The sequence below is a fragment of the Sandaracinobacter neustonicus genome (assembly GCF_006385875.1).
GTDB lineage: Bacteria > Pseudomonadota > Alphaproteobacteria > Sphingomonadales > Sphingomonadaceae > Sandaracinobacteroides > Sandaracinobacteroides neustonicus.
In genome coordinates this window covers 1-56,449 of the sequence record NZ_VFSU01000011.1, presented here as the reverse complement: position 1 = coordinate 56,449, position 56,449 = coordinate 1, and the positions used below count along the sequence as shown (strand labels likewise).

The 56,449-nt window shown below is 63.7% G+C and carries 48 protein-coding genes, 2 tRNA genes, 1 other RNA gene and 6 pseudogenes (1 of these 57 cut by a window edge); 17 read left to right on the top strand and 40 right to left on the bottom strand.

Annotated elements, in window-relative coordinates; all coding sequences use genetic code 11:
• The 9 genes from FJQ54_RS01855 to FJQ54_RS18055 all read right to left on the bottom strand — a co-directional run.
• Positions 1-620: the beginning of a serine hydrolase domain-containing protein gene (locus tag FJQ54_RS01855; RefSeq protein ID WP_140926592.1), read on the bottom strand. It extends 1,084 nt beyond the left edge of the window; the window shows 620 of its 1,704 coding nt (coding positions 1-620); its start codon is at positions 618-620; its stop codon lies beyond the left edge, outside the window.
• Between the two features lie 5 nt (positions 621-625).
• Positions 626-2,014, bottom strand: coding sequence for a class II fumarate hydratase (gene fumC / locus FJQ54_RS01850; protein WP_140926590.1), 1,389 nt, complete (start codon positions 2,012-2,014; stop codon positions 626-628).
• Complete coding sequence (locus FJQ54_RS01845) at positions 2,011-2,493, bottom strand: SspB family protein (RefSeq protein ID WP_140926588.1); 483 nt, start codon at positions 2,491-2,493, stop codon at positions 2,011-2,013. Before FJQ54_RS01845 ends, fumC begins: the two co-directional genes overlap by 4 nt.
• A 401-nt stretch (positions 2,494-2,894) precedes the next feature.
• Positions 2,895-3,240: a transfer-messenger RNA gene (gene ssrA / locus FJQ54_RS01840) on the bottom strand.
• Positions 3,241-3,258: 18 nt separating this feature from the next.
• Complete coding sequence (locus FJQ54_RS01835; RefSeq protein ID WP_140926587.1) at positions 3,259-4,410, bottom strand: glycosyltransferase family 4 protein; 1,152 nt, start codon at positions 4,408-4,410, stop codon at positions 3,259-3,261.
• Between the two features lie 47 nt (positions 4,411-4,457).
• Positions 4,458-6,680: a M28 family peptidase gene (locus tag FJQ54_RS01830; protein ID WP_140926585.1), complete on the bottom strand. Its 2,223-nt coding sequence runs from the start codon at positions 6,678-6,680 to the stop codon at positions 4,458-4,460.
• Positions 6,681-7,039: 359 nt separating this feature from the next.
• A complete protein-coding gene (rpoC, locus tag FJQ54_RS01825; protein WP_140926583.1) occupies positions 7,040-11,233 on the bottom strand; it encodes a DNA-directed RNA polymerase subunit beta' in 4,194 nt (1,397 codons plus the stop codon).
• 45 nt (positions 11,234-11,278) lie between these two features.
• Positions 11,279-13,639, bottom strand: a complete 2,361-nt coding sequence (gene rpoB, locus FJQ54_RS18060; protein WP_408006009.1) for a DNA-directed RNA polymerase subunit beta — start codon at positions 13,637-13,639, stop codon at positions 11,279-11,281.
• Positions 13,640-13,665: 26 nt separating this feature from the next.
• Positions 13,666-15,438, bottom strand: a complete 1,773-nt coding sequence (locus tag FJQ54_RS18055; RefSeq protein ID WP_408006008.1) for a hypothetical protein — start codon at positions 15,436-15,438, stop codon at positions 13,666-13,668.
• Positions 15,439-15,703: 265 nt separating this feature from the next.
• On the opposite strand from FJQ54_RS18055, the gene FJQ54_RS01815 reads away from it, so the two are divergent.
• From FJQ54_RS01815 to FJQ54_RS01805, 3 genes are all read left to right on the top strand, one after another.
• Complete coding sequence (locus FJQ54_RS01815; RefSeq protein ID WP_140926581.1) at positions 15,704-16,141, top strand: hypothetical protein; 438 nt, start codon at positions 15,704-15,706, stop codon at positions 16,139-16,141.
• A gap of 93 nt (positions 16,142-16,234) precedes the next feature.
• Positions 16,235-16,759, top strand: a complete 525-nt coding sequence (locus FJQ54_RS01810; protein WP_140926579.1) for a DUF2975 domain-containing protein — start codon at positions 16,235-16,237, stop codon at positions 16,757-16,759.
• Entirely contained in the window at positions 16,759-16,968 is a 210-nt protein-coding gene (locus FJQ54_RS01805) for a helix-turn-helix domain-containing protein (RefSeq protein ID WP_140926577.1), read from the top strand. The genes FJQ54_RS01810 and FJQ54_RS01805 overlap by 1 nt, the downstream gene beginning before the upstream one ends.
• A gap of 254 nt (positions 16,969-17,222) precedes the next feature.
• Here FJQ54_RS01805 and rplL read toward each other — a convergent pair whose 3' ends face one another.
• From rplL to FJQ54_RS01785, 4 genes are all read right to left on the bottom strand, one after another.
• Positions 17,223-17,603 (bottom strand): 50S ribosomal protein L7/L12, encoded by a 381-nt coding sequence (gene rplL / locus FJQ54_RS01800; RefSeq protein ID WP_140926575.1) that lies wholly within the window; start codon positions 17,601-17,603, stop codon positions 17,223-17,225.
• An 18-nt stretch (positions 17,604-17,621) separates the two neighbouring features.
• Complete coding sequence (gene rplJ / locus FJQ54_RS01795; protein WP_140926573.1) at positions 17,622-18,137, bottom strand: 50S ribosomal protein L10; 516 nt, start codon at positions 18,135-18,137, stop codon at positions 17,622-17,624.
• Between the two features lie 345 nt (positions 18,138-18,482).
• Positions 18,483-19,217 (bottom strand): carbonic anhydrase family protein, encoded by a 735-nt coding sequence (locus tag FJQ54_RS01790; RefSeq protein WP_207790337.1) that lies wholly within the window; start codon positions 19,215-19,217, stop codon positions 18,483-18,485.
• Between the two features lie 11 nt (positions 19,218-19,228).
• On the bottom strand, positions 19,229-19,411 hold the full coding sequence (locus FJQ54_RS01785; protein WP_140926571.1) for a hypothetical protein: 183 nt from the start codon (positions 19,409-19,411) through the stop codon (positions 19,229-19,231).
• Here FJQ54_RS01785 and FJQ54_RS01780 point away from each other — a divergent pair.
• Positions 19,401-19,748: a hypothetical protein gene (locus FJQ54_RS01780; RefSeq protein WP_140926570.1), complete on the top strand. Its 348-nt coding sequence runs from the start codon at positions 19,401-19,403 to the stop codon at positions 19,746-19,748. The genes FJQ54_RS01785 and FJQ54_RS01780 overlap by 11 nt on opposite strands.
• Positions 19,749-19,846: 98 nt before the next feature.
• Here the strand turns inward: FJQ54_RS01780 and FJQ54_RS17715 are convergent, their stop codons facing one another.
• The 3 genes from FJQ54_RS17715 to FJQ54_RS01765 all read right to left on the bottom strand — a co-directional run bounded on the left by FJQ54_RS17715 (position 19,847) and on the right by FJQ54_RS01765 (position 23,249).
• On the bottom strand, positions 19,847-20,641 hold the full coding sequence (locus FJQ54_RS17715; RefSeq protein WP_235890274.1) for a PEPxxWA-CTERM sorting domain-containing protein: 795 nt from the start codon (positions 20,639-20,641) through the stop codon (positions 19,847-19,849).
• A gap of 223 nt (positions 20,642-20,864) precedes the next feature.
• Complete coding sequence (locus tag FJQ54_RS17710; protein ID WP_140926569.1) at positions 20,865-21,581, bottom strand: PEPxxWA-CTERM sorting domain-containing protein; 717 nt, start codon at positions 21,579-21,581, stop codon at positions 20,865-20,867.
• Positions 21,582-21,662: 81 nt separating this feature from the next.
• Positions 21,663-23,249, bottom strand: a complete 1,587-nt coding sequence (locus tag FJQ54_RS01765) for a hypothetical protein (RefSeq protein WP_140926568.1) — start codon at positions 23,247-23,249, stop codon at positions 21,663-21,665.
• A gap of 160 nt (positions 23,250-23,409) precedes the next feature.
• On the opposite strand from FJQ54_RS01765, the gene FJQ54_RS17705 reads away from it, so the two are divergent.
• Both FJQ54_RS17705 and FJQ54_RS18050 read left to right on the top strand, forming a co-directional pair.
• A complete protein-coding gene (locus FJQ54_RS17705; RefSeq protein WP_235890273.1) occupies positions 23,410-24,450 on the top strand; it encodes a PEPxxWA-CTERM sorting domain-containing protein in 1,041 nt (346 codons plus the stop codon).
• Between the two features lie 883 nt (positions 24,451-25,333).
• Positions 25,334-25,432: pseudogene (locus FJQ54_RS18050) on the top strand (PEPxxWA-CTERM sorting domain-containing protein); the annotation flags it as partial.
• Positions 25,433-25,540: 108 nt separating this feature from the next.
• Here FJQ54_RS18050 and rplA read toward each other — a convergent pair.
• The 5 genes from rplA to FJQ54_RS01730 all read right to left on the bottom strand — a co-directional run bounded on the left by rplA (position 25,541) and on the right by FJQ54_RS01730 (position 27,832).
• Positions 25,541-26,236 carry a 50S ribosomal protein L1 gene (rplA, locus tag FJQ54_RS01750; protein ID WP_140926567.1) on the bottom strand — a complete coding sequence of 232 codons (696 nt, stop codon included), beginning with the start codon at positions 26,234-26,236 and terminating at the stop codon, positions 25,541-25,543.
• 4 nt (positions 26,237-26,240) lie between these two features.
• A complete protein-coding gene (gene rplK, locus FJQ54_RS01745; protein ID WP_140926566.1) occupies positions 26,241-26,675 on the bottom strand; it encodes a 50S ribosomal protein L11 in 435 nt (144 codons plus the stop codon).
• Positions 26,676-26,829: 154 nt separating this feature from the next.
• Entirely contained in the window at positions 26,830-27,369 is a 540-nt protein-coding gene (nusG, locus tag FJQ54_RS01740; RefSeq protein ID WP_140926564.1) for a transcription termination/antitermination protein NusG, read from the bottom strand.
• Positions 27,370-27,374: 5 nt separating this feature from the next.
• The gene (secE, locus tag FJQ54_RS01735; protein WP_140926563.1) at positions 27,375-27,572 is read right to left on the bottom strand and encodes a preprotein translocase subunit SecE; all 198 of its coding nucleotides are present in this window, start codon (positions 27,570-27,572) and stop codon (positions 27,375-27,377) included.
• Positions 27,573-27,756: 184 nt separating this feature from the next.
• Positions 27,757-27,832 (bottom strand) — tRNA-Trp (locus FJQ54_RS01730).
• A gap of 168 nt (positions 27,833-28,000) precedes the next feature.
• On the opposite strand from FJQ54_RS01730, the pseudogene FJQ54_RS01725 reads away from it, so the two are divergent.
• Positions 28,001-29,302, top strand: a pseudogene (locus tag FJQ54_RS01725) (Hsp70 family protein).
• On the opposite strand, the gene FJQ54_RS01720 reads toward FJQ54_RS01725, so the two are convergent.
• From FJQ54_RS01720 to FJQ54_RS01705, 4 genes are all read right to left on the bottom strand, one after another.
• Positions 29,299-30,651 carry a serine hydrolase domain-containing protein gene (locus FJQ54_RS01720; protein ID WP_140926561.1) on the bottom strand — a complete coding sequence of 451 codons (1,353 nt, stop codon included), beginning with the start codon at positions 30,649-30,651 and terminating at the stop codon, positions 29,299-29,301. The pseudogene FJQ54_RS01725 and the gene FJQ54_RS01720 sit on opposite strands and share 4 nt — an antisense overlap.
• A 51-nt stretch (positions 30,652-30,702) precedes the next feature.
• Complete coding sequence (gene dgcA, locus FJQ54_RS01715) at positions 30,703-31,689, bottom strand: N-acetyl-D-Glu racemase DgcA (protein WP_140926560.1); 987 nt, start codon at positions 31,687-31,689, stop codon at positions 30,703-30,705.
• Positions 31,689-32,708 carry an N-acetyltransferase DgcN gene (gene dgcN, locus FJQ54_RS01710; RefSeq protein WP_181159962.1) on the bottom strand — a complete coding sequence of 340 codons (1,020 nt, stop codon included), beginning with the start codon at positions 32,706-32,708 and terminating at the stop codon, positions 31,689-31,691. The genes dgcA and dgcN overlap by 1 nt, the downstream gene beginning before the upstream one ends.
• 98 nt (positions 32,709-32,806) lie before the next feature.
• Positions 32,807-33,697 (bottom strand): LysR family transcriptional regulator, encoded by an 891-nt coding sequence (locus tag FJQ54_RS01705; RefSeq protein ID WP_235890271.1) that lies wholly within the window; start codon positions 33,695-33,697, stop codon positions 32,807-32,809.
• Between the two features lie 160 nt (positions 33,698-33,857).
• Between FJQ54_RS01705 and FJQ54_RS01700 the strand changes: the two genes are divergently transcribed.
• The gene (locus FJQ54_RS01700; protein ID WP_235890270.1) at positions 33,858-35,456 is read left to right on the top strand and encodes an N-acyl-D-amino-acid deacylase family protein; all 1,599 of its coding nucleotides are present in this window, start codon (positions 33,858-33,860) and stop codon (positions 35,454-35,456) included.
• A 49-nt stretch (positions 35,457-35,505) separates the two neighbouring features.
• On the opposite strand, the gene FJQ54_RS01695 is transcribed toward FJQ54_RS01700, so the two are convergent.
• The 3 genes from FJQ54_RS01695 to uvrB form a co-directional block, all read right to left on the bottom strand.
• Entirely contained in the window at positions 35,506-36,555 is a 1,050-nt protein-coding gene (locus FJQ54_RS01695) for an NAD(P)-dependent alcohol dehydrogenase (RefSeq protein WP_140926558.1), read from the bottom strand.
• Positions 36,556-36,659: 104 nt separating this feature from the next.
• Entirely contained in the window at positions 36,660-37,220 is a 561-nt protein-coding gene (locus FJQ54_RS01690; protein WP_140926556.1) for a TIGR00645 family protein, read from the bottom strand.
• A gap of 34 nt (positions 37,221-37,254) precedes the next feature.
• Positions 37,255-39,435 (bottom strand): excinuclease ABC subunit UvrB, encoded by a 2,181-nt coding sequence (gene uvrB, locus FJQ54_RS01685; protein WP_140926555.1) that lies wholly within the window; start codon positions 39,433-39,435, stop codon positions 37,255-37,257.
• Positions 39,436-39,528: 93 nt separating this feature from the next.
• Here uvrB and FJQ54_RS01680 point away from each other — a divergent pair, with 93 nt between their 5' ends.
• Both FJQ54_RS01680 and FJQ54_RS17695 read left to right on the top strand, forming a co-directional pair.
• Positions 39,529-40,077 carry a sterol desaturase family protein gene (locus tag FJQ54_RS01680; RefSeq protein WP_140926553.1) on the top strand — a complete coding sequence of 183 codons (549 nt, stop codon included), beginning with the start codon at positions 39,529-39,531 and terminating at the stop codon, positions 40,075-40,077.
• Between the two features lie 92 nt (positions 40,078-40,169).
• Positions 40,170-40,937, top strand: coding sequence for a PEPxxWA-CTERM sorting domain-containing protein (locus tag FJQ54_RS17695; protein WP_140926551.1), 768 nt, complete (start codon positions 40,170-40,172; stop codon positions 40,935-40,937).
• Here the strand turns inward: FJQ54_RS17695 and FJQ54_RS01670 are convergent.
• From FJQ54_RS01670 to crtY, 4 genes are read right to left on the bottom strand one after another with little or no spacing between them, the layout of a single operon-like run.
• Positions 40,894-41,370, bottom strand: coding sequence for a GNAT family N-acetyltransferase (locus FJQ54_RS01670; protein ID WP_140926550.1), 477 nt, complete (start codon positions 41,368-41,370; stop codon positions 40,894-40,896). The two genes, FJQ54_RS17695 and FJQ54_RS01670, sit on opposite strands and share 44 nt — an antisense overlap.
• Positions 41,367-42,314, bottom strand: coding sequence for a phytoene/squalene synthase family protein (locus FJQ54_RS01665; protein ID WP_140926548.1), 948 nt, complete (start codon positions 42,312-42,314; stop codon positions 41,367-41,369). The genes FJQ54_RS01670 and FJQ54_RS01665 overlap by 4 nt, the downstream gene beginning before the upstream one ends.
• 9 nt (positions 42,315-42,323) lie before the next feature.
• Positions 42,324-43,871 carry a phytoene desaturase gene (locus FJQ54_RS01660; protein WP_140926547.1) on the bottom strand — a complete coding sequence of 516 codons (1,548 nt, stop codon included), beginning with the start codon at positions 43,869-43,871 and terminating at the stop codon, positions 42,324-42,326.
• A gap of 8 nt (positions 43,872-43,879) precedes the next feature.
• A complete protein-coding gene (crtY, locus tag FJQ54_RS01655) occupies positions 43,880-45,043 on the bottom strand; it encodes a lycopene beta-cyclase CrtY (RefSeq protein ID WP_140926545.1) in 1,164 nt (387 codons plus the stop codon).
• A gap of 49 nt (positions 45,044-45,092) precedes the next feature.
• On the opposite strand from crtY, the gene FJQ54_RS01650 reads away from it, so the two are divergent.
• On the top strand, positions 45,093-45,893 hold the full coding sequence (locus FJQ54_RS01650) for a sterol desaturase family protein (protein ID WP_140926543.1): 801 nt from the start codon (positions 45,093-45,095) through the stop codon (positions 45,891-45,893).
• Here FJQ54_RS01650 and tmk read toward each other — a convergent pair.
• The 3 genes from tmk to FJQ54_RS01635 are packed head-to-tail and all read right to left on the bottom strand — an operon-like array spanning position 45,871 to position 48,339.
• Positions 45,871-46,500: a dTMP kinase gene (gene tmk / locus FJQ54_RS01645; protein WP_140926541.1), complete on the bottom strand. Its 630-nt coding sequence runs from the start codon at positions 46,498-46,500 to the stop codon at positions 45,871-45,873. The two genes, FJQ54_RS01650 and tmk, sit on opposite strands and share 23 nt — an antisense overlap.
• Positions 46,497-47,339: a septal ring lytic transglycosylase RlpA family protein gene (locus tag FJQ54_RS01640; protein ID WP_140926539.1), complete on the bottom strand. Its 843-nt coding sequence runs from the start codon at positions 47,337-47,339 to the stop codon at positions 46,497-46,499. Before FJQ54_RS01640 ends, tmk begins: the two co-directional genes overlap by 4 nt.
• Positions 47,314-48,339 (bottom strand): lytic murein transglycosylase, encoded by a 1,026-nt coding sequence (locus FJQ54_RS01635; protein ID WP_235890269.1) that lies wholly within the window; start codon positions 48,337-48,339, stop codon positions 47,314-47,316. The genes FJQ54_RS01640 and FJQ54_RS01635 overlap by 26 nt, the downstream gene beginning before the upstream one ends.
• A 96-nt stretch (positions 48,340-48,435) precedes the next feature.
• Between FJQ54_RS01635 and FJQ54_RS01630 the strand changes: the two genes are divergently transcribed.
• Positions 48,436-48,525: transfer RNA gene (locus FJQ54_RS01630), tRNA-Ser, on the top strand.
• A gap of 541 nt (positions 48,526-49,066) precedes the next feature.
• Here the strand turns inward: FJQ54_RS01630 and FJQ54_RS18045 are convergent.
• Positions 49,067-49,135, bottom strand: a pseudogene (locus tag FJQ54_RS18045) (hypothetical protein); the annotation flags it as partial.
• 3 nt (positions 49,136-49,138) lie between these two features.
• Here FJQ54_RS18045 and FJQ54_RS17690 point away from each other — a divergent pair.
• Positions 49,139-49,486, top strand: a complete 348-nt coding sequence (locus FJQ54_RS17690; RefSeq protein WP_235890268.1) for a hypothetical protein — start codon at positions 49,139-49,141, stop codon at positions 49,484-49,486.
• A gap of 156 nt (positions 49,487-49,642) precedes the next feature.
• Here the strand turns inward: FJQ54_RS17690 and FJQ54_RS18040 are convergent.
• From FJQ54_RS18040 to FJQ54_RS01610, 3 genes and pseudogenes are all read right to left on the bottom strand, one after another.
• Positions 49,643-50,038 (bottom strand): annotated as a pseudogene (locus tag FJQ54_RS18040) (recombinase family protein); the annotation flags it as partial.
• A gap of 557 nt (positions 50,039-50,595) precedes the next feature.
• The gene (locus FJQ54_RS01615) at positions 50,596-50,988 is read right to left on the bottom strand and encodes a hypothetical protein (RefSeq protein WP_140926537.1); all 393 of its coding nucleotides are present in this window, start codon (positions 50,986-50,988) and stop codon (positions 50,596-50,598) included.
• A complete protein-coding gene (locus tag FJQ54_RS01610; RefSeq protein WP_181159938.1) occupies positions 50,985-51,674 on the bottom strand; it encodes a type IV secretory system conjugative DNA transfer family protein in 690 nt (229 codons plus the stop codon). The genes FJQ54_RS01615 and FJQ54_RS01610 overlap by 4 nt, the downstream gene beginning before the upstream one ends.
• Between FJQ54_RS01610 and FJQ54_RS01605 the strand changes: the two genes are divergently transcribed.
• Positions 51,597-52,415, top strand: coding sequence for a leucine-rich repeat domain-containing protein (locus FJQ54_RS01605; RefSeq protein ID WP_140926535.1), 819 nt, complete (start codon positions 51,597-51,599; stop codon positions 52,413-52,415). The two genes, FJQ54_RS01610 and FJQ54_RS01605, sit on opposite strands and share 78 nt — an antisense overlap.
• Before the next feature lie 53 nt (positions 52,416-52,468).
• Here the strand turns inward: FJQ54_RS01605 and FJQ54_RS01600 are convergent, their stop codons facing one another.
• Positions 52,469-52,666: a hypothetical protein gene (locus FJQ54_RS01600; RefSeq protein WP_140926534.1), complete on the bottom strand. Its 198-nt coding sequence runs from the start codon at positions 52,664-52,666 to the stop codon at positions 52,469-52,471.
• Between the two features lie 180 nt (positions 52,667-52,846).
• Here FJQ54_RS01600 and FJQ54_RS01595 point away from each other — a divergent pair, with 180 nt between their 5' ends.
• From FJQ54_RS01595 to FJQ54_RS01585, 3 genes and pseudogenes are all read left to right on the top strand, one after another.
• Positions 52,847-53,971, top strand: coding sequence for a Fic family protein (locus tag FJQ54_RS01595; RefSeq protein WP_181159937.1), 1,125 nt, complete (start codon positions 52,847-52,849; stop codon positions 53,969-53,971).
• A 547-nt stretch (positions 53,972-54,518) separates the two neighbouring features.
• Positions 54,519-55,442, top strand: a pseudogene (locus tag FJQ54_RS01590) (type IIL restriction-modification enzyme MmeI); the annotation flags it as partial.
• Positions 55,443-55,527: 85 nt separating this feature from the next.
• Positions 55,528-56,449: pseudogene (locus FJQ54_RS01585) on the top strand (helix-turn-helix domain-containing protein); the annotation flags it as partial.

Below are 56,449 nucleotides of genomic sequence, written 5' to 3'. Positions count from 1 at the left end.
AGCGCGCGGATCGCCGCCGGGAAGCTCAGCCCGCTGGCGCGCTGGATCAGCCACGCCAGCGCGTCATAGCCGCTGTTGGAATAATGGAAGCGCTCGCCCGGCGTCGTTTCGCTCCACAGCTTGCCGCCGGTTTCATGCGGGAACGGCGGCGCGTTGCCGGGAAAGCCCGCCGCATGGTTGATGATATGCGCGGTCGTCACCCGCTTGTCCGCAATCGGCATGTCCGGCGCGAACTCCAGCACCGGCCGGTCCAGATCGATCTTCCCCTGATCGGCCAGCCGCAGCAGCGCGACCGCCACGAAGCTTTTGGTGATCGAGCCGATCTGGAACAGGTGCGAAGTCGTCAGCGGCGCGCGCGTGTCCAGATTGGCGAAACCGACGGCGGCGCTGGCCACTTCCCCGGCCGCACTCCGCAAAGACAAGGTGATCGCCGGAAAGCCCCATGCGGCGATGTCGGCCTGCGCAAAGGCCACCAGCCGATCAAAGGCGGCACGAAAGGCCGGGCTTGCGCCGTCGGCCTTCACCTGCACCGGCACAGTCGCGGCAAAGGCGGGCCGCACCGCCAGCATCCCACCGGCCAGTGCCCCCCCGGCCAGCAGCTTCCGCCTTGCAATCTTCATGTTATTCAGCCCCCTGTCGTCATCGTCTCCGGGCGGACCAGCCGCCTGAACTGATCTTCGGTCACATGGCCCAGCTTCAGCCCCGCCTCCAGCAGGGTGGTGCCCTCCTTGTGCGCCAGCTTGGCGATCTCCGCCGCCCGGTCATAGCCGATCTCCGGCGCCAGCGCCGTCACCAGCATCAGCGAGCGTTCCACAAGCTCGGCGATCCGGCCGCTGTTGGCCTGCAACCCGTCCACGCAACGCTCCGCGAAACTCACCATTCCAGTCGCCAGCAGATCGATGGAGCGCAGCACATTCGCCCCGATCAGCGGCTTGAACACGTTCAGCTCCAGATGCCCCTGCATACCCCCCACCGTGGTCGCCACATGGTTGCCCATCACCTGTGCCGCCACCATCGTCAGCATCTCGCACTGGGTGGGGTTCACCTTGCCGGGCATGATCGAACTGCCCGGCTCGTTGGCGGGCAGCTCCAGCTCGCCCAGCCCGGATCGCGGGCCGGACCCAAGCAGGCGGATATCATTGGCGATCTTCGTCAGCGCCACGGCAAGGCTGTTCAGCCGCCCGGAGAAATCCACCAGCGTGTCATTGCTGGCCAGCGCCTCGAACTTGTTGGGCGCGGTTTCGAACGCCTCTCCCGTCAGAACGCTCATTTCGCGCGCAAACTCCACGCCGAACCCTTCCGGCGCGTTCAGCCCGGTGCCCACCGCGGTGCCGCCCTGCGCCAGCCGGGTCAGCGCATGCGCCACCAGCGGCTCGGTGCGCACCCGCGCCAGCTTCAACTGCGCGACATAGCCGGAAAACTCCTGCCCCAGCGTCAGCGGCGTCGCGTCCTGCAAATGCGTGCGGCCGATCTTCACGATATCGGCCCAGATCTCCGCCTTCGCCAGCAGCGCCGATTCCAGCCGCGCCAGCGCAGGGAACAGCGTCTGCCGCGCTGCCAGCACGGTGGCGACATGCAGGGCGGTCGGGAAACTGTCGTTGCTGCTCTGCCCCATGTTCACATGGTCGTTCGGGTGAACCGGGCTTTTGCCGCCGCGCCTACCGGTCAGTAGTTCGTTGGCACGGCCCGCGATCACCTCGTTCACATTCATGTTGCTCTGGGTGCCGCTGCCCGTCTGCCAGATCACCAGCGGGAACTGATCGTCCAGCGCGCCGGACGCCACTTCGGCGGCGGCGGCCTCAATCGCGTCGGCCAGCTTTGCGTCCAGCCCATGGCGGCGGTTCACCCGCGCGGCGGCCTGCTTCACCAGCGCCAGCGCATGAACGATGCCGATGGGCATGCGTTCGGATGCGGCAAAGGGGAAATTCTCTATGGAGCGCTGCGTCTGCGCGCCCCAATAGGCGCTTTCGGGCACCTCGATGGCGCCCAGACTGTCCGTCTCCGTGCGGCTCACTTCTTCCGCTTGAAGTCGAACGACACCACGTTCGAGCCGGATTCGCCTTCCACCACCACGGGCGGCGGCGGGGGTTCATCCGCAGGTTCGGGCATGTTCACCATGAACTGCAGTGCGAAATTCACCGCCGGGTCCACAAAGCCGGTGATGGCCTTGTAGGGGATGGAGAGCTTGGCTGGCACCTGATTGAACGTCAGCCCCACCTCAAAATGCTCGTCCGCCACCAGCAGATCCCAGTAACGGTGCTGCAGAACGACAGTCATTTCCTCAGGATACCGCTCCAGCAGATGCCTTGGCATATCCACGCCGGGAAAGCGGGTGCGGAAGGCGATGAAGAAATGGTGGGCACCGGGCAGACCGCCCGCGTTCGACACGTCCGTCAGCACGCGGCGCACGACCTGGCGCAGCGAATCCTGCACGATCTCATCATAGGGGATGAGGCTGTCGGGCGGTTCCTGATTCTCGGGCGGCTCGGTCACAGGCCACAAGTGGCCCCGGCGTCGGAGGGCGTCAAGGCCCGGAGGCGGCGAAGATCAGTGCGAAGCACTGACTCTCGACTCGCCGAAGGCCCGGCCGGCGGAATCGGCGATCTCTCTCGCCGATATCCGGCCGACGAGTCCGGCTTTGCCGGATTTTTTTCTTGAGCCCTCAAACGCCGGGCGCTCCGCCTGGCTTCCTCGCATAAGCTCGGGCGCGCAGTCGCGCTTGCGGCGCTGCGCGCCGAAATCACCGCAAGCCGGACTCGGCGGCTTTGCCGCCGGCCGGCCCCCACCACAAATGAAGGTTGGGGGGGTTCTGTTGCCCGGCCCCCGCGGCGGCCTCCGGCCGCCAAACATAAAGATGCAGGCGCTTCTGTTGCCCGGCGCGCCTGCGAGCCGCTGGAATCCGATTCTGTTACCGGGTTCGGCCCGAACCCTGCTCAAGCTTAATAACCAAGGGCGTTAGCCCAACAGGTTACGCAGCAATCGCAAATGCCTCGTTATCGTTGGCATTTGTAGGTTTTGAACAGTTTAACGGCGTTTTCAGGCCGGGCAAAAATACCGTCGTTCCGCACACGTCTATCCTGGTTCGGCCCCGTCAGAGGCCCCGAAAATCGGGGCTTTTGGTGGAGCCGCCGGGTACTGCCCCCGGGTCCGCTGTGAGTACTGGTACGGCATCATTCATCACCATCTCCGCCCGAAGGCGGCAGCGCCGATATAGATGTCATCAGCCGGAAATGTAAGGGCCCGAAATGGAAGGCCCGCTCAGGCCGCGATCCCCGTCAGCTTGAAATAGCGGTCGATCACCGCGTCGTTGATCGCATCCCAGTCATACGCCTGCGCCCGCACGAAGCTGGTCTCACCATGGGCGCGGCGCAGGTCCGGCCGCCGCACATAGGCCTCCAGCGCATCCGCAAACGCGCCGATATCGCCCGCCGGCAGCAACCGCCCGGAAGCCCCGTCTGCCACCAGAGAGGACGCGCCCGTCGCCCGCGCCGCCACCGGCGGCACCGCGCAGGCCATGGCTTCCAGCGTCACATTGCCGAAGGTTTCCGTCACGCTGGGGTTCAGGAACATGTCGAACCCGGCATAGGCGCGGCCCAGATCGGCCCCCGTCTGGAAGCCAAGGAAGGTGGCACCGGGCACGTCCGCCTCGAACGCCTCGCGTGCGGGCCCGTCACCCACCACCATCAGCTGATGCGGCACGCCGCGCGCGCGCAACTCGGCGATGATCGCGGCCACCACGTCCAGCCCCTTTTCCAGCACCAGCCGCCCTACGAAGCCGATCACCGCCATATCGTCGGCGATGCCCAGCCCGCGCCGCCAAGCCATGTCGCGCGCCATCGGATTGAAAATCTGCCGGTCCACCCCCCGGCTCCAGATGCGGATTTTCTCGGAATAGCCCTCCGCGCGCAGCACGTCGGCCATGCTGTCGGACGGGGCATAGATTTCCGTCAGATCGCCGTAAAAGCTTTTCAGCAGCCGCTCCACGCCGCGCCGGATGAAGCCCATCTTATAATAATCGAAATAGGTTTCGAACCTTGTGTGCACCGATGCGACCACCGGAATGCCCTGCCCCTGCCCCCATTTCTTCGCGTCATGGCCCAGCCAGTCCGGCGCGGAAAGGTGCACGATGTCGGGCTTGAATGCCTCCAGATCGGCCTTCACCGCGCGCGGCAGCCCCAGCGCCACCCGATATTCGCCACGCCCCGGAATCGGCACAGAGCGCACACCGATCAGCGTGCCCGTCGGCTCAAAGGCGGGTTCATCCACCACCGGCGCATAGACGCGCACATCCACCCCGCGCGCCATCATCCGCCCCACAAGCCGGTTCAGCGCCTGGTTCGCGCCGTCCTTCACATAATTATAGTTGCCCGAGAACAGCGCAACGCGCAGCGGCCGAGATCCGACATCCATGATCGCGCCGCTAAACCCGGACTGTGGCGCAGATACGGCAAAATCGCTCAGTTCTCGTCAACCGCCTCAAGGCCCAGTCGCCGGATCAGAATGCGCTGGTCGCCGCCATTCACCGGCTGCGCCGTCAGCGGCCGCGCCGCCACCAGTGGGCGGGCCGCATCGCCTGCCCCATTGCGAATGCTGCGCCAGTTCAGCCGGGGCAACGCGCCGCCCGCTTTCAGAACCAATTGCACGTCCAGTGATCGGCAACTGCGGCCATTGCAGATGATCCGGGCCGGCACGCCCATGGTCTTCACAGGCTCGCCCTGCACCGTCACGCCTTCGATGGCATCGCCCGCCTCAATCAGCAGATCCTGCCGGTCCGCCGTCTGGTCTTGCAGGCTGATCCGCAGCACGCGCCGCCCATCCGCCGTCTGGCCGCTGCTGATGGAAGCCCTGCCCTCGTCCGCAAGCCGGGGCGCGGGAGCCTCCCAGCTCTCACCCTTGTCCCCACCTTTGGAGAAGGCGGCGACGGCCGCCATCTCCGGCGGGACCGGCCCGTTGTCGGGAAGCCGGAAGCGCGCCACCCCATCCGCATCCTGATGCACGACAGATAAGTGCCGGGGCGAATCGAGGCTGTAAGCAGGCACCAGCAGGGCCGCCGCTGTCGCCGCCAGCATCACCGCCCCCGCCGCCGCGGGCACCAGCCAGCGGCGCGATGCGGCCACCGGCATGAAGAACAGGAAAATGAAGATGGCCAGCAGGCTGATGAACGCGGCATGTTCGGGAAACAACCCATCCTCCAGCAATCCCGCCAGCGGCAGCGCGATCAGCGCAAACAGCACCGCCCCCAGCAGCAGCAGGGGGAGCACCAGCCAGCGCAACGGCCGCCACAGCGAGGCGAGGCTCGCCGCGATCACGGGGATCAGCGGCCATGCGGAAAAGATCGCGGCGCCCGGCACGAAATAGAACGCCGCCAGCGTCAGCACCGCCAGCCAGATCCATGCGGCGGCTGCCATGCGAACGGCAGACCGCTCCCCCAGAAAGGCGATGACGGCCGCCGCCACCGCAAGGCCAGCCGCTGCACCGGCCAGCCGGATCGCCTCGGGATGCGCGGTCGCATAGGCGTCTTCCGGCCGAAGCGCGCCCACCAGCATGGCCAGCCCCATCGCAGCGCCCACACCGGCCAGCAGGGCCAGCGGCGGCACCAGAATCGAAGTCCACCGCCCTTCCGTGCGATACCGGCGAAACAACAGCACCGCCGCCACAAGCCCCAGCGCGGAGAGCAAGGCCCCTGCCCATTGCGGCATCGACACGGTCAGCAGGCGGGCGATGTCCGTGAACAGCAACTGCCGCTCCTCGCCGGCAGACGGGTGGGCGGCAAACCCCCGCACCGCCGCCAGCGCACTCGCCCCCATATGCTGCACAGACCGGCGATCCAGATGCGCCAGATCGTCCAGCGGCGTGTGATAGCGCTTGCCCCCGCCGATGATCGCATAATTGGCCGCATCCACACCCAGCGGCAGCAGCACCGTCAGATCGGTGTCGTTGGGTAGAATCTCGTAGAAATTGGTGGCCAGCGCGTTGGCAGAGGCCTTTTGCCCACCTGCGATCAGCGCCTCGATGTCATGGGAATTGGGCTTGCTGGTCTGGAACATGCTCGCGCCGCCGCTGGTGCCGCGTGCCTCCAGATTCACCACAGCCGCCACCCGGCTGCGCAACGGATCATGGGCGGCAAAAGCAGCAGCCCCCACCAGCCCGACTTCTTCGGCATCCGTCAGCATCACCAGCACCGGCTTCGCCAGCGGTCTGGCCGAAAGCAGCCCGGCCACTTCCAGCGCAATGGCCACACCGATGCCGTCATCCCCGGCACCCGGTCCGGCCGGCACCGAATCATAATGCGCCGTCAGCATCACGGCCCCAGCCCCGTCTGCCGTCCCGTCTTTGGGCGGAGTGATCCAGAACAGGATGTTGCGCGGCTTAGCGCAACTGGCGATGCCGTCCCGGATCGTGCTGCAATGAAAGCGTTCGCGGATGATGGGGTCGAAGCCAAGTGCGCGGATCTGCTCCAGCAGCCGCGCTTCCACGGCATCATTGGCATCGCTGTCGGTCGGGTGCGGGCGTTCGTCGCCCAGAATCATGGCCAGCCGGGCAACAGCGCGCTCGGCCTGAAATTCACTCTCCACATGCGCTGGTGCCATCACGCCGATCGGCCGCACCGTCCAGAGCAGCAGCAGCAGGCCCAGCAGCAACAGGCCCCACCATGACTTCACCCGATCCAACCGCGACATTCGCAACCCCTACCCGATTTTACAGCGGCCCATGGCAGCCACCACGTCAAGCATCATGGGTCTGAACTCCGTGCAATCGAAGCCGCGACGGCCGTCCGCAGCGTCGCCCACCAGAAACGGACTAAGGCGTAGTTGCGGCAAAGAAAAGGGCGCAACCATTTCCGGCAACACCCCTTCAACTCGCCCGAAGTCGGGCTTGAGCGGAAACGCTGACTCCGCGGCGGCGCGTCGCCACCACCGCAGTCGCCCGCTCCTCCCGCCTGCCATCCGCACAAATGAAAAGGGCCTCCGGCATCAGCCGGAAGCCCCTTCCATTCCCGGTTCCGCGCGGGGCCGTTCCCGGCCCCCGCAGCCCGCGATCAGGCGTCTTCGGACACGTCGCTGGCAGCGGCAATCGCCGCCTGCTGCGCGCGCAGCGCCGCGTCGCGGCTGTTCGCCGTCACCCGCAGGCGGCCCAGCGCCGCCCCGGTGCCCGCCGGGATCAGCCGGCCGACGATGACATTTTCCTTCAGGCCCTGCAGCGTGTCGGACTTGCCCTGAACAGCGGCCTCCGTCAGCACTCGCGTCGTTTCCTGGAACGATGCGGCAGAGATGAAGCTGCGCGTCTGCAGGCTGGCCTTGGTGATGCCCAGCAGCACCGGCTTGCCTTCGGCCGGGCGCTTGCCTTCCGCGATGGCCTTGGCGTTCGCCTCGTCCATCTCGTCCCGGTCAACCTGCTCGCCCTTCAGCAGCGTGGTGTCGCCGTCGTCGGTGATTTCCACCTTCTGCAGCATCTGGCGCACGATCACTTCGATATGCTTATCGTTGATCTTAACACCTTGCAGACGATAGACTTCCTGGATTTCCGAGCAGAGATACTCGGCCAGCTTCTCCACGCCCAGCACGTCCAGGATGTCGTGCGGGTTCGCCGGGCCGTCCACGATATAGTCGCCCTTGCGCACAAGGTCGCCTTCCTGAACGGACATATGCTTGCCCTTGGGCAGCAGATAGACGATCGGCTCCGCACCTTCCTCTTCGGGGTGCAGTTCCACGCGGCGCTTGGCCTTATAGTCCTTGCCGAACACCACGCGCCCGTCGACCTTGGCGATGATGCCATTGTCCTTCGGGATGCGCGCTTCAAACAGCTCGGCCACCCGCGGCAGACCGCCGGTGATGTCGCGCGTCTTGGCGGCTTCACGCGGCATCCGCGCCAGCACGTCGCCCGCTTCCACCCGCTGGCCATCGGCCACCGAGAGAATGGCACCCACCGGCAGCAGGAAGCGGCCGGCTTCGCCCGAGCCTTCGTCCAGCAGCGTCATGCGCGGGCGAAGATCGTCCTTGGCCTTGGAAGCCTTCCATTCGGAAACGACCTTCTGCGCAATGCCGGTGGCATCGTCGGTTTCTTCGCGAAGCGTCTGGTTTTCCACCAGATCCTGATACTTCACCACACCCGACTTGTCGGTGATGATGGGGCGCGTGTACGGATCCCAATCCGCCAGACGCTGGCCCTTCTTCACCGCCGCGCCGTCGGCGACAGACAGCATCGCCCCGAACACGATCTTGTGCACCGAACGCTCGCGGCCTTCGGCATCAACGATCACGATCTCGCCACCCGTCGGCGCCATGCCGATGGTGCGGCCACGGCTGTCCTTGATGGTCGGCAGGTTGCGATACAGCACCTTGCCGTCCACCGGGCTGTCGTGGCTGGATTGCTCGCTCACCTGCGCCGCGCCGCCGATGTGGAAGGTCCGCATCGTCAGCTGGGTGCCGGGTTCGCCGATGGATTGCGCCGCGATCACGCCAACCGCTTCGCCGATGTTCACCGGCGTGCCGCGGGCCAGATCCCGGCCATAGCAGCGGCCGCAAACGCCCTGCTTGGCTTCGCACACCAGCGGAGAACGGATCTTCACTTCCGCGATGCCGGCGTCCTCGATGCGCTTCACATCCTTTTCATCCAGCAGCGCGTCGCGGGCGAACAGCACTTCGCCCGTCTTCGGGTCGATGATGTCGTCGCACACGGTGCGGCCCAGAATGCGCTCGGCCAGCGTCACGATCACCGAGCCGCCTTCGACGATGGTCTTCATCAGCAGGCCGCGCGACGTCTCGCAATCGTCTTCCAGCACCACGCAATCCTGCGACACGTCCACCAGACGGCGGGTCAGATACCCCGAGTTCGCCGTCTTCAGAGCCGTATCGGCCAGACCCTTCCGGGCGCCGTGCGTGGAGTTGAAATATTCAAGAACGGTCAGACCTTCCTTGAAGTTCGAGATGATCGGCGTTTCGATGATCTCGCCCGAAGGCTTGGCCATCAGGCCGCGCATCCCCGCGAGCTGCTTCATCTGCGCCTGAGACCCCCGCGCGCCCGAGTGGGCCATCATATACACGGAGTTGATCGAGCGCTGCTGCCCGGTCACCTTATCGATGGGCGTCGCCGAGATTTCCTTCATCATCTCGGCAGCCACCTCGTCACCGCAGCGCGCCCAGGCGTCCACCACCTTGTTGTACTTCTCGCCCTGCGTGATCAGGCCGTCCTGATACTGCTGCTCGAAGTCCTTGGCCTGCTCGCGGGTCCGCTCCACCAGCGTTTCCTTGGTGGCGGGAATCACCATGTCGTCCTTGCCGAAGGAAATCCCGGCCTGGCAGGCGTGGCGGAAGCCCAGCCCCATGATGGCGTCGGCGAACAGCACCGTCTCTTTCTGGCCGGTGTGACGATAGACTTCGTCGATCACGTCGCCGATGTCCTTCTTCGTCAGCAGGCGGTTCACCGTGGCGAAGGGCACCTTGTGGCTCTTCGGCAGGCATTCCGCGATCAGCATCCGGCCCGGAGTCGTCACGAAGCGCTTCAGATGCGTCGCGCCCGCTTCATCGGTTTGCGGCACGCGCGCTTCGATGCGGGTGTGCAGCGTCACCACCTTCGCCGTCAGCGCGGCATGCACTTCAGAGATGTCGCCGAACAGCGGCAGCTTCTCGCGCTTGGTGCCATCGGGCAGTTCGATATACTCAGGCGTCTTTTCCTGCCGCTCCATGGAGAGATAGTAGATGCCCAGCACCATATCCTGCGACGGCACGATGATCGGCTTGCCGTTCGACGGGCTGAGGATGTTGTTGGTGGACATCATCAAAACCCGCGCTTCCAGCTGCGCCTCAAGGCTCAGCGGAACGTGCACGGCCATCTGGTCGCCATCGAAGTCGGCGTTGAAGGCCGAGCAGACCAGCGGGTGCAGCTGGATCGCCTTGCCCTCGATCAGAACCGGCTCGAACGCCTGAATGCCAAGGCGGTGCAGCGTCGGCGCCCGGTTCAGCATCACAGGATGCTCGCGGATCACCTCGTCAAGGATGTCCCAGACTTCCTTGCGTTCCTTTTCGACATACTTCTTGGCCTGCTTCAGGGTCATGGACAGACCCTTGGCATCCAGCCGGGCGTAGATGAACGGCTTGAACAGCTCCAGCGCCATCTTCTTCGGCAGGCCGCACTGGTGCAGCTTCAGTTCCGGCCCGGTCACGATCACCGAACGGCCGGAATAGTCGACGCGCTTGCCCAGCAGGTTCTGCCGGAAGCGGCCCTGCTTGCCCTTCAGCATGTCGGACAGGCTCTTCAGCGGGCGCTTGTTCGCACCGGTGATGGTGCGGCCACGGCGGCCGTTGTCGAACAGCGCGTCCACAGCTTCCTGCAGCATGCGCTTTTCGTTGCGGACGATGATGTCCGGCGCGCGCAGCTCGATCAGCCGCTTCAGACGGTTGTTCCGGTTGATGACGCGGCGATACAAGTCGTTCAGGTCAGACGTCGCGAAGCGGCCGCCATCCAGCGGCACCAGCGGGCGCAGTTCCGGCGGGATCACCGGGATCACCGTCAGGATCATCCACTCCGGCCGGTTGCCCGATTCCAGGAAGGATTCCACGATCTTCAGGCGCTTGATGATCTTCTTCGGCTTCAGCTCCGACTTGGTCGTCGCCAGCTCCTCAAGCAGCTCTTCCTTCTCGGTCGCGAGGTCCAGCTCCATCAGCAGTTCGCGGATCGCTTCCGCACCGATGCCGGCGCGGAAGGCTTCCTCGCCATACTGGTCCTGCGCTTCCAGATACTCATCTTCGTTCAGAAGCTGGAACTTCTTGAGCGGGGTCATCCCCGGCTCGGTGACGATGTACATTTCGAAGTAAAGGACGCGCTCCAGATCCTTCAGCGTCATGTCCAGCAGCATGCCGATGCGGCTGGGAAGCGACTTCAGGAACCAGATGTGGGCAACCGGGGCCGCCAGTTCGATATGGCCCATCCGTTCCCGGCGGACCTTCGAAACCGTCACTTCAACGCCGCACTTTTCGCAGACGATGCCCTTGTACTTCATGCGCTTGTACTTGCCGCACAGGCATTCGTAATCCTTGATCGGGCCAAAGATCCGCGCGCAGAACAGGCCGTCACGCTCGGGCTTGAACGTGCGGTAGTTGATGGTTTCGGGCTTCTTGATCTCCCCGAAAGACCAGCTGCGGATCTTGTCGGGCGACGCGATCGAGATCTGGATCTGATCGAACGTCTCCGGCTTGGCGGCCGGAGAGAAAGCGTTGGGAACCAGTTCGTTCATAACTTCTCCTCACCCCCTCGAAGGGGGTTGATCAGATTCAGATGTTCAGGCGTCCGCGTCGGCGTCGGTTGCCTTCAGCTCGACGTTCAGGCCGAGCGAGCGCATTTCCTTCACCAGCACGTTGAAGCTTTCGGGAATGCCGGCCTCGAAGGTGTCGTCACCCTTGACGATCGCTTCATAGACCTTGGTGCGGCCGACGACATCGTCGGACTTCACCGTCAGCATTTCCTGCAGCGTATAGGCCGCGCCATAGGCTTGCAGCGCCCACACTTCCATTTCCCCGAAGCGCTGGCCACCGAACTGCGCCTTACCGCCCAGCGGCTGCTGGGTGACGAGGCTGTACGGCCCGATGGACCGCGCGTGGATCTTGTCGTCGACCAAGTGGTGCAGCTTCAGCATATAGATGTAGCCAACCGTCACCTTGCGGTCGAACGCCTCGCCCGTCCGCCCGTCGAACAGCTCGACCTGCCCCGAGCTGTTCAGCCCGGCCAGTTCCAGCATGTGCGACACATCGGCTTCCTTGGCGCCGTCGAACACCGGGGTGCCCATCGGAACGCCCGGGGTCAGGCTGTCCGCGAACTTCATCAGGTCTTCGTCGGTCATCGCCGCCACATTGGCCTGCTCGCCGTAAACGGCGTCCAGATTCGTCCGCAGCGTCGCGATGTTGCCGTTCGCATTGGCGACGGCCGCCTCGTTCTTCGAACGGATATCCTCCAGCAGCCCGGCCACCTGACGGCCAAGGCCGCGCGCGGCCCAGCCAAGGTGGGTTTCAAAGATCTGCCCCACGTTCATCCGCGACGGCACACCCAGCGGGTTCAGCACGAGGTCAACGGCGGTGCCGTCTTCCAGGAACGGCATGTCTTCCGACGGCAGGATGCGGGAGATAACCCCCTTGTTGCCATGGCGGCCGGCCATCTTGTCGCCCGGCTGCAGCTTGCGCTTCACCGCGACGAACACCTTCACCATCTTCAGCACGCCCGGCGGCAGTTCGTCACCGCGCTGCAGCTTGTCCTTCCGGTCTTCCAGACGCTCGGCGATGGACTTCATCGCTTCGTCATACTGGGCGCGGCTGGCTTCCAGATTGGCCTGCGCATTGTCGTCGGCCACGCCGAACTTCCACCATTCGCGCTTGGGATTTTCATCCAGCAGCGCCTGGTCGATCTCCGCGCCCTTCTTCACGCCCTTCGGCCCGGTCACCACCGTCTGCCCCAGCAGCATGTCGCGCAGGTGGGCATAGGTCGCGCGGTCCAGAATGCCGCGTTCGTCCGCCGCGTCCTTTTCCAGCCGGTCGATTTCCTCGCGCTCGATCGCCAGCGCGCGCTCGTCCTTGTCGATGCCGTGGCGGTTGAACACCCGCACTTCGACGATGGTGCCCGCCACGCCCGGCGGCAGCCGCAGCGAGGTGTCGCGCACATCGCTCGCCTTTTCCCCGAAGATGGCGCGCAGCAGCTTTTCTTCCGGTGTCATCGGGCTTTCGCCCTTGGGCGTGATCTTGCCCACCAGAATATCGCCCGGCTCCACTTCGGCACCGATGTAAACGATGCCCGCTTCGTCGAGGTTGCGCAGCGCTTCCTCGCCCACGTTCGGGATGTCGCGGGTGATGTCTTCCGGCCCAAGCTTGGTGTCGCGGGCCATCACTTCGAATTCCTCGATGTGGATCGATGTGAAGATGTCCTCGCGCACGATGCGCTCGTTGATGAGGATGGAATCCTCATAATTGTAGCCGTTCCACGGCATGAACGCGACGAGCGCGTTCCGGCCCAGCGCCAGCTCGCCATATTGGGTGCTGGGGCCGTCGCAGATGATGTCGCCCTTGGCCACCACATCGCCCACCTTCACCAGCGGGCGCTGGTTGATGCAGGTGTTCTGGTTGGAGCGCTGGAACTTCATCAGCGTGTAGATGTCCACCATGGTCTTGCCCGGCTCGACCTCTTCGGTCGCGCGGATCACGATCCGCCCGGCGTCCACCTGATCGACGATCCCGGCTCGGCGGGCGGCGATGGCGGCACCGGAATCCCGTGCCACCGTTTCTTCCATGCCGGTGCCCACGAACGGCGCTTCCGCCTTCACCAGCGGCACGGCCTGCCGCTGCATGTTGGAGCCCATCAGCGCGCGGTTGGCGTCATCATTCTCAAGGAACGGAATCAGCGACGCCGCGACAGACACCAGCTGCTTCGGGCTGACGTCCATCAGCGTGATCTGTTCACGCGGCGCGATCAGGAATTCGCCCGCTTCACGGGCAGACACCAGATCTTCCACGATGCGGCCGTCCGCATCCAGTTCCACGTTGGCCTGACCGATGGTGTGGCGCGCTTCTTCCATGGCCGAGAGGTAGATCACCTCGTCGGTCACCTTCGAATCCACCACCTTGCGGTAAGGCGTTTCGATGAAGCCGTACTTGTTCACCCGGCTGAAGGTCGCAAGGCTGTTGATCAGGCCGATGTTCGCCCTTCGGGCGTTTCAATCGGGCAGATTCGGCCATAGTGGGTCGGGTGAACGTCGCGGACTTCGAAGCCCGCGCGCTCCCGCGTCAGACCGCCCGGCCCAAGCGCCGACACGCGACGCTTGTGCGTCACTTCAGACAGCGGGTTGGTCTGGTCCATGAACTGCGACAGCTGGCTGGAGCCGAAGAATTCGCGCACCGCCGCCACCGCAGGCTTTGCGTTGATCAGGTCGTTCGGCATCACGGTGGAGATGTCGACAGACGACATCCGCTCCTTCACCGCCCGCTCCATCCGCAGCAGGCCGACGCGATAGCTGTTCTCCAGCAGTTCGCCCACCGAACGCACCCGGCGGTTGCCGAGGTTGTCGATGTCGTCGATTTCGCCCTTGCCGTCCTTCAGTTCGACGAGCGTCTTCACCACCGCGAGGATATCCTCGTTGCGCAGCGTCGTCAGATCGTCCGGCGCGTCGAGGCCAAGGCGCATGTTCATCTTCACCCGGCCCACGGCCGAGAGGTCATAGCGCTCGGGGTCGAAGAACAGCCCGGCGAACAGCGCTTCGGCGGTTTCGCGCGTCGGCGGCTCGCCGGGGCGCATCACCCGATAGATGTCGGCCAGCGCCTGATCCCGCTCTTCGGCCTTGTCGGCCATCAGCGTGTTGCGGATCCACGGCCCCACATTCACGCCGTCGATGTCCAGCACGTCCACATGGGCGAAACCGGCGTCGGTCAGCTTGTCCAGATGCTCCTGCGTGATCTCGTCACCGGCTTCCACGTAAATGGCACCGGTCTTTTCGTTGATCAGGTCGAACGCGGAGTAACGGCCCAGAATCTCGTCGGCGGGCACCAGCAGCGTGGTCACACCTTCATTCTGCGCCTTCTTGGCGGCACGCGGCGTGATCTTCTCGCCATCCTTGAACAGCACTTCGCCGGTGTCGGCGTTCAGCACGTCATAGGTCGGCTTCTGGCCACGCCATTGCTCCACCACGAACGGCATGCGCCAGCCGTTCAGCTTGGTGTCGCGCTCCCAGCGGACGGTGCCATAGAAATGGTTGAGGATTTCCTCGCCGTTCAGCCCCAGCGCATAGAGCAGCGCCGTCACCGGCAGCTTGCGCTTGCGGTCGATCCGGACGTTCACAATGTCCTTGGCGTCGAATTCAAAGTCCAGCCACGAACCGCGATAGGGGATCACCCGCGCGGCGAACAGGAACTTGCCGGAGGAATGCGTCTTGCCCCGGTCATGATCGAAGAACACGCCCGGAGACCGGTGCATCTGGCTCACGATCACCCGCTCGGTGCCGTTGACGATGAAGGTGCCGTTCTCCGTCATGAGCGGCATGTCGCCCATGTAGACGTCCTGCTCCTTGATATCGATAACGGAGCGGGTGCCGGTGTCGGCATCCACTTCGAACACGATCAGGCGCAGCGTCACCCGCATCGGCGCGGCATAGGTCATGCCCCGCTGGCGGCACTCTTCCTTGTCGTACTTCGGGTCTTCCAGCTCGTAATTCACGAAGTCCAGCTCGGCGGTGCCGGCGAAATCGCGGATCGGGAACACGCTGCGCAGCGTCTTTTCGAGGCCGGAAACATAGCCGATTTCAGGCCGGGAGCGCAGGAACTGCTCATAGCTTTCGCGCTGAACCTCGATCAGGTTCGGCATCTGCACCGCTTCGGCGATGTTGCCGAAGATTTTGCGGATGCGGCGGGTGGCACGGAAGCGATTCGCTTGGGCAGTACGGGCGGGTTCAACGGCCTTGGTTGCCATGTGGCGCTGGTCCTTCGGTCAAAATTCTTAAGCGCAAAAACAAGACACAAAAAGCCGCATTGCCAATGGGTTGCCATCCGGCACCCCGCGGCAAGCGGCATCGCGTGTCCTGAACCTCCCCAGCCCCATACGTACGAAGCGCTGCGCGACGGCACCCCATGTCCCGAACTGTGGAGGAACGCGGGATATAGGGCGGCTGTAGGAAAGTGTCAAAGGGGTAGCCTGCGTCTTGGTCGCCCGGTTCCTGCATGCCAGAATGCGTGCCATGCGATACGTCATCCCGTCCCTGCTTCTTGGCCTCGCCCTTCTCGCCTTCATAGGTACCATCTCCAACGTCCATGAACGTCGGCAGATACGGGAACAGGCCGATGCACAAGCCGAGGCCCGCTTTAACGAACGCCTCTCACCGCAGTATGACCGCGAGGTTTCGTTTCGCGGCGTCACCCGTTTCTATTTCGAGATAAACACCATCCTACTTTGCCTCGATGAGGCCGTTCCCTGCCGCACACCGATCAGCACCTCGGGTATGCCAATGGAATGCTGGGTTGAAAATAAGGACAAAGACAAGAGGCATATCCCCAATGGAGCCATGATCGAAGGCGTCGGCCGCGTGGCCACACGGCCGGGAGGATTCGGCCATATGAATTTATATGAATGCCAGCTTCAGATCAGCGAGTGGCACATCGTGCCTCCGCATCCATAGGCAAAATGATCAATTTGCCGTTTATCAATAAATTTCTTGACGTATGGCGCAAAATAATATTGTTTTTCGATATACAGAATATCGGAGATCAATATGAACAGCCCCTCCCCCATCCCGCTCGCCGCCAGCCGTTTCCTCGCCAGCGCCGGCCGTATCATTTGCACCGTGGTGGCCATCCTGTTGCTGATCATCGCCGCCACGCTGGCGGTCGCGTGGCCCGCTGTGATCGCCGAGGCAGTCGAGAAAGGCATGGAACTGAAAGTCGCGGACATCCAGCCTTGGGCAAGCCTCGCCCTGCTCGGCGCGGCCGTCATGCTGGCGATGGGGGCACGCATGTTCCAGCGCCTTGGCTGGATTCTCAATTCCGTCTCACAAGGCGATCCCTTCACCGTCGATAACAGCCGCCGCCTCCGGCACATCGGCTGGCTGATGATCGGCATTCAGATCGTCGGCATGGTCACCGGCTGGATCGGCACCCGCCTGCCGCCCAATCACAACATCACCGTCGATTTCGACTTGTCGCTCAGCGGCCTGTTCGCGGCCTTCCTCGCCTTTGTCGTCGCGCAACTGTTCGAACAGGCCCGCGCCATGCGCGAGGAACTGGACGGCACCGTCTGATGGCGATCACCGTCAAACTCGATGACCTTCTCCACGCCCGCCGCATGACGTTGACGGAGCTGTCGGAAAAGGTCGATATCACCCTCGCCAACCTCTCCATCCTGAAGACAGGCAAGGCCAAGGCGATCCGCTTCTCCACGCTGGAGGCGATTTGTGCGGCGTTGGAGTGCCAGCCGGGGGAGCTGCTGGGGTACGAGCGGGAGCCGTAAGAAAAGCCCCTCCCCTGTCAGGGGAGGGGTTGGGGTGGGGGCTAACCGCCAGCACAAGGCCTCCCACGGAAACACCGGCCGGCGGCCAAGCCGCCGAGTCCGGTTGAGGCAAAAGAAACAGACAGAAAGAGCGCGGCAAAGCCGCGCCGTCGGACACGACAAAGGGCCGGGGATTTGCATCCCCGGCCCTTCGCGTGCCGTCCGAAGTTACGTCGAGTCTGCGAGTTAGCGCTGCGCGCTAATCGCAGCCGACTTCACTTGAGCTCAACAGTCGCACCAGCTTCTTCAAGCTGCTTCTTCAGCTTTTCAGCTTCGTCCTTGTTCACGCCTTCCTTGACAGCCTTCGGAGCGGATTCCACCAGGGTCTTCGCTTCGGTGAGGCCCAGGCCGGTGATGGCGCGGACTTCCTTGATGACGTTGATCTTCTTGCCACCGTCGCCGGTGAGGATCACGTCAAACTCGGTCTTTTCTTCAGCAGCCGGAGCAGCAGCGCCGCCAGCGCCCGGGGCAGCAGCCACGGCCACGGCCGCAGCGGCGGAAACGCCCCACTTTTCTTCCAGCAGCTTGGACAGTTCCGCCGCTTCCAGCACGGTCAGAGCGGACAGCTCTTCAACGATCTTGTTCAGGTCAGCCATTTGAATTCTCCTAATCTATCAGGCCGCGGCGCTGTCGCCATAGGCCGCAAACACGCGCGCCAGCTTCGCGGCCGGGGCCGTCGAAAGTTGCGCAATCTTCGTCGCAGGTGCCTGCAACAGACCCACCAGCTTCGCCCGGAGCTCGTCGAGAGACGGCAGTTCGGCAAGCGCCTTCACACCGTTCGCATCAAGCATCGTGCCCGCCATCGAAGCGCCGACAATTTCAAACTTGTCGGTGGTCTTCGCGAACTCGATTGCGATCTTTGCAGCCGCAACCGGGTCAACGGACGTGGCAAGACCCACAGGGCCGACCAGAAGCTGGCCGATGTCCTGATAGGGCGTGCCTTCCAAGGCAATGCGGGCAAGCCGGTTCTTCGTCACCTTGAACTGCGCGCCAGCTCCACGCATCCGCGTGCGCAGGTCGGAAACCTGCGCGACGGTGAGGCCATGGTTGCGGGTAATCACCACAACCTGGGTCTCACCCAGCGTCTGTGCGAGTTTGGCGACCAGTTCTTTCTTCTGGTTCCGATCCATGCTCACTCCTTGCATCAACTGCCCCCCCGAATTGAGGAGCAGCCAGAGAGCCATGGTGCGTCGAAAAAACCCCGCGCGGGGGCAAATCCGGGCCTCATGGCCCGCCCGAAAAGGATCGCCGGCAAGCCGGGGAACCCCCGCTTGCAAATCCCTCTCCGCCATCGCACGGCACCGGAGGGCAACACGTTCCTCGTCTCATGCAGGCCCAACTGGCTTAAGCGGGAATCTCTCCCCACACCTGCAATCTCGGACGGCCCGCAGCAGGCAAAGCCCACCACGGCGAACGCGCGCCTATACAGGGATTCCGCCGCTGGTCAAGATTTTGCGGCGGAAAGCCCCATCCGCTCAGACCAGCTCCACCCGGCCCGATTTCAGGTCATAGAAAGAGCCGACGATCAGCAGCTTCTTCTGCGCTTCCAGATCGCGCATCACCGGCGAACGCTCGCGGATCAGCTGCACGCTCATCTTCACATGCGTGCGCCCCACGGCATCGACGAATTCCGGATTCTTCGAGGTGCGCGCACCCGCATACTCCGTCGCGTCGATGGCGTTCATGAAGCGCGCCAGCAGCAGCGTCAGATTGCCCAGCCGCGCGCCGTCGATCGCCCCCTTGATCGCCCCGCAGGCGCTGTGCCCCATCACCATCACCACCTTGGCGCCGGACAGGGCCGTGGCAAACTCCATGGAACCCAGCATGTCATCATTCACGGCGTTGCCCGCCACCCGCGCATTGAACGCCTGGCCGATGCCGATGTCGCAGATCACCTCCACCGGCGCGCGGCTGTCTACGCACGACAGGAACATGGCCGCCGGATGCTGCCCGCCCGCGGTGCCGCGCTGTTCGGCCAGCCAGTCGCGCGGCTGCGGCTTCCCGGCCACGAAACGCGCATTGCCCTTCAGGATCAGGTCCACGATCTGTTCGGGCGTCAGCTTGTCGCGCATCTCGGCCGTCAGCACCTGCGCACTCGCCGCGCTGGCAAACCCGGCCACAGCCATCGCACCCACGGCCGAAAGCCCGAACAGGCTGCGCCGATCCATCCCGCTGCAACCGCAGCCCTCCCCATGCTCATGCTCTGCCATCACCAACTCCTTCACGCGGGGCCAAACGCCCCCCCGCCAACCAATTGCGGGCAATCATGACAACCACGATCCTTGATGCGGAACAATGTGAAATGATGCAAAGGTTGCTGATTTAATTCACGTTCGGCACACTGGGCCATCACTGCTGTTTCAGGAAAGGACTTTGGCATGATGAAATCGGCAATGCTTGCCACTCTGGCCGTCGCAGCCTTCGCACTGGCCGGTTGCCAGACCTCCACGGGCAGCGGCGCGGCGCGTGGCGCGGCCATGGGCACGGCCACTGGCGGCAGTGCCGCCGCAGGCGCAGTCGTTGGCGGCACTGTGGGTGCCACGCAGGGCAGCAGCACCTCGCAGGGCGCCGTCAGCGGCGCGGCGCGCGGTGCGGCATTGGGAGCCGCCACCGGCGGCAGCGCGGCCACCGGGGCGATCATCGGCGGCACCTCGGGCGCGATCCGCGCCGCCAACGCCAGCGAACCGGCCGGCACCTGCTATGAAGTCGCCACCGGCAAGCAGGTTCCCTGCCCGCAATAAACCCGGCAGAGCGGCGCACCCGCAAGGGTGCGAGACGGCGAAACAAAGAAAGGCCAGGGCTTCCCCTGGCCTTTCCCCGTTTGGCTATGGACGTGCGATCAGGCGCGCGCTGTGCCAGTGCGGCGACGCATCATCACACCAACCATCCCGAAGCCGCTGATCAGCAGCGCCCATGTGGCCGGCTCGGGCACGGCACCCGCGGGCGAGATTTCTCCCCAGAACCAGCTCTGCTTGTCCTGATCCGACGAGATGGCACGGTAAACCGACACATCCGGCGAGGCGGTCCAGTCACCGCTGTTGATGGAATCGGCCCAATCCAGAATCAGGCCGGTGGTGACGAGATTGCCAGTGCCATCATTGGCAATACGGAAATAGTAGGACGGGTCGTCCGGGGTGATCGACGCACTCGGATTATCGATGATGATCCACGTCAGCGTTTGCAACGCCACGGAATAGGTCGACATATCCATCCAGAGCGCATCGTAGACCGGGTTATAGGTCAGCGAGCCATTGGCGGCGACATAGGCGTCGATCTTTGCATCAAACAGCGGAAGCGCGTTGGAGAACAGCGTGGTCAGTTGCCCATCACGCCAGTCCCCATAAGAAACGACACCGCTGCTAACGGCGTAACTCTCTGCCAGATGATCGGAATTCCACAGCTCCGCGCAGAAGCTATAGACTGTGCCGACCCCAGCAATCTCGAAAACCTGGCCCGAGTAATAGTTGGAAGATACGCTGCCCCCATAGTTCACAGTCACCGCAGCCGATGAATCCGTCAGAAACCCCTGCTTGGTGATATCGGATCCGTAGATGGTGGTCGCGGCAGCCGGTGCGGAAAGGCTTGCCAAAAGCAAGGCAAGCCCCATACCTTTTGAAATCAGTTTCATGTCCATGCCCTTCCCTGTTAAAAGGGGAAGGGCATTTGCATGCAACCTTCCCCCTCCCGATAATTGTCATACAAGGAAAGGGCATTTTCAATGTACGGGATGTAATATTTGAAATTTTTTATCGTTAACAATATTCAATATTCTACATAGATGTAAAAGAATTCGAATTTCTATTCGTTTTTCTTTCCAGACACCCCGCCCTTTAAGGCCATGTCGCACCAGTTGACGCTCAAGCGATGCACATCGCCCCTACGTTTTTGCGGCGGCGAACCGCGGCCCCCGTCAGGCCGAAGCCCGCGATCATCAGCGCCCAGCTCGCAGGCTCGGGAACGCCCGGCACCACCGGCGCCTTTGCCTCCATCACCACATTGTCCAGCCCCACACCCAGGTTCGACGAACCAAGGCTCTTGCTGGCGTAAAGCCCGATGGTCACCGGCGCGCCGGTGCCTGCGAAGCCATAGCTGTAACGCACCCAGTTGAAGCCGTTCGTTGCCCCGGGCTGCACAGTGTAGCTGCCCGCCAGCGCATTGTTGACATAGAGGTCAACCGTCGCCGCGCCATAGCTGCCATTGTAGTAGACAGCGCCTACATCGAACGAGACCAGATAATTGGTGCCAGCCGTGGTGGCGACACCGTTCGACAATACCCCGGCCCCACGCCCGACATTGCCCGTCAGATCGAGCCACTGCACGCCGTCGGTGCCCGTCAGCCCGGCAAAGGCGGAGTTGTTCGTCAACTGCACAACAGCATCGCCGCCCGGCAGTTTGTCCACCGTCCAGCCGGTCATCGCCGTGCTGCCAAGCCCATAAAAAGCGATGTTGGTCGACATCGCCGAGAGCACAGGCTGCTCGAAACTGCCGTTGGTCAGCAGGTTTGCCGCCTGTGCGCCGCCAGATAAAGCTGCGAAGGTTAACGCCGTGAAACCAATGCGAAAAATCATCTTCATGTCAGTGCCCCTGTTGATGATTTCGCCCGGTATGACTGCCGGTTTCAACCGTCAACGGGGGGCCTGAAGATTGTCGGATTTCTACAAGTCGGCGCGTCCGTCAGCGCCATTTCCGGCGCAATGTCGCGCGCTGGCGGCCCGCACGGGGATCTGCGTTTCGCTCTTGTCATAGCCGGTCAGCTGCCCGGCCTTTTCCATCTCGTCCGCCAGCCGCCCGGATTCCGCATAGAGCGCACAGGCCTCCCGCGTCCGCCCGGCCACCGCCAGCGTATCCGCCAGGCTTGCCTGCGCCTTCATCAGCAGCCGCCGCCTGTCGGCATCGCCGGGCCGTGCCGCATGCCACGCCCGCCGTTCCGCCACTGCTTCGCCCAGCACCGGAATGGCGCGCGCATAATCGCGCATGCCCGCCAGCGCCTGCCCGTAAGACAGCCGCGTCACCCACACCCACACCCGCACCGCTTCGTCGCTGGGATCGGCGCGCGCCACCCCTTGCCAGCCAGACAGCGTATCGGCGAGGATGGGCGCGGCTTCCACCGGCCGCTGCATCTGGATCAGCGTGCTGCCCAGATTCCACTTCTGCCGCAGCAGGGACCAGCGCAACCGGCCATCCTCCGGCCAGCGCTTCAGCCCGCTCTCAGCCGCCGACACCGCCTGTTTGTATGTGCCCAGCGCACCCTCCATATCTTGCAGATAGTAGAGCGCCTCGGCCTCGAAATCGAGCGCGCGAGTATTCTGCAGCGCCTGCAACGCATCGCCGTCCGCCACGCGCTCCACCTTCCGCGCGGCCTGAACAGAGCGGGTATAATCCCCTTTCCAGCCCTGAATCGCGCTTTCAGCCAGCCACCAGTCCCCCGTCAGCCCGCGCATCCCGTCTTGCAGCGCCACCGAGCGCGATTGCTCCAGCAATTGCGTGGCGTCGGCCAGATCGCCATCGCCCGCCGCCTGCCGCGCCGCCTCGATCTGCACCTTTGCGCGCACTGCGGCGGCCTCTGCGCCCGGATCGCCTTGCAGCAACGCCAGCGCCTGCCGCAACGAACCCCGCGCGGCGCTGCGGTCGCGCAGGCTCGGCCGGTCGATCGCATTCTGCAGAACCGCCAACCGCCGATAGCCTTCGGCGGCCTCCTGCTTCAACGCTGGCGGCGCATCGGGCAGCGTCGCCACCCGGCCCAGCACCTGCACGGCCTCTTTGGCCAGCGCTGCCCGCACCGCCACCGTGCCGGGCTGGCTATCCAGCTGATCGTTCAGCGCCGCCACCTGCGCTCCTGCCAGCCGCTTCAGATCCGCCACGCTGGCATCGGCCACCTGCGCGGTTTCGGCCGCGCGCTTCCCCATCCACAGCGCGCTCGCCGCCGCCACCGCCAGCAGCAGCAGCGCCAGCGTCAGCCACGGCCGGCGCGGGGCCGGTTCAACCACCACCGGAACCGGACCATCGGCCACCGCCGCCGCGCCGTCCCGGTCTTTCTCCACCCAGGCCTTCAGCTCATGCTCATAGGCGAACACAGGCGCGCGCGGCTCCCCCGGAACCCGATGCACCGGCAACCCGCGAGACGCTTCCCAGCGTTTCACGGTGCGCTCGTCCACCCCGAACCAGCGGCCGATTTCCTTCCAGCCGCGCAGGCGCACAGCTTTGCCTGCAACTGCCGTGTCTGAAAGGGATTCCGACGCCATATGCCCAGTCTAACCGGCCCGCCCCCTCCTGTCATCGCCCCCGATGTCCTGACATGCCCCGATCTGCCCCGACACGGGGGGACGATTAACCTCCGGCTTCCGCCCTAGCTTTGCGGTGTGACGCGGAAGGGATCGCGCCACGAAAAACAGGGGTATCGAAATGACTTTCAAGACACGCTTATTGCTCGCGGGGCTCGCTCTCACCGCCGCCACCGGCGCGCAAGCCGAACATGCCGTGATCTACGCGCCTTCCACCAACAGCTTTGCGTCCGCACAGGCGCACCAGGGCCCGTATGTGCAGTACAGCGCTGCCAATGTGCGCGACACCACGGTTAACACCTTATATGCAGGGCCCGGCGGCACGGCCACCTATGGCCCGCTCTCAACAACCAGCAGCAGCGTCGCCGCCACCCTGCCCGGCGGCAGCGGCGACTATGTGTTCGGTTCGTCGGCCAGCGCCAGCGCAAACCTCGCGGCCGGCACGCTGAAGGCCAGCGTCGGCGCCTATGGGCCGGACTTTTTCGGAGGCCCGCTCGGCTTTGCGACAGCCGAACTCAGCGACACCATCTACTTCACCAACAGCACCGGTGGCGATCTCTCGGTCACCTTCCGCTACAGCTTCGACGGCAGCGTGATCGACAGCAACGGCACCTCCAATCCCGGCGGCCTCGCCACGCTGGTGCTCGGCTGCGATTACTGGCTCTGCTACAACGGCAACGGCCTGTCCTCCGCCATCCGCTTCGCCAAATCCGGAGAGCAGGTGGGCGACAATATCCACGCCTTCTTCGATGAAAACGGCATCGACCTGTTCGCCCGCAACATCTACGGTGACCAGAATAAGCTGTTCGACCGGTTCGACGTGTGGGACGGCAGCAACGGTGGCAGCGCAATCGACGGCTGGATCCAAACCACGCTGCTGATCCCGACTGGCCAAACGTCGCTCGGCCTGCTGGCCCGGCTCAGCCTCGATTGCCGGGGCGGCTCCAACTGCGACTTCGGCCACACCGGCACCTTCGGCCTCGTCGGCGATCTGCCGGAAGGCCTCACCATGGGTTCGGCATCGGGTGTGCTTCTAACCGCCGTGCCCGGAACCGGTGTCGGCGGCGTGCCGGAACCGGCCACATGGGCCATGCTGATCCTCGGCTTCGGAGCTGTAGGTGCCGCCGCGCGCCGCCAGCGCGCCCATCGGGTGACCGCCTGATCCCGCAATCCAGGCGGAACAGGGGGCGTGAAGGAAGGGTCGGGGGCAACCCCGGCCCTTCCCGGCCCCGAAAGAATTCAGCCATTCTCAAGGCGATCGAACGCAAAGCCGCGGCTCCGTCTCATCGACATTCACGCGCCGCTTTCGGGGGGCTGCACGGCCGATGTCCCGTCATGCCCCGACCTGCCCCGACACGGGGGGACGATTAACCAACCGTTTCGGTGGCACCAAAAACCCCGCGCGGCCAGCCAAGGGGGCACAGCCGCCCGAACCAACAGGAGAGTTCACCATGCGCACCCTTCTCGCCAGCCTCGCAGGGGCGATGCTGCTTGCATCCCTTCCCTCGGCCGCCAGCGCCGCCGTCTGCCCGACAGGGCCGGCCACCATCCTTACCTACAACATCAACTCGCTGGACGTGGCCGTGGACAATGTGATCCACTTCAACACCAATCCGGGCTGCGGTGCCGGGCGCGGCGGCACCTTCAGCTTCGAAGGCAATGCCAGCACCTCCTTCGACCTCTGGTATGGCGAACCGCAGTCGCAACTCTTCCTGATGGGCACCGCGCAAAACCTGCCGGGGGACCCCGAAGGTCAGAAGCATATCGTGATCTTCGGCAACACAGACTGGGTGGCCGGCGCCGAAGACATTGCCTGGGGCACGCTGTTTCCGACCATCCTTGAAGGGCAATTGATCGCCGCGCTGGAAGATGCCGCCACGGGTGAAGGGCAGCAAAGCTCCTATGATCTGATCGACAGCTTCTGGTTCGATCACGCCTTGCCGTCCGGTCTTTTTTTCGGCCCGAACTCGGACTTCACGGTGATCGCCTTCAGCACCGGCCAGATCATCGGCAGCGGCAACGTCACCAGCACCAGTGTGCTGCCCGCCGTGCCGGAACCGGCCACATGGGCCATGCTGATTGCCGGATTCGGACTGGTAGGTGCCGCAGCGCGCCGCCGTCGCGCCCTTGCGGCAAGCGCCTGATCCCGGATCGAGGGCTAAGGGAAAGGCTCTGGGGAACCCGGGCCTTTGCAACGAAAAAGAGGCCGGGGTTTCCCCCGGCCTCTTTCCGTTTTCAGTGATGTGAAAGGCTCAGGCCCCGACAGTCGCCGGGTCCACCTTCACGCCCTTGCCCTGCGTGGAGCTGAGCGAGATCTTTTCCACATACTTCCCCTTCGCGCCCGACGGCTTGGCCTTCACCAGCGCATCGAGGAACGCATCGAGGTTCGCCTTCAGGTCTTCCTGCGGGAAGCTCGCCTTGCCAAGCCCGGCGTGGATGATGCCGGCCTTTTCAACGCGGAACTCGATCTGACCGCCCTTGGCGGCCTTCACGGCTTCGCCGACGTTCATCGTCACGGTGCCCAGCTTCGGGTTCGGCATCAGGCCCTTGGGGCCCAGCACCTTACCGAGGCGACCCACCAGACCCATCATGTCGGGCGTGGCGATGCAGCGGTCGAAGTCGATGGTGCCGCCCTGCACGATTTCCAGCAGGTCTTCGGCGCCAACCACATCGGCACCGGCGGCAAGCGCTTCCTCGGCCTTGGGGCCACGGGCGAACACGCCCACGCGCACCGTCTTGCCGGTGCCCTTGGGCAGCGTCACCATGCCGCGAACCATCTGGTCGGCGTGGCGCGGATCGACGTTCAGGTTCACCGCGACTTCGATGGTTTCATCGAACTTGGCCGTGGCGTTCGCACGCACGATGCCCAGCGCTTCGTCGACAGGATACAGCTTCAGCGCTTCGACGGTCGAGGCGAGAGCCTTGCTCTTCTTGGTCAGCTTGGCCATCGGATCAGCCCTCCACCACTTCAAGGCCCATCGCGCGGGCGGACCCTTCGATGGTCTTCATGGCCATCTCGATGTCGTTCGCGTTCAGGTCCTTCATCTTCGTCTCGGCGATCTCGCGGATCTGCGACTTCTTCACCTTGCCGGCGGGCGCGCCCTTGCCCGGCGTGGTCGCGCCGGACTTCAGGCCAGCCGCCTTCTTCAGCAGGAAGCTGGCAGGCGGGGTCTTGGTGATGAACGAGAAGCTGCGATCGGCGTAAACCGTGATCACCGTGGGGATCGGCATGCCCGGTTCAAGGCTGCCGGTGGCAGCGTTGAAGGCCTTGCAGAATTCCATGATGTTCACGCCGCGCTGACCCAGCGCAGGCCCGATCGGCGGGCTTGGGGTGGCTTTACCAGCTGCAACCTGCAGCTTGATATAGCCGGTAATCTTCTTGGCCATATTCCATGCTCCAAAAATCAGGTTCGGGTGGAAACCCACCCTCCCCTCCGGTTAAGCGGCCGTGTGGTCCATACGGATCAGGGCGAACCCGTCACCTCCCACGATGTCATGCCTGTCCGACCGCGGCTCAGGCATCGTTCCCCTTGCGGGAGAATTACTTGGTCTTTTCGACCTGCTCGAAATCCAGTTCCACGGGCGTTGCGCGCCCGAAGATCGAAACCGAAACCTTCACACGCGACTTCTCATAGTCGATTTCCTCGACCAGACCCGAGAAGCTGGCGAACGGGCCGTCCAGCACCTTCACCGAATCGCCGATCTCGAAGTTCGCCTTCTTCTTCGCCTTCGGCGCAGCGGCGTCGGCTTCGGCCTTGGTGCTCAGGATGCGGGCGGCCTCAGCCTCGGAAATCGCCTGCGGCTTGCCGGAAGACCCAAGGAATCCAGTCACCTTCGGCGTGTTCTTCACAAGGTGATAGACCTGATCGTTCATTTCCAGCTTGGCCAGCACATAGCCCGGGAAGAACTTCCGCTCGCTCTGCACCTTCTTGCCCCGGCGGACTTCCGTCACCTTTTCGGTGGGAACCTCCACGGCCTCGACCATGCCTTCCAGCCCCAGACGGGCCGCGTCAGACACGATCTGGTCGCGCACCTTGTTCTCGAAGCCGGAATAGGCGTGAATGATGTACCAGCGCGACATTCCAATTACGCTCCAAGGCCAAGGAAGAATTTCACCGCCCGGCCGAGCACCTGGTCCACGCCCAGGAAGAAGACGGCAAGGATCGACGTCATGATCAGCACGAGGATGGTCGTGCGAATGACTTCAGGGCGCGACGGCCATACGACCTTCGCGGTTTCCTGTCTCACCTGCCGGACAAACTCGCCCGGGCTCGTCTTCGCCATTCGCTTCAACCTTCCATCCGTCGCTGGATATGGCCCGAATCAGCTATCCGGCCTTTCACCAACAACAACTCCCGGCAGACGCCCCCTCGTTCGGAAAGCATCGGCCGGGCCGAAAATCTGCGCCCGCCCTCCAGCGACTTGGGGGTTGCAACCGCCCTGTTCAAGGCGTCTGTTCCCAAGGCGTTGGCAGGAGTGGAGGGACTCGAACCCCCGGCCCTCGGTTTTGGAGACCGATGCTCTACCAACTGAGCTACACTCCTACGGAGCGCGGGTGCGGGGCTATAAGGGACAGTGCCCGGAGAGGCAAGCGGCAAGATCGGCGGATCGCACGACACTTGCCACTGTGCCCCCGGATGGCGGGAAAAGCCCTCCCGCCCCGAAATCAGCCTTTGCACCGCGCGGCCTGACTGTGTAGCAGCCGCCCCCCCATGTCCACTCCGCCCGCCCTGCCTGCCTCTGCCATCGGTCTCGATTTCGGCACCACCAATTCGGTGGCCGCCCTCGCGCGTGACGGCGTTTCCACTTTGCTGGAATTTGATGCACCGGATGGCAAAACCACCGCCTTCCGCTCCGCGCTCTGCTTCTGGGAAGATGAAACCGCGCGCGGCGGCATCGCGGCCGAGGCCGGGCCATGAGCTATCGCCGAATATCTCGGCTTCCCGCAGGGCAGCCGCTTCCTGCAATCCTTCAAATCGGTCGCGGCCAACGCCAGCTTCGAACATGCCACCATCTTCGAACGCCGCCTGAAGTTCGAGGATCTGGGCCGCAGCTTCCTGCAAAAACTGGCCCAACGCGCGCACGGCGCATTGGGCGGAGCCGCCCGGCTGATCGTCGGGCGGCCCGTCGTCTATGCCGGGCCGCGCCCCAATGAGGCGCTGGCACGGCAACGCTATGACGCGATGTTCGCCGGGCTGGGCGCAGAGCTGCATTATGTGTTCGAACCGCTGGGGGCCGCGTTCAGCTATGCCTCGCGCATCGGCGATCCGGCGACCATCCTCGTCGCCGATTTCGGCGGCGGCACCAGCGACTTTTCCGTGGTGCGGATCGAAGCGCCGGGTGCGACGCGGCGCTGCGTGCCGCTGGGCCATGCCGGTGTGGGCATCGCAGGCGACCGCTTCGACGCGCGGATCGTCGATCATCTGGTGCTGCCGCTGCTGGGCAAGGGCGGTCGCTATCGCTCGTTCGACAAGCTGCTGGAAATCCCGCCCGGCTATTTCACCGATTTCGCGGACTGGTCGAAGCTTGCCCTGATGCGCAACAAGCGCACGATGGCCGAACTGGAAACGCTGCGCCGCGCCGCGACAGACCCGGACGCCATCGGCCGGATGATCGCCATCATCGAGCAGGAACTGGGCTTCCCGCTGCACGAGGCCGTCGGGCAGGTGAAGCGCCAACTCTCTGCGGCCGACAGTGCGCAGTTCCGCTTCAGCGGGGCCGGGCTGGCCATCGAAGCCGAGGTCAGCCGCGCCGAGTTCGAAACATGGATCGCCCCGGACATCCGCCTGATCGAGGACGCAGTGGACCGCGCGCTGGCGATGGCGAACATGCCGCCCGAAGGCATAGACCGGGTGTTCCTGACGGGCGGCTCCTCGCTGGTGCCGCGCGTGGCCCGGCTGTTCGCGGAGCGCTTCGGCGAGGAGCGGATCGCCACGGGCGGCGAACTCACCTCCATCGCCCACGGCCTCGCCCTGATCGGCGAACAGCCGGACCTCGGCGCCTGGACGGCCTAAGAGCCTGTTTTCCGGAAGTTGAGCGACACCCGCCCGCCCTGCAAGGCAAAGCCCGCGCCATCGGCATCCGGCGCCAGCTTCACGCCCGGCCCGACAAAGCCGTCTGCCTGAGGCTTCAGCACCAGCGTGGACAGCACCTTCGTCATATCATCGGCGGGCGACACCGTCAGCTTCAGCCCATCGCCCTCGCGCTGCACATTGTAGATCACCGGCAGGTCCGGCGAGCGATAGGCCCCGTCCGCCAGTGCCCCACCCGGCGGCGCGACCACAGGCGGCAACCCTTCGTTCATCGCCGCGACGATGCCGTTCAGCTGCACATTGGGCACGATGTCGCCATCGTTGCACAACAGCGCCATGCCCAGCCGTTTCGCTGGCAGCCGGGCGTAAATCGTCTTGAAGCCGCGCGCGCCGCCGGTGTGCCAGAACCAGTCCGGCCCGACGATCACGCCCGAGGCATAGGATTGGTAGGACCGCTCGGCCGGGCGGACGGCGCTGCCGTCGTTCAACCGGCCCGGCTCCAGCATCAGTTTGCGAACGGCAGGCGTCCACACCTTGTGGCCGCTGTCGATATCGCGGTCATATTTGGCGAGATCGTTGATGGTGGTGATCAGCCCGCCGGAGCCGCCGAACAGCGGGTAGCTGTCTGCCGCCTGCCGCTTGCCGTCGCTGGTGGCGGTGCCATGCGCAATGTTCGGATCGCGGCTGCGCGCGCCATCCATGATGAAGCTGCGCGTCATCCCCATCGGCTTCAGCACGGCGCGGTTCACATAGGCCGCGAACGGCTCGCCGGAGAGGCGCTGGATGATCTCCGCCAGCAACAGATATCCGCCGTTGGAATAATCATAGCGGCTGCCCGGCTCGAACTTGGTCGCCGTCTGCGCCAGAGTCAGCGCCAGCGCCTGTTCGCGCGTCGCCGCCGCCACATCGCTGTGCCCGGCGAACGACAGCAGCTCCAGCGAATCGCGGATCCCCGCCGTGTGGTTCAACAGCATCGCCGGCGTGATCTTGCGGCCATAATCCGGCAGTTCCGGCAGATAGGTGCGGATATCCGCATCCAGCTTCAGCTTGCCCTGCGCCACCAGCTGCATCGCCGCCAGCGCGGTGAACTGCTTCGAAACCGAGGCGGCATAGAATTGCGTATCCGCGTTCATCAGCCGCCCGCTGGCCATATCCGCCGCGCCTGAACTGGCAAAGCGCACCAGCCGCCCGTCGCGGAACACGCCCAGCGCACAGCCCGGCGTGGAGAGATTCGGCTCCCCGCCCAGCGCCGTCTGCACCGGATCGGGCGCAGCCGCCACCGGCACGGCGGGCAAGGTGGCAAGCAACAACAGGGTGACGCGGCGCTTCATCTATTTCCCTTCCTCAAACCGATCCGAAACGCGTGACCCAACCTTTAACCCTCAGCCGCCCCAGAAGCCGGGGGCGGGTGGCAGCAACAGCCCGCCAGAGGCCTGCACACCGCCGATCCTGTCGTTGGCAAGCCACAGCGGCCCATCCAGATCGGCGAAATCCGCCTCAGCCGCCACATGCAGCGCGGGCACGATGGACAGGGAGGTGCAGATCATGCAGCCCACCATCACCGCGAAGTCGCGCGCCCGCGCCGCCGCCAGCAGCTCCAGCGCCCCGGTCAACCCGCCGGTCTTGTCCAGCTTGATGTTCACCATGCCATAGCGCCCGGCCAGCAGGTCCAGATCGTCCGCCGTGTGGCAGGATTCGTCCGCGCACACGGGCACGCGCGGGGCAAAGCCCTGAAGCTCGCTGTCCGCGCCAGAAGGCAGCGGCTGCTCCACAAAAGCGATCTTCAATTCCTCCAGCAGCGGCTGCAACCGCTCCAGCAACGCCATGGTCCAGCTTTCGTTCGGGTCCACGATCAGCTGCGCCTCCGGGGCGGCATCCCGCACCGCCTTCAGCGCGCTGGACGGGTCATTCGCGTCCACCTTCACCTTGATCAGCCGCGCGTCCGCAATTTTCGCGGCAGCCGCCCCCATCACCTCGGGCGCGTCCAGCCCCACCGTCAGCGCCGTCACAACAGCGCCGGGTTCCCCCCGCCCGATCAGCCGCGCCACGCTGGTGCCGCCCTGCGCGGCTTGCAAATCCCACAACGCGCAATCCACCGCGTTGCGCGCCGCGCCCGCAGGCAGCAGCCGCGCCAGATCGTCGCGCGGAACCGCCCCCTCGAACGCCGGGGCAAGCGCCTCGATCTGCGCCAGCACGCTGGCCGGAGTTTCGCCGTAACGGGCGTAGGGCACCGCCTCGCCCCGCCCCACCGTATCGCCATCGCGAATTTCCACCGTCACCACTTCGGCGACCGTCTTCACGCCACGGGAAATGCGGAACGGCCGCTCCAGCGGCCATTGTTCCACGCGCGATGTCAGCAGCAGGGGCATCAGTCGGCAGTCTCCGCGAAGGTCTCGATCAGCCGGTCGGCGATGCGATCCACCCCCATCGCCACGGGATCCTGGCAAGGCAAGCCCAGTTCATCCTCCACCGCGCGGCACGCGGCTTCCGCCTCCGCGCGGGGCAGCGCGGAGGTGTTCAACGCCACGCCCACCGCCACCACATCGGGCGACGTCAGCCGCGCCGCCTGAAGATTGGCGTCCAGACATTGCTTCAGCCCCGGCAGCGCCCGCCCGGCCAGCCCGCGCATATGCTGGCGGCCGCTCTCATGGCACAGCAGCAGCGCGTTCGGCTGCGCCCCATGCAGCAACCCCAGCGAAACGCCCGCGAACGAAGGGTGGAACAGAGACCCCTGCCCCTCGATCAGATCCCAGCCGCCGTCCGTGCGCGCAGGCGAAATCCACTCCGCCGCGCCGGAAATGAAATCGGCGACCACGGCATCAATCGGCACCCCGCCCTGCGCGATGAAGATGCCGGTCTGCCCTGTCGCGCGGAAATCCGCCGCAATGCCCCGCGCGCGCAATTCCCGCTCCAGCGCCAGCGTGCTGTACATTTTGCCCACCGAGCAATCCGTGCCCACCGTCAGCAGCCGGTTGCCCGCGCGCGCCCGGCCATTGCCCACGTCCAGATGCGCGGGCGGCTCCCGCACGTCGAACAGTTGCAAATTCCGCGCGGCGGCAGCCGCTGCAATCGCCGGGTTCGCCCCCAGCCGCTGGTGCAGGCCGGAGGCCACGTTCAGCCCCGCCTCCAGCGCGGCCAGCACATCCGCCACCATCGCCTCGCTCAGAGTCCCGCCCGCATTGGCCACGCCCACGATCATCGTGCGCGCGCCCGCCGCCGCAGCTTCCGCGAACGACAGCTGCGGCAGCCCCAGCGTGATGGCGCTGCCCGGCGAGCGATACTCGCCAAGGCACAATTCCGGCCGCCACACCGCAACCCCGCGCGAGGTTTTCACGGAAAGCTCATCCTTCGGCGCGCCCAGATAGAGAAGATAGGGAAAGGGGATCATCACGGCCTCGAAACTGCTATGGTTGCGCAAGCCGCTCCTTGTCCGGGCACCCGCCGCCGCCGTCCAGAATGAAGGCGTCGGCCATCCATAGTCTGAAGCTATGCTTTCCCGGCCTCGATGGCGGCCTGCATCGCCCGTACAAACGCCTGCGCCACCCGAGACAGCGGGCGATCCACCAGATGGATGCAGTAAACGCCGAACGTCGATGTCCGCGCCAGCGGCCGGTAATCCAGATCGGCCCCCGCCGTCGCGCGGGCGGTGAATTCGTCCACCACGGCGATCCCGGCCCCCTCTCGCACCAGCGCCGCCGCCACATAATAGGTTTCCACCGAAATCGCCGCGCGCGCCACCCGCCCGGCCTCGATCTCGCCCGCCGCCAGCGTGTCGATGGAGCCGCTGCCGGACAGGCGAATGAGGTCGAACCCGCCCAGCGCCTCGACAGACAGGCGCGCGGGCGCATCGGGAATATCCTGCCTGCGGAACAGCAGCACCAGTTCGCCCGAACCGATCCGCACATCGGCCAGCCGGGGGTGGCGGGCCGCATCATAAGCCACGGCGATATCGGCGTTCCGCTCATACAGGGACCGCAGGATGTCCACCCGGTGCACCGTCCTGATCTCGAATGACACATCGGGATTGGCCTTGCGGCACATCGCCACCGCCGCCGGAGTCACCTGCAACCCCAAAGAGGGCAGCACCGCCAGCCGCAGATGCCCGCCGCCGCCGCGCCGCAGATTCCGGGTGGTTTCCTGCAGGGATTCGATGCGCCCCTGCAGGTCGCTCACTTCCTCGAACAGCAGATGCGCCTCCTCCGTCGGCACCAGCCGCCCTTTCACCACCCGGAACAGGGTGAAACCGATCTGCGCCTCCGCATGGCGCAACACCTTGCTGATCGACGGCTGGGACACATGCAGCGCCCGCGCCGCGCCGCTGACAGAGCCGGTCTGATACACGGCGTGGAACACTTCGATATGGCGCAGCTTCATCATGGCGGGCCAAAGCATACACAGCCCGCGCGCCGCCGCCAGCCAGATAACCTGTATCTATGGATGATGCGCAAAGTTGACGGTTCCCATTCGCGGATTTCCGCCGATACTGCCCCCGCCCCGGCGACCCCCGCCGAAGCCCGCACACCGGAAAGTCGCCGCCTTGCTCCACCGCCCCGCCCTGCTCTCCGCCATCGCCGCAACATTGCTCGCAACACCCGCGCTGGCGCAAAAGCAGGCCGATCTGGTGATCAGCGGCGGCACGATCTACGATGGCAGCTCCCCCACCCCCATCACCGGCGACGTCGCCATTCTGGCCGACCGGATCGTCTATGTCGGCCCGTCCGCCGCCAACCCCTATGCGGGCAAACGCACGATCAGCGCGAAGGGCCAGATCGTCGCCCCCGGCTTCATCGATCCGCACACCCATGCGGATGCCTTTTTCATGGGCAAAACCGCACAGGAGCGGTTGGTGCTGCCCTGGCTGATGCAGGGCGTCACCACCATCTTCACCGGGGTGGATGGCTATGGCCAGCCGGGCGGCAAGGTGGCGGTCGGCAAGCTGTTCGATCATGTGAAAACCAACGGCGTCGGCCTCAACCTTGGCACCTATGTCGGCTTTGGCGCGGTGCGCGGGGCCGTGATCGGGGAAGCGGATCGCCCGCCCACGGCGGACGAACTGGCGCGGATGAAATCGCTGGTGGCGACCGGCATGTGCGAAGGTGCGCTGGGCCTCTCCGCCGGGCTGTTCTATGCCCCGCAAAGCTTTGCGAAAACGGATGAAGTCGTCGCCGTCGCCCGCGAAGCCGCCCGGCGCGGCGGCGTTTACGACACCCACCAGCGCGACGAATCCTCCTACAATATCGGCGTGATGAATTCCACGCGGGAGGCGATCTCCATCGGCCAACAGGCGGGCATGCCGGTGCATTTCGCGCATCTGAAAACCCTGGGCGTCGATGTGCAGGGCAAGGCGGCGGAACTGGTCTCCATTATCGACGAAGCCCGCGCAAAGGGCCTGAACGTCACGGCGGATCAATATCCGTGGGAAGCCTCCGGCTCCGCGCTGGAACCTTCGTTGCTGCCGCGCTGGGCGCTGGATGGCGGCCGCCCGGCCATGCTGGCGCGTTTCGCGGACCCGGCGCAACTGGCGCGCATCCGCACGGAAATGGTGGAAAACCTCCGCCGTCGCGGCGGCGCGCAATCGCTGCTGCTCACCCGCCCCGGCCTGCCGTGGAGCGGCAAGCGCCTGTCCGAAATCGCCGCGATCTGGGGGGTGGAGCCGGTGGACGCCGCACTCCGCATCATCCGCGAGAGCGAAAACGGCACCGCCGTCGTCTCGTTCAACATGGCAGAGGGCGATATCAAGCTGCTGATGCAGCAACCATGGGTCGTCACCAGCTCAGACGGCTCCGCAGGCCACCCGCGCATGTATGCGACCTTCCCGCAGAAGTATGCGAAATATGTGCTGCAGGAACATACGATCAGCCTCGCCGACTTCATCAATTCCAGCACCGGCCGCACGGCGGACCAGTTCCGGTTGCAAGGCCGTGGCCATCTGCGCCCGGGCTATTACGCAGACGTGGTGGTGTTCGATCCCGCCACCTACCGCCCCCGCGCAGACTATCTGAACCCCACCGAACTGACGACAGGAGTCACCACCCTGCTCGTTAACGGCCAACTCGCGATCGACGGCGGCAAGCCCACCGGCACAGCCGCAGGCCGACCGATCCGCCACATCCCGCCATCGGGCAGCTGCGACTGATCGACCCCGATCTCAGGGGGTGATGGTCAGGGCAAGCACGCCGCCGCCGTCAATCCGCCAAAGAGGCGTTGTCGATCACGAAGCGGTATTTCACGTCGCTTTTCACCATCCGGTCATAGGCGGCGTCGATGTCCTGAATGCGGATCATCTCGATATCGGCGACGATCCCCTTCTCGGCGCAGAAATCCAGCATCTCCTGCGTTTCGGCGATGCCGCCGATCAGCGATCCGGCGATGGCGCGTCGCTTGAAGATCAGCGCAGAGACATCGGGCGACGGGTGCGCATGTTCCGGCACCCCCACCAGCGTCAGCGTGCCGTCCCGCTTCAGCAGCGCGGTGAAGGCATCCAGATCGTGGCTCGCCGCCACCGTGTTCAGGATGAAATCGAAGCTGTTGCGGTACGCCTTCATCTCGTCGCGGTTGCGCGACACAACCACTTCGTCCGCCCCCAGCGCCAGCGCATCCTGCCGCTTCGCGTCGGATGTGGTGAAGGCCACCACATGCGCGCCCATGGCATGCGCCAGCTTCACGCCCATATGCCCCAGCCCGCCGATGCCGACGACACCCACTTTGCTGCCCGGCCCCACCTTCCAGTGGCGCAGCGGCGAGTAAGTGGTGATCCCCGCGCACAGCAGCGGTGCCACCGCCGCCAGTTGCTCCACAGGGTGGGTGATGCGCAGCACGAACTTGTCATTCACCACGATCCGCGACGAATAACCGCCCAGCGTATGCCCCGGCGCATCAGCGGTGCGGCCGTTGTAGGTGCCGGTGAAACCCTTCTCGCAATATTGCTCAAGCCCCTCGCCGCACGACGGGCAGCTCTGGCAGCTGTCCACAATACAGCCCACGCCCACGATATCGCCCGGCTTGAAACCGCTCACATGCGTGCCCACCGCGCTCACCTTGCCCACGATCTCGTGGCCGGGCACGCAGGGGTAGATGGTGCCGCCCCATTCGCTGCGCGCGGTGTGCAGATCGGAATGGCAGACGCCGCAATAGGCGATGTCGATCACCACATCATGCGGCCCGGCCTCGCGCCGGAAAATGTCCATCGCCTGAAACGGCTTGTCTGCGGCAACCGCAGCAAAGGCATTGACCATTCCGCAAATCCTTCCTTGAAAACCCCCGGCGGCCAGCGCCGCCCGAATCCCACTGGCCAGCTTTAGCGGAACAGCCCTTACCCGTCTCGCCTAATGCTTCTGGCCTAATGCTTCTGGTTGGACATCCGGTCGACCCAAGCGATGCCGATGGCGGACAGGATGAACATGCCGTGGATGATCGTTTGCCACATCACCGCCGCCTCGGTCACGCGCCCCGTCGGCGTGCCCATCGCGCCCGCCTCGATGAACGTCCGCAGCAGGTGGATAGAGGAAATGCCGATGATCGCCATCGACAGCTTCACCTTCAGCACCCCGGCATTCACATGGCTCAGCCATTCGGGCTGGTCCGGGTGCCCCTTCAGCCCCAGCCGCGAGACGAAGGTTTCATAGCCGCCCACGATCACCATGATCAGCAGGTTGGAAATCATCACCACGTCGATCAGCCCCAGCACCAACAGCATGATCTGCTGTTCGGTGAAGGTGAAGGCATGCGTCACAAGGTGCCACAATTCCTTCAGGAACAGGATTACATACACCACCTGCGCCACGATCAGCCCCAGATACAGCGGCAGCTGCAACCAGCGGGAGCTGAAGATCAGCAAGGGCAACGGGCGCAGCGGCGCGTTCAGGTCGGAAATCTCTGCAGAGCGTTCGGAATCAGCCATGATGCCGCCCGCTTAATGTTTCGCGAGCGTCACATCAACGCCCCTTCGGCTGGCCCCGCGACTTGCCCCAGCGGTTCGTCCGCGTCCCCGGCCGCCCGGCATCCGCCCGGCCCCGCACCGGCGCGGCGCGTTCAGTCGCGATGCCCAGTTCGTCCGCCTCCAGCCGGCGGATATCGTCGCGGATGCGCGCGGCCTCCTCAAATTCCAGATCGGCCGCCGCCTTCTGCATTTTCTTTTCCAGATCAGCGATATAGGCCTTCAGATTATGCCCAACCAGATGCGGTGTCTCCGCATCGATCTCCACCGTCAGATGGTCCTTCGCCGCCACATGCGCCACCACATCGGCAATCGCCTTCTTCACCGTGGCGGGCGTAATCCCATGCTCGGCATTATAGGCCTGCTGCTTCTCCCGCCGCCGCTCCGTCTCGGCCAGCGCCCGGTCCATGCTGCCGGTGCGATGATCGGCATACAGGATCACCCGCCCCTCCACATTGCGCGCCGCCCGCCCGATGGTCTGCACGAGGGACCGTTCGGATCGTAGAAACCCTTCCTTGTCCGCGTCCAGAATCGCGACAAGCCCGCATTCGGGAATATCCAGCCCCTCGCGCAGCAGGTTGATCCCCACCAGCACGTCATACACCCCCATGCGCAAATCGCGGATCAGCTCGATCCGTTCCAGCGTCTCCACGTCAGAGTGCATATAGCGCACCCGCATCCCCGCTTCGTGCAGGAATTCGGTCAGATCCTCCGCCATCTTCTTGGTCAGCGTCGTCACCAGCGTGCGATAGCCCTTTTCGGCCGTCGCCTTCGCCTCGGCGATCAGATCGTCCACCTGATCTTCAACGGGTCGGATTTCCACCGGCGGGTCCACCAGCCCCGTCGGCCGGATCACTTGCTCCACGAACACGCCGCCGGTCTGCTGCATCTCCCAGTCGCCCGGCGTCGCCGAGACGCTGACGGTCTGCGGCCGCATCAGATCCCATTCCTCGAACTTCAGCGGCCGGTTGTCCACGCAACTGGGCAGGCGGAAGCCATATTCCGCCAGCGTCACCTTCCGCACCCGGTCCCCCCGGCTCATCCCGCCGATCTGCGGCACCGTCACATGGCTTTCGTCCACGAACAGCAGGGCGTTCTCCGGCAGATATTCGAACAAGGTCGGCGGCGGCTCGCCCGGCAACCGCCCGGTTAGAAATCGGCTGTAATTCTCGATTCCCGCACATGATCCCGTCGCCGCGATCATTTCCAGATCGAAATTGGTGCGCTGCTCAAGCCGCTGATATTCCAGCAGCTTGCCTTCGGCCTCCATCTCCTTCAGCCGCTCGGTCAGCTCGAATTTGATCGCTTCGGTCGCCTGCTTCAGCGTGGGGCCGGGTGTCACATAATGGCTGTTGGCATAGATTTTCACGCTGTCCAACGATGCGATCCGGTTCCCCGTCAGCGGGTCGAACTCGGTGATGCTCTCGATCTCGTCGCCGAAGAACCCCACCCGCCACGCCATATCCTCATAGTGGGAGGGGAAAATCTCCAGCGTGTCGCCCTTCATGCGGAAACTGCCGCGCGCAAACGCCATCTCGTTGCGCTTGTACTGCAACGCCACCAGCTTCCGCACGATCTCGCGCGGGTCCACCGTCATGCCCTTCGTCAGGCTGAAGGTCATTGCCGAATAAGTCTCAACCGAGCCGATCCCATACAGGCACGAAACAGAGGCGACGATCAGCACATCGTCCCGCTCCAGCAGCGCCCGCGTCGCCGAATGGCGCATCCGGTCGATCGCCTCGTTTACGCTGGACTCCTTCTCGATATAGGTGTCCGTCCGCGGCACATAGGCCTCGGGCTGGTAATAATCATAATAGCTTACGAAATACTCCACCGCATTGTCGGGGAAGAAACTCTTGAACTCCCCATAGAGCTGTGCGGCCAATATCTTGTTCGGCGCCAGCACCAGCGCCGGGCGCTGCAACGCCTCCACCACCTTGGCCATGGTGAAGGTCTTGCCACTGCCCGTCACCCCCAGCAGCACCTGATCCTTCTCGCCCGCGTCCGCCTGCCGCACCAGTTCCGCAATCGCGGCGGGCTGGTCCCCCGCAGGCGCATAGTCGCTTTTCAGCACGAACCGCTTGCCGCCCTCGCTCTTTTCCGGCCGCGCCGGGCGGTTCGGCACATAATCCGCGCTCAGCGGAACATCGGCCAGACTGGTGCGAATCGCGATTGCCATCACCATAATCTAGGTGTTCGCCTTACGTTCCGCCAGAGGGGCCACGACAATCCACCTCTCCCCAAACCCTCCGCAAGCGCCTAAAGGCACCCCATGCCCACCCCGTTCGACATTTCATGGCCGCTTGGCATCCTGCTGTTCATCACCACCGTCGCCGCGATGGAGGTCGCCGCCATCCTCGGCCACAAATATGTGATGCACGGGTTCGGCTGGTTCCTGCACAAATCCCACCACACCCACCGCTTCGGCTGGTTCGAATGGAACGACCTCTATGGCGTGATGGGCGCGGCAGCCGCCATCAGCCTGTTCTGGCTTGGCGTGCAGGAACAATGGGGCACATTCTACGTCTGGCTGGCGTCCGGCATCACCGCCTATGGCGCGATCTACTTCGGCTTCCACGACATCATCGTCCACCGCCGCATCGAAACCGGCTACGTCCCGCGCTCCAACTATATGAAGCGCATCGTGCAGGCCCACCGCCTGCACCATGTGGTGGAAAGCCGGGACGGCACCGTCTCCTTCGGCTTCATCTACGCCCCCCCCATCGACGAACTGAAACGCCAACTCGCCGAAAACACCCGCACCGGCAAAGCCGTGGTGCGCCAGAACCCGGTGGGCCGGAACATGACGGGGCCGGCGTAGAAGCAGAAAAACACCGCCAGCGAATCCAGATGGCGATCAGCGTTAATTCTGATAAGGTCAGCAGATGATCCGAATTGGGGGAGGGGCACCCGATGAAACATCTGTTCGCATCTATTGCAGTTCTGGCTATTGCCACATCGGCTCAGGCCGCAAGCTATCACATCAAACTCACCGGCACGATCACCGAGCAGACCCATCCGGGCTATCCGGAATTTGCGGACGGGGAAATCTTCATCCCGCCAGCCAATCCAATCCAGATCGGCGACACGATCAGTTTTACGGGCCAGATCGGCACTCAGAACATCGTCGATTTCGGGAATGGCTATTCCGTCGCCTATTTTTACGGGGCTCCGGCCGGCAGTTTCAACCTGTCCCTGCGGGACTATAGCTGGTTGCCCTCAAATGAGTGGCTGGATGGTGATGCGGAGTACACCGGCATTGTCGCCCCGGAAGATATGCTGCCGCTTCTGGCCGCCCCATCCCTGCTGCTGAAAGATGGCAAAGTGCTGGGCTTCGCCGGCTGGCTGGTGCCCACGGACAGTCCCGTCCCCCTGCTCGATCTCGGTTCCGGCTATATGACCGGCCTCTATGATCCGTTCGGGGATTATGGCCCACCCGGCTGGCAGCTGCCCGATCCGGCCAGCCTTTACCTGTCCCCGGTTTTCAGTCTCACCGCCGATCCGGGAACCTATGGCAACCGCTATATCGGTGCATCCTACCGCGGCATCTGGAATTTCGAACTGAGCAGCGCAACCGTACCTGAACCCGGAAGCTGGCTTATGATGATCGCGGGCTTCGGCCTGATCGGTACGATGCTCAGACGTCAGGGCCGCCCAGTTGCAGGTGAAAAAACTGGTTGAACGCACTCGCCTCATAGTCCGCGAACGCTTCCCCGCTCACAAAGCCACGCTTCCGATACATCGCCAGCGCCGCCTCGAATGCGTCGCCCGTGCCGGTTTCCAGCGAAAGCCGCGTATAATCGCGTGCCCGCGCCTCGGCGATGATTGTCTCCAGCAATGCCGCGCCCACGCCACGGCGCAGGAAATCCGGGTGGGTGCGCATGGATTTCACCTCGCCGCTGCCGTCGCCCAGCGCCTTCAGCGCCCCCACGGCGGCGATGCGCTCGCCGTCCCACGCGCTCCACACGCTCACTTCGGGCCGTTGCAGCCCGGAAAGGTCCAGCGCGAAACTATGCCCCGGCGGTGAACTGGCGTGCATGCCCTGCAAATGCAGCCGCAGCAGGTCCCGCGTTTGCTCGCCGGACAGATCGTCCCGCCGGATGCGGAAACTCATGCGAAATCCGGCGTCCACAGCCCCGTCCGGTCAGACGGCGTTGAAACCCTGATGTTGCGCTTCCAGATCGCTTCCGGCGCGGCCAGCGCCACGGCGATCAACTTGTCCCGCCGCCGGGTGTAGGCGCGGCTTTCCAGTGCGTCGGGCCCCTGCCCGCGCACCTTGCGGCCGATATCGCCGTAAATCTGCGCCGCAGAAAGAACGGCCCACGCCTGCCGGTTGCGCAACGCGGGCACACCATGCGCGGCAGACGCCTCATAGCGTTCCGCCAGATCGACCAGCCGCGTCACCACCCGGTGCAGCGCCGCGCGGCTTTCCGGCAGCGCATAAGTCTCCAGCGACAGGCCTTCCGCCTGCAACCACTCCAGCGGCAGATAACAACGCCCGCGCGCGGCATCCTCCGCCACGTCACGGGCGATGTTGTTTAACTGGAATGACAATCCAAGGTCGGATGCGCGCGCCAGAGTGGCATGATCGGCGGGCGGCACCCCCATCACGATCGCCATCATCACCCCCACGCAGCCCGCGACATGGTAGCAATAGGTCAGCAGATCATCGCCGCTGATCACCGTTTTCCAGTCCACGTCGATGGCGAATCCGTCGATCAGATCATGCGCGTAACGGGCGGGCAAACCGGTCTCCGCCGCCACCCGCGCCAGCGCCTCGAAGGCCGGTTCGCCGGTCGGTTCGCCCGCCAGCGCCTTGTCCGTGCAGTCGCGCAGCCGCGCCAGCCGCTCGGCCGGGGTCGCCCCCCACTTCGCCCATTCATGCGCGCCTTCGCCCAGCATCTGGTCGTCGATCACATCGTCGCAATGCCGGCACCATGCATAGAGCAAGGTCGCCCGGTCCCGCGTGCCGCCGTCGAACAGGCGGCTCGCCAGCGCGAAGCTTTTCGAGCCCTTCTGGATCGCCTCATGGGCGGCGGCAAGGACGGCGTCCGTCATGGCGAAATCCTAGGCCGCCCCGCCCGCAGCCTCAAGCCGCGGTCCCCCGTTGGAGGGCCATGCAGCCGCGGCATCGACGCCCAGATCCTCCAGCATCAGCCTTGCAGTCGCCTTCGCCGATCCGATCACGCCCGGAATCCCCGCGCCCGGATGGGTGCCGGCCCCCACGAAATAGAGGTTCTTCAGCTTGTCGTCGCGATTGTGGGTGCGGAAATAGGCGGATTGCCACAGCACCGGCTCAAGGCTGAAGGCAGAGCCGAGATGCGCGTTCAGTTCGGTGCGGAAGTTGTCAGGCGTGAACCAGCTTTTGTGCACGAGGTCCGCCGAAAGGCCCGGAATCAAACGCTTTTCCAGATAGGCCAGAATCTTGTCGGCATAGATGGGTGCCACCGTGTCCCAATCCAGCGGCGCTTTCCCCAGATGCGGCACGGGGGAGAGCACATAGAAGCCCGAATGCCCCTCCGGCGCCAGCGCCGGGTCCGTCGCGGTGGGGTGGTGCAGGTAGAGCGAGAAATCATCCGCCAGCCCGCCGGCGGAATAGATATCGTCCAGCAATTCGCGGTAACGCGGGCCGAACAGGATCGAATGCTGCGGAATATCCGCCCGATAGCCCTTCAACCCGAAATAGATCACGAACAGAGACGGCGAAAAGCTCTTGCGCTTCATCGCCTTGGCCATCTTCACCCCGCGCGGATGATGCCCCAGCAAATCCTGATAGGTGTGCACCACATCGCCATTGGAGGCGACCGAATCCACTTTGATCTCGCGCCCGTCGGCCAGCGTCACGCCCATCACATGCCCGGCCGCCGCCTCGATCCGCACCACCTTGGTGCCGATGATTGCCGTGCCACCCAAATCCTCGAACAGCTTCAGCATGCCCCGCACCAGCGCATGGGTGCCGCCCTTGGGGAACCACACCCCCCACTTCTTTTCCAGCGCATGGATCAGCGCATAGATGGAACTGGTCTTGAACGGATTGCCGCCCACCAGCAGGGTGTGAAAGCTGAACGCCTCCCGCAGCTTGGGGCTTTCGATATAGCTCGCCACCACCGAATAAACCGAGCGCCACGCCTGATATTTCGCCAGATTGGGCGCAGCCTCGATCATCGAGCGGAAGTCCAGAAAGGCATGGTGCCCCAGCTTTTCATAGCCTTCGGTGAACACCCCTTCGGAATAGTCCATGAAGCGGCGATAGCCCTCCACATCCTTCGGATTCAGCGCGGCAATCTGCGCCAGCAGCTTTTCATCATCGTTGGAATAATCGAAGACGCCGCCATCTTCCCACATCAGCCGGTAAAAGGGTGTTACCGGCATCAGTTCGACATAATCGGCGATATCCTTGCCCGCCAGCGTGAACAATTCTTCCACGCAACTCGGGTCCGTCACCACGGTCGGCCCCGCATCGAAGCTGAAGCCGTCCACTTCGAACACGTAACCGCGCCCGCCGGGCTTGTCTCGCGCTTCGATCAGCGTGGTCTGAATGCCGGCCGCCTGAAGCCGGATCGCCAGCGCCAGCCCGCCATATCCGCTGCCGATCACCGCTGCCGTTCGCTGCATCTGTTCGTTCAACCCTTCATGATGGCGCGGATCGCGCGGCCGATGGGGATGGGGGGCTTGCCGGTGAGCACCCGCGCCATATCGGCAAGGCTGCTATGGCCAGCATAGAAGCGGGAGACAAGGCCGTCCGGCAGCTTGTAGAAACGCTCCAATATCTGCCGCCGTTCGTCGGGGAAGGCACCCCGGAACAGCATCTTGTTGAGAAGCCGGTAAAAACCCCGGCTGTTCCACAGTTCTGCGGCATGGGCGCGCACGGCGGCATCAATGGCCGCACCCGAAAGATCGGGCAAGGCCGCCACCATCAGCGCCAGCCGCACGGCATCGGGGAAGCTATAGCCCGTCACCGGATGGAACAGCGCGGCCGCCATCCCCACCGGCGCGACTCCCGCCGGATAGCCCGCCAGATGCGCCGCGATATCGCCGCCGATGGCGATGGGCAGCACGCCGTCCTCGTCGCGGATCAGCCGCTTGATGCGCCAGCCCTGCGCTTCGGCATAGGCCCTGACCCGCGCCGCCACCGCATCGCGGTCCAGCGCCGGGCCGTCGGCGTAATAGGTATCTTCGATCAGCGCCGTCGTCGGGCTGAACGGCAGGGTATAGACGAAGCGGTAGCCATCGGTCTGGTCGATGGTGGCGTCCATGATGATCGGCCCCGTCAGGCCGTGCGGCGCTTCAAACTCCACCTCCAGCCCGACGAATTTCTGGAAGCCGAGGTCGAGATGTGGAGAGGTCCGCTGCCCGCGTGCATCAATCACCGCGCCTGCCGTCAGCGCCCGCTGATCGGACAACAGCACCCGATCCGGCGTCACATCGACGGCTGACACGCCCATGAAGCGCAACGCCTCCGGCACGGCCTCCCGCAATGCCGCATCCAGCCGTTCCGAGGTGGCGGATTGATAGCCGTTCGCCAGCCGCCGCCGATAGCCGGGGAAGCGCACCTCATACTCATCCCAGCGATGCGCGATCAGCGGCGCGACCAGCGCCCTGCCCTCCTCGCTCAAATCGCTGCCAAAGCTGGACCATGTGTGGTTGCCGCCGAATGTCGCGCCCGCCTCCACCAGCGCCACCCGCAAGTCCGGTCGCTGCCGCTTCAACGCTAGCGCGATCAGCCCGGCAGAGAGCCCTCCGCCCAGCAGCAGCACATCAACATCGGTCGTGCGGGAAACTGTCACAGCCCCCTGCCTCTAGCGACGCCCGCCACATCCGGCTAGGGCCATCCCCATGCAGACTGCCGTGCCGACAACCGCGCTTTGGGTTTCGCTTGCAGGCATGTGCCTGATCGTGGCGGTGCGTTATCTCGCCATTTCCGGCCTGTTCGCGTGGAGCGCGAAGAAAATCCGCCCTGACATCTACGCCCCGGCCGATCCGAAAAAGGCCGCCCGCATGGCGCGGCAAGTGAAGCGGGAAATCGCATGGTCGCTCTCTGCCGCCGTGCTTTACGGCCTGCCCGCGGGCCTCGCCGCGCATCTGTGGGCCACGCGCGGCCTCACGGAAATCTATGTCGATCCGAACGCCTATCCGCTGTGGTGGATACCGGTTTCCGTGCTGCTGTATCTGGCGATCCACGACACCTGGTTTTACTGGACTCACCGCGCCATGCACCACTGGCCGTGGCTGTTCAAAAAGGCGCATGCGGTGCACCATGAAAGCCGCCCGCCCACGGCATGGGCGGCGATGGCCTTCCACCCGTGGGAATCGCTGACGGCGGCATGGCTGATCCCGGCGCTGACCTTCGTGATCCCCATCCACATCGCCGCGCTGGGCGTGGTGCTGACGATCATGACTTTCTTCGGCGTGACCAATCATATGGGCTGGGAAATCTTCCCCCGCCGCTGGATCGAGGGCTGGTTCGGCCGCCACTTCATTTCGGCCTCGCACCACCATGTCCACCACGAACGCTACATGTCCAACTACGGCCTTTATTTCCGTTTCTGGGACAAGCTGTGCGGAACGGATAAGGGGCTGTCGCCGGAACTGCTCGCCGCGAAAGACGCCGCCTTCAAAGCGCCACAGCCGCAATAGCCGCCGTCACATCGTCGATGGGTTGGGCCGCATCGATCCGCACCACGCGCGGATCGTCTGCCGCAAACGCCGCGAAGCCGCGCCGCACCTTCTCGTGATAGGCCAGCCCCAGCGCTTCAAACCGCTGTTCCTGCGGCAGGGCCGAATCCTGCGCGGCGGCGCGCTTGGTGGAGCGGGACAGCCCCAGTTCCACCGGCAGGTCCAGCCACAGCACCAGATCGGGCCAGAGATCGCCGGTCGCGAAGCGGTGCAGCCGCTTCAACAGGCCGATGGAAACCCCCTTGCCGCAGCCCTGATAGGCCAGCGTGGAGTGGATAAAGCGGTCGCACAGCACCGTCTTTCCAGCCTCCAGCGCCGGGCGGATCAGCCGCGCCACATGGTCCGCGCGCGCCGCGCTCACCAGCAGCACGTCGGTTTCCACCGTCCAGCGCCCGGTGGCCCCTTGCACGAACAGCGCGCGGATTTCCTCCGCGCCCGGCGTGCCGCCCGGTTCGCGCGTGACCACCACATCCTCGCCGCGCGCGCGCAAGGCCTCCGCCAGCCGGGCGATCTGGGTGGATTTGCCCGCGCCCTCCCCGCCTTCGAAGGCGATGAACCGCCCCGTCATGGCGTCACCACCCGAGCCTGCGGATATCCGGCGGCGCGCACATCCTCCAGCAGATCGGCGGCGGCCACGTCGGCCAGCGGGCCGATCCGCACCCGCCACATGCCGGTGCCGCTGGGCGCGGCGAAGGCCGGGCCGAAATCCCCCAGCACGGAAGCCAGCGCGCGGGCGCGCGCTTCATCCGAGAGCGCCGCGACCTGAATATAGCGGCCCCCGGCCGGGGCAGCGGCCACCACCACGGGCGGGGCCGCAAGCGGCGCAGGCACAGCAGCCGGGGCGGGCGCCAGCGCTGGTTTGTTTTGTGCGGGCGCGGACGCCAGCACGGGCGCACCGCGCGCCCAATCGCCTTCGGGAAACACCCGCTTCACCCGCACCTTCGCCAGCCCGGGGCCATCCACCCCCAGCAGTTGCGCGGATTTGCGGGAGAGATCGATGATCCGCCCGTCCACAAACGGCCCGCGATCATTGATCCGCACCACCAGCACCCGGCCATTGTCGAGGTTCGTCACCTCCACCCAGCTGGGCATCGGCAGCGTCTTGTGCGCGGCGGTGATATCGTCCTGATTATAGGTCTCGCCGTTCGCCGTTGCCTTTTCATGGAAGGTCGGGCCATACCAGCTGGCGATGCCCTGCTTGTCATAGCCGCGATCATCGGCGGGGTAATAAGTCACGCCGAACACCTGATAGGGCTTGCCCACCTTCACCCCCTGCACCGCAGGCCCGGCGGGCACATGCGGCGTCGGTTTCGGCAGCGGCTTTGACGCCGTGACCGGCGGCTTCGGCTGCGAGGCGCAGGCCGCCAACAGCAGCAGCGAACTAACGGAAAGCGGGCTGAAGCGCATTGCCGAGCAGCGCCACCGACAGCGCGTAGAAGTTGGAGCAATTATATTGCATGATCGCGCGATAGCTGGCGGTCGTCAGGAAGGCACCCTCGCCGGGGCCATCGGGTTCCACCAGAGTCATCTTCACATCGTCTGCCGGCCACATCGCGTTCAGCGGCGTGAAGCCCTTCGCCCGCCACTCGGCGGCGGGCAGCCATTTCGAATGCACCTGCATCGGCCGGATGCAGCTGGTGGGCTTGTCCGGGTTGGCGACACTCGCCCGATCAAACCCTTGCGGCACCCCCACGCGGAAGCCCCATGGCACCCCGCGTTGCCAGCCGTTCTTCTGCAAATAATTGCCGATGGACATGAAGGTGTCCGGCCGCGACGTCCAGATATCCGCCAGCCCGTCGCCATCGCCGTCTGCGGCATAGTTCAAATAGCTGGAGGGCAGAAACTGCGATTGCCCGAAGGCACCCGCCCAGCTGCCCTTCAGCTGATCCCGGCGCACCCCGCGTTCACCCACCATCCGCACCAGCGAATCCAGCTCACGCGTGAACAGCGCCTCCCGGCGGCCATCATAGGCCAGCGTGGCGATGGCGGAGGGCAGATCGAAGCCCCCCATCACCCGGCCATAGCTGGTTTCCATCCCCCAGATCGCCACGATGATTTCCGGCGGCACGCCCGTTTTGGCGGACACCTGCAGCAAAGTCGCCCTGTTGGCGGCCGCCCGCGTCAGCCCGTCGTCGATGCGCTGCTGGTTCAGTTGCCGCGCCAGATAATCGGCGAAGATGTTGCGCTTGCCCGAATCATCGGGCTGGTTGCGATCCAGCTGCACCGCGCGTTCGGTGTAGGTCGCGCCAGACAGCGTCGCCTCCAGCCACTCCGGCTTCAGCCCGCGCGCGGTGGCGGCGGCCTTGTAATTGGCCAGCCAGATCGGGAAGCCTTCAGCAGCAGGCGTTTCATCCGCCAGCGCGGGCGAGGCCAGCATCAGGGCGGCGGCGATTAGCAGTCGTCTCATCCCCACCCTGTGCCACAGCCGCCTCCCCGCGTGAATCCCCTTTCCGACCCAAACCCCCTTTCGCATGAGCCCCGGCCCCGCTAACGGAACCGCAACGGGCAGGTGGCCGAGTGGTTTAAGGCAGCGGTCTTGAAAACCGCCGTGGGTGGAAGCTCACCGTGAGTTCGAATCTCACCCTGCCCGCCATTACTGTTTCTCGGTTCCCGATCCGCCCTAACACCATGAACGGTAAGGATAATTCAGCGGTTCGAACGCCCTCATTCCAGTCATATTTCAAATGAGAGCCTAAAGTGAGATTCAGCACGATCCGCTTGTCGTCGAACGTGCCATTAGTCCATAGATTGCAAGGGTTTGCGATGAAATCGAAAGCGGTTCGAAAAGTCGCATCGTAATCCCGCGCAACAGTGCCGCACAGAGCCGCCCTCTCGTCCAGAACCAGCTTTTCCATTTCGAGCTTATCGACTTCGCTCTCAAAGCGAGCGATCACTGAACGGCTTTCCGACTGGACGATCTTGTCGAGAATCTGACCGATCTTTTTCTCGATGGTCGCCATCTCACGCTTGATCGCTGCGCGTCCCTCATGCGCTTTGGCTTCTGCCTCGTTCCAACGCTTGCGGAAAATTTTCGAGAAGAGGCTGAGCAATTCCGGGCGCGGCGTTAGCTTGGTAAGCATCGCCTCGAATGCCCCTTCAACCAAGTCACGCTTCACCGACTTTCCAAAGCGGTCGCATCCACGATGGCGGCAAACATAGTATGGATAGCGGCCATTGCGCCCCTTGGTCCAATTCGCGGTCATGGGATGATCGCAGTCGCCGCAGGCAACAAAGCCCCGCAACGGGAAATCGACATGAATGTCAGATCGTGTCGGCGCGAGCGGTTTGCCCGCAATCCGTTCCTGAACCTGATGGAAGGTTGCAAGCGATATGGTCGCCTCATGCTGCCCCGGGCGCAGCGAAACGTCCCACGCCTTACTCTCCACATAGCCCGCGTAGATCGGGTGCGTCATGATGCGGTTCGCCTGCTCGTTCGTCAGGTGCCCATGCCGCGTGACGGGGAATCCGGCGTGAGACTCGAAGAAGCGTTTTACCTCCGCCTTCGAGTTGAAGCGACCGCTGGCATAGCCTTCGAGGCCTTCCTGAATGATTGAGGCCACGGGTTCGTCGCGAACAAGGATACTGCCACCCGCTGGGCTTTTCTCGTAGCGATAGCCGAGCGGGGCCATGAAGACCCAATAGCCGCCGAGCATCCGCGCCCTCATCCTGTTACGCGCCTGCTCACCGTTCTTTTGCCGCTGATGCTGAGCAACGCTCGCCAGCAAATGCTCGATGAGAATGCTGTCGGAGTCAGAGCCGAACTCGATGGACGGAGATTCCAGCGTCGCGCCTGCCCGGAAGATGGACTCTTTCAGATCGAAGTGGTTGCGGACATCACGCGCCATGCGGCTGATGTCGTCGATGATGACGACCATTCCAGCTTTGCGGCTTTTGCGGATAGAGGCCAGCATGTCGTCGAAGCCGAGACGCTGAGCAAGTTTGCCGGACACGTCATCGGTGAAGACGCCCACGACCTGATGGCCGCGATGCTTCGCATATTCGCGGCAGCGGGTTTCTTGGCTTCCGAGGCCGTTGCCCTCTCTCGCCTGCTTCTTGGTGCTCACGCGGCAGTAAATTACTGCCTGCTGGTTCGTTTTTCTGGTCATGGCGCTAACTGCCTCATGGGGCCTTTGGTGTTGATCGCGCCCTCGCTATCGAGGTCAACAAGCTCCGAAATATCGGATTCCAGCAGATTAGCACGAGTTTCCGTGTCGTTGAAAGCATAGTTTGCACGGTCGGGCATAGATAATTGAACAGAGCTTTTGCGGAAAGCCTGATGAATAAATGAGGCCGCAATCGCATCGAGAAAGCGGATTATTTCGTCTTTCCGAGATTCAGAAATGGCAAAGTCCGCAATTTCATTGCGTAGCTCCTGCATTTCGTCCGGTGACAACATCTTCATCAAACCCGCCCCGCCGCTATAGCGGCGCTCGATTGAGCAATGAGAGAGTCCGATTAGAGGGTAACCGTCATTCAGCCGGGGGGATTGTCCTCCCATGCTCTACAAATTTTAGTGGTTTAGCGGGGCTTTGGAGACAAAGCTTCCGAACCGCCGCGTAGGGCATGGCGTTTTCGGATTTGCCAGTGGCAAAGATACGCACAATCCCCAGTTACAGAATAGCATATTTTATTACGAAATATCAACAAAACGCGCAGTTTTTGATTAGCGACCGAGATCGCCTTTCTTGGATTCCAAGATTTCACCTGCAAGCAACTTATGCGCTGCGTTGTTGATGCCCGCAATCCGCGCTGCGTGATTGCGTCTCACCATATGTTCCGCCGCTCGCATGAGGTGCGCTTTACGATCATCGGTCGCACCGGGAGGCCGTAACGACATTCGCTCGCCGTCGCGGGCGAGAAGTTCGCCATATTGGCGATTGGTCCATTGCTCACGGTTTTCGCGAAACTCAAACTCCGCCCGAGCCGTGGTCCGGTCTGCCCATGAGGTAATCTCCGCCGCTCGCTCCGGCGATACGGCGGGAGCCGAAGAACGCTCCGCACTTGCAGATGCGAATGATGGCGAAATGGTACGAGATGCGGAGCCTTCGGCGCTCATAGGACGATACCCTTATGGAGAGTGCGAACATCGCGGAGCTGATCCTTCCACGGATCGACATCATCGAAATGGACACGCTCGCAGACGAGCAGATGGGACAGGCCCGCGACGCGGATAATCTGCAACCCCGCCCCGATGCCGCGAATATCCTCACTTTGAAGAACCGCCCTTCGGGCTTCGCCGAGATTGGCTCCGGCAGATTCAACCGTGCCGCCGCTGCGATTGACGCCGTGCATGAGAACGGTGCGGTTCCCGCTCCATTTCTCGATGTCGCCCATGAGGTCCGGGTCTTCCACGGCGCTTGTGTTGAAGATCGCGGCCATATCCTCAAATTCCTTCACGGCTTCGCGCGACCACCGCTCTTCGAGCGAGTAGCGGCCCTGTGAAAATATCCAAAGCTGTAGCCCCTTGCCCCGATACAGTCGGAGGGTTTTGGTGATCGACGGCGAAGGCGGCAGCATAGGAAATTCGTCGAGCAGGAATGTCGTCTGCACAGGGCCGACTTCCCGCGCGACCGTCTCGATGATGTGGCTGACAATCAGGCTGATCCACGGAGCCGCAACGGCCAGTTTCTCGCTGGGAGCCATGAGATACACCGTGGTCGGCTCATGCTTGAGAATCTTGCAATCGAAATCGTGCGCGGAGGTCGCGCTATCGAGCGACTTCCCCGGCTCGAAAGGATTCACAGCAATATAACAGAAGGGTTCAATTTAAGGGATTGGGAAATCGGGGCGCACAGAATTTTGCAAGAGCGCAAAAACCGGACGGGTATTCTCGACCTGTCCAAGCTTCGGATTGACTCTTTACCCGATACCGTTGGGGACATGATTTGGCTTCGCGATCTGAGTTGCAGCCTCACCTCGATCACCAGATTGGACGGGATTGATAAATTCGCGGATTTGGAAATCTTGCATTGCAGTTACGGCAAATTGCGGGAGCTGCCATCATTGCACGGTTGCGGAAAGCTCGTGCAGATAACGTGCGGCGTAACGCCTATCGCGAGTATCGAACCACTCTCGCAGTGCCCCTCGATCCAGAGATTATATTGCGGCAGCACCAACGTCGCCGACCTAACCCCGCTGCGTTCATGCCTGGAACTGACGATCCTGCATTGCGAAGATACGCGGGTGTCAGAGTTGGCTGGCCTTGAAAATTCCAGCAAGCTTCGATTGCTGGACTGTTCCGATACGTCGGTGAAAAGCCTCCTCCCGATAGAAGGGCTTCCGTCCCTTGAAACCCTTTTGCTCAACGGTTGCCGCATCGAAGACCACTCGCCCGCATTGTGGCTTTCTCCGGCCTTGAAAGAGGTCATCTTCTGCCGAGGATCGCTGAAAGGGATTCCGACCAACATATTGAGCCGATCCTTTGACGAAAATTGCCTCCCGCGAATTAGGGAGTATCTTGGCTCGCAGACCCAGACGCAATGAAGCCGCAGGGCTGCTGCGGCTTCATCGGCAAATTGTGGTCTCAGGGCCGAGGGCTAGAACGGCACATCCTCGTCAAGATCGTCGAGGTAGCCCGGAGGGAATGACGACCCGAGCAAGGCATCGGCGAGGATGGAATACAAGGCGCGTTCCGGCGAACTCCACCCCGAAGCCTCGCTCAGCGCATCGGTCATCGCCGGATCAAACTGGACGTTGAAAGATAGCTCGTTCAGTTTGGTAACGTGGATCATCATGGCGTTTCCTTTGATGGTGGAGGACGCCGCTTTCACATTGGATATCCCGTTGATCGGGGGATTAGCCTTGGTGCAAACCATGCGTAAATTACCTCTCCCATTCTCCGCAGAAAATGCGGAGAATGGGATTGCTCTCTGCGGAGATTATGAGCTATAATCTCCGCAAGAGGTGCGGAGATTATGACATATATCCATGAGCGGCCCGAGTGGCCGAAATTCGAGTGGCAGGCCGATGAACTGGCGGCAACGCTCGCGAATGTCCGTCATCGTCAGGGCCGATTGATAGGCCGGATGGAAGGTCTGGGCTTCTCGCTCCGCAAGGAAGCCGTTCTCCACACTCTCACCGAAGATGTTCTAAAATCCAGCGAAATCGAAGGCGAGCAACTAGACAAGGAACAGGTGCGATCTTCCATTGCGCGCCGCCTCGGCATGGACATCGCCGGACTGGTTCCCGCCGAGCGCAACGTCGAGGGCGTAGTCGAAATGATGCTCGACGCCACGCAGAATTACAGCGAACCGCTGACAGAGGAACGGCTCTTTGCTTGGCACGCCTCCCTCTTCCCGACAGGTCGAAGCGGCATGACCAAGATCATCGTCGGCGGATGGCGCGATGACGCCACCGGGGCAATGCAGGTTGTGTCCGGCCCCATTGGACGCGAGCGGGTTCATTATGAAGCGCCAGCCGCGCCACGCCTCCCCGATGAAATGGCGACATTTCTCGATTGGACGGAGCGCGATGCCGGGATTGATCCCGTTATTAAGGCGGGCCTTGCTCATCTATGGTTTATCACCATTCACCCGTTCGAAGACGGAAACGGGCGGATCGCTCGTGCTATCGCAGACCTTTATCTGGCCCGTTCCGAGCAAAGCCAACAAAGATTTTACAGCATGTCGTCCCAGATCAGGGCCGAGCGAAATCGCTATTATGACATGCTGGAGGCCACGCAAAAGGGTAACCTCGACATGACAAGATGGCTGCGATGGTTTCTGGAATGCCTTGAGCGCGCCATCGACCGGGCTGAGGAAACGCTCGCCTCCGTCATGGAAAAAGCGCGTCTGTGGGATGCCATCAAGGGGCAACCCATCAGCGAAAGGCAGCGCCTTGTCATCAACAGATTGCTGGACGGCTTTGAGGGCAAACTAACCTCTTCCAAGTGGGCGAAGCTTGCGAAATGTTCGCAGGACACAGCCGCCCGCGACATCGACGACCTCGTGAAACGCGGCATTCTGGTCCGCAGTGAAGCAGGAGGACGAAGCACCAGCTACACGTTGGCAATGCCCGCCGGGGATGCCGAAGCCCCATAAGGCAGGAAGCGAAAAGCGCGTTTCAGCAGGAAGAAAGAACGGGCTTACGCTGACCGCAAGATGTGCGTGGTAGTACCACGCCTATCTTGGCAAGGGAGACGCTGCGCTCTCCCGTTGCATCCCTCTGGCCTGCGGCGCTTCACAGGCATCGAGCCTGCTCCGCACCGATGGGGAGCCTTCGGCGCTCCCCAAACCCCATCGACCAAAGGGCGCTCCTGCCCCTGTGGAACCCAGCCGCCTCCGGCGCGGCAAGGAAGCGTTCCAGCTCCCATTGACCCATGACCAACCCTGCGCGGGTTGGATGCGCGGCGGGGGCTTGGAGATATGCCTCTCCACCCCGCACCCGAACCATGCAGCAACGTGGCGTCCGTTGCATCAATCGCATCTATGAAAGGGGCTTGCCCCCTGTGGATAGGTCGCACCCCGGCCTACCTTTCGGATGACATCCGAGGGCGGTCGGCTTAGTCATTAAGCGGGGCAAAACAGCGAGTCATCGCTGCTATCCGAAGGAGGCTCCGCATTTGACGTAACAGGACCGTGAGAACACATGAACGCAGTCGAAATTGAAGAAGCCGTAACCGCTTTGGCGGCTACCCCCTTCGACCGCGATGAGTTCCCTTTCGCGTTCCTACAAGCGTTCGGAAATAAGGAAACCACCCTCAGAAAGCTCAGGTCCGGCGCATCGAACAAGTCGGACGTTGGCGGCCTCCTTCAAACCAGCAACATCCACATTGCCGTCGCTGACACAGGCAATGTGACCGCCAAGCTGGATGCGCTTCGGGCTAGCCTCGCCACGACGCGGGCCAAAGCCAAGTTCATTCTGGCGACGGATGGCGAGGCGTTCGAGGCGGAGGACTTGCTGTCCGGCGAAACCGTCGCCTGCACTTTCGCCGAGTTTCCCGACCATTTCGGTTTCTTTCTGCCGCTTGCCGGGATCACCACCGTCAAGCAGGTGCGCGAAAGCTCGTTCGACATCCGCGCCACGGGCCGTCTCAACAAGCTCTACGTCGAACTGCTGAACGACAATCCCGATTGGGGCACCGCCGAGCGCCGCCCGGACATGAACCATTTTCTGGCGCGCCTGATCTTCTGCTTTTTTGCGGAAGACACCGACATATTCCACCGCAGCCATCCCTTCACCGGCACGGTGGAGAAAATGAGCGACCGGGACTCGTCCAACACCCATGAGGTGATCGGCGAGATTTTCCGGGCCATGAATACCGCGATTACTGATCGCGCCGCGTCCGCGCTCCCCCGCTGGGCGGATGCGTTCCCCTACGTTAACGGCGGGCTGTTTTCAGGCAGTCTGGACGTGCCGCGTTTCAGCAAGATCGCGCGGACCTATTTACTCCATATAGGCAGTCTCGATTGGCGGAAAATTAATCCGGACATTTTTGGATCGATGATTCAGGCCGTCGCCGATGACGAGGAGCGCGGCGCGCTGGGGATGCACTACACGTCCGTCCCCAACTGTCCGCCGTCAGCACCAATGGCACAGATTTGAGGTTGTGATTTAAGGAGGGTTGGGGCTTCGTCGTAGTGACGAAGGAACGAAGATGAAGGCCCAACCCTCCTTGAAAAAATCGCCGACCAAGGCCCCTGCTGAGCGGGTGGTGAAGGACATTCGGCGGCAGACGCGTCGCCATTTCTCGGCGGAGGACAAGATCCGCATCGTGCTCGATGGGCTACGCGGCGAGGACAGCATTGCCGAGCTGTGCCGCAAGGAAGGCATCGCGCAGAGCCTGTACTACACCTGGTCGAAGGAGTTCATGGAAGCTGGCAAGCGCCGCCTGGCCGGCGACACCGCTCGTGCCGCGACCACCGGCGAGGTGCAGGACCTGCGCCGCGAGGCCCGCGCCTTGAAGGAATGCGTGGCCGACCTGACACTCGAAAACCGTCTGCTGAAAAAAAGCATGATCGCGGATGGGGGCGACGACGAATGAGGTATCCCGCATCCGAAAAACTCGAGATCATCCGGATCGTCGAGCAGTCGCACCTGCCCGCCAAACGCACGCTGGACAAGCTCGGTATCGCCCGCCGGACGTTCTATCGCTGGTATGACCGCTACCTTGAAGGTGGGCCGGAGGCGCTGGAAGATCGGCCATCGGCTCCAGGCAGGGTGTGGAACCGCATCGGCGGCGACATCCAAGACCAGATCGTCGAAATGGCGCTGGAAGAGACTGACCTGAGCCCTCGCGAACTGGCAGTGCGCTTCACCGACGAGAAGCGCTACTTCGTATCGGAAGCCACGGTTTACCGCCTCCTGAAGGCCCACGGCCTGATCACCAGCCCGGCCTACGTCGTGATCAAGGCCGCCGATCAGTTCCACACCAAGACTACCCGGCCGAACGAGATGTGGCAGACCGATTTTACCTACTTCAAGATCATCGGCTGGGGTTGGATGTACCTGTCGACCGTGCTCGACGACTTCTCTCGCTACATCATTGCATGGAAGCTGTGCACCAACATGCGGGCCGA

What these genes read in the sequence shown, in the direction of transcription:
- FJQ54_RS01835 (WP_140926587.1), bottom strand. Translation starts at nt 4,410, where the DNA reads ATGGATGTCGGATCTCGGCCGCTGCGCGTTGCGCTGTTCTCGGGCAAC.
- FJQ54_RS01830 (WP_140926585.1), bottom strand. Translation starts at nt 6,680, where the DNA reads ATGTCGCGGTTGGATCGGGTGAAGTCATGGTGGGGCCTGTTGCTGCTG.
- rpoC (WP_140926583.1), bottom strand. Translation starts at nt 11,233, where the DNA reads ATGAACGAACTGGTTCCCAACGCTTTCTCTCCGGCCGCCAAGCCGGAG.
- FJQ54_RS18055 (WP_408006008.1), bottom strand. Translation starts at nt 15,438, where the DNA reads ATGGCAACCAAGGCCGTTGAACCCGCCCGTACTGCCCAAGCGAATCGC.
- FJQ54_RS01815 (WP_140926581.1), top strand. Translation starts at nt 15,704, where the DNA reads ATGCGATACGTCATCCCGTCCCTGCTTCTTGGCCTCGCCCTTCTCGCC.
- FJQ54_RS01810 (WP_140926579.1), top strand. Translation starts at nt 16,235, where the DNA reads ATGAACAGCCCCTCCCCCATCCCGCTCGCCGCCAGCCGTTTCCTCGCC.
- FJQ54_RS01805 (WP_140926577.1), top strand. Translation starts at nt 16,759, where the DNA reads ATGGCGATCACCGTCAAACTCGATGACCTTCTCCACGCCCGCCGCATG.
- rplL (WP_140926575.1), bottom strand. Translation starts at nt 17,603, where the DNA reads ATGGCTGACCTGAACAAGATCGTTGAAGAGCTGTCCGCTCTGACCGTG.
- rplJ (WP_140926573.1), bottom strand. Translation starts at nt 18,137, where the DNA reads ATGGATCGGAACCAGAAGAAAGAACTGGTCGCCAAACTCGCACAGACG.
- FJQ54_RS01790 (WP_207790337.1), bottom strand. Translation starts at nt 19,217, where the DNA reads ATGGCAGAGCATGAGCATGGGGAGGGCTGCGGTTGCAGCGGGATGGAT.
- FJQ54_RS01780 (WP_140926570.1), top strand. Translation starts at nt 19,401, where the DNA reads ATGCTTGCCACTCTGGCCGTCGCAGCCTTCGCACTGGCCGGTTGCCAG.
- FJQ54_RS17715 (WP_235890274.1), bottom strand. Translation starts at nt 20,641, where the DNA reads ATGGACATGAAACTGATTTCAAAAGGTATGGGGCTTGCCTTGCTTTTG.
- FJQ54_RS17710 (WP_140926569.1), bottom strand. Translation starts at nt 21,581, where the DNA reads ATGAAGATGATTTTTCGCATTGGTTTCACGGCGTTAACCTTCGCAGCT.
- FJQ54_RS01765 (WP_140926568.1), bottom strand. Translation starts at nt 23,249, where the DNA reads ATGGCGTCGGAATCCCTTTCAGACACGGCAGTTGCAGGCAAAGCTGTG.
- FJQ54_RS17705 (WP_235890273.1), top strand. Translation starts at nt 23,410, where the DNA reads ATGACTTTCAAGACACGCTTATTGCTCGCGGGGCTCGCTCTCACCGCC.
- rplA (WP_140926567.1), bottom strand. Translation starts at nt 26,236, where the DNA reads ATGGCCAAGCTGACCAAGAAGAGCAAGGCTCTCGCCTCGACCGTCGAA.
- rplK (WP_140926566.1), bottom strand. Translation starts at nt 26,675, where the DNA reads ATGGCCAAGAAGATTACCGGCTATATCAAGCTGCAGGTTGCAGCTGGT.
- nusG (WP_140926564.1), bottom strand. Translation starts at nt 27,369, where the DNA reads ATGTCGCGCTGGTACATCATTCACGCCTATTCCGGCTTCGAGAACAAG.
- secE (WP_140926563.1), bottom strand. Translation starts at nt 27,572, where the DNA reads ATGGCGAAGACGAGCCCGGGCGAGTTTGTCCGGCAGGTGAGACAGGAA.
- FJQ54_RS01720 (WP_140926561.1), bottom strand. Translation starts at nt 30,651, where the DNA reads ATGAAGCGCCGCGTCACCCTGTTGTTGCTTGCCACCTTGCCCGCCGTG.
- dgcA (WP_140926560.1), bottom strand. Translation starts at nt 31,689, where the DNA reads ATGCCCCTGCTGCTGACATCGCGCGTGGAACAATGGCCGCTGGAGCGG.
- dgcN (WP_181159962.1), bottom strand. Translation starts at nt 32,708, where the DNA reads ATGATCCCCTTTCCCTATCTTCTCTATCTGGGCGCGCCGAAGGATGAG.
- FJQ54_RS01705 (WP_235890271.1), bottom strand. Translation starts at nt 33,697, where the DNA reads ATGATGAAGCTGCGCCATATCGAAGTGTTCCACGCCGTGTATCAGACC.
- FJQ54_RS01695 (WP_140926558.1), bottom strand. Translation starts at nt 36,555, where the DNA reads ATGGTCAATGCCTTTGCTGCGGTTGCCGCAGACAAGCCGTTTCAGGCG.
- FJQ54_RS01690 (WP_140926556.1), bottom strand. Translation starts at nt 37,220, where the DNA reads ATGGCTGATTCCGAACGCTCTGCAGAGATTTCCGACCTGAACGCGCCG.
- uvrB (WP_140926555.1), bottom strand. Translation starts at nt 39,435, where the DNA reads ATGGCAATCGCGATTCGCACCAGTCTGGCCGATGTTCCGCTGAGCGCG.
- FJQ54_RS01680 (WP_140926553.1), top strand. Translation starts at nt 39,529, where the DNA reads ATGCCCACCCCGTTCGACATTTCATGGCCGCTTGGCATCCTGCTGTTC.
- FJQ54_RS17695 (WP_140926551.1), top strand. Translation starts at nt 40,170, where the DNA reads ATGAAACATCTGTTCGCATCTATTGCAGTTCTGGCTATTGCCACATCG.
- FJQ54_RS01670 (WP_140926550.1), bottom strand. Translation starts at nt 41,370, where the DNA reads ATGAGTTTCCGCATCCGGCGGGACGATCTGTCCGGCGAGCAAACGCGG.
- FJQ54_RS01665 (WP_140926548.1), bottom strand. Translation starts at nt 42,314, where the DNA reads ATGACGGACGCCGTCCTTGCCGCCGCCCATGAGGCGATCCAGAAGGGC.
- FJQ54_RS01660 (WP_140926547.1), bottom strand. Translation starts at nt 43,871, where the DNA reads ATGCAGCGAACGGCAGCGGTGATCGGCAGCGGATATGGCGGGCTGGCG.
- FJQ54_RS01650 (WP_140926543.1), top strand. Translation starts at nt 45,093, where the DNA reads ATGCAGACTGCCGTGCCGACAACCGCGCTTTGGGTTTCGCTTGCAGGC.
- tmk (WP_140926541.1), bottom strand. Translation starts at nt 46,500, where the DNA reads ATGACGGGGCGGTTCATCGCCTTCGAAGGCGGGGAGGGCGCGGGCAAA.
- FJQ54_RS01640 (WP_140926539.1), bottom strand. Translation starts at nt 47,339, where the DNA reads ATGCGCTTCAGCCCGCTTTCCGTTAGTTCGCTGCTGCTGTTGGCGGCC.
- FJQ54_RS01635 (WP_235890269.1), bottom strand. Translation starts at nt 48,339, where the DNA reads ATGAGACGACTGCTAATCGCCGCCGCCCTGATGCTGGCCTCGCCCGCG.
- FJQ54_RS17690 (WP_235890268.1), top strand. Translation starts at nt 49,139, where the DNA reads ATGATCGCAGTCGCCGCAGGCAACAAAGCCCCGCAACGGGAAATCGAC.
- FJQ54_RS01615 (WP_140926537.1), bottom strand. Translation starts at nt 50,988, where the DNA reads ATGAGCGCCGAAGGCTCCGCATCTCGTACCATTTCGCCATCATTCGCA.
- FJQ54_RS01605 (WP_140926535.1), top strand. Translation starts at nt 51,597, where the DNA reads ATGCTTGAGAATCTTGCAATCGAAATCGTGCGCGGAGGTCGCGCTATC.
- FJQ54_RS01600 (WP_140926534.1), bottom strand. Translation starts at nt 52,666, where the DNA reads ATGATGATCCACGTTACCAAACTGAACGAGCTATCTTTCAACGTCCAG.
- FJQ54_RS01595 (WP_181159937.1), top strand. Translation starts at nt 52,847, where the DNA reads ATGACATATATCCATGAGCGGCCCGAGTGGCCGAAATTCGAGTGGCAG.